Origin of the sequence: Pseudoalteromonas sp. S558, from assembly GCF_005886635.1 — a bacterium.
Taxonomy (GTDB): Bacteria; Pseudomonadota; Gammaproteobacteria; order Enterobacterales; family Alteromonadaceae; genus Pseudoalteromonas; species Pseudoalteromonas aliena.
In genome coordinates this window covers 1-46,603 of record NZ_PNDU01000089.1, presented here as the reverse complement: position 1 = coordinate 46,603, position 46,603 = coordinate 1, and the positions used below count along the sequence as shown (strand labels likewise).

The 46,603-nt window shown below is 39.3% G+C and carries 44 protein-coding genes and 1 pseudogene; 19 read left to right on the top strand and 26 right to left on the bottom strand.

Annotated elements, in window-relative coordinates:
• Nucleotides 1–608: 608 nt before the first annotated feature.
• From CWB66_RS07465 to mioC, 18 genes and pseudogenes are all read right to left on the bottom strand, one after another.
• A pseudogene (locus CWB66_RS07465) lies at nt 609–1,097 on the bottom strand (choice-of-anchor I domain-containing protein); the annotation flags it as partial.
• Between the two features lie 74 nt (nt 1,098–1,171).
• On the bottom strand, nt 1,172–1,777 hold the full coding sequence (locus CWB66_RS22635) for a DUF1240 domain-containing protein (protein WP_252371721.1): 606 nt from the start codon (nt 1,775–1,777) through the stop codon (nt 1,172–1,174).
• Nucleotides 1,774–2,685: a hypothetical protein gene (locus CWB66_RS22630; protein ID WP_252371720.1), complete on the bottom strand. Its 912-nt coding sequence runs from the start codon at nt 2,683–2,685 to the stop codon at nt 1,774–1,776. Before CWB66_RS22630 ends, CWB66_RS22635 begins: the two co-directional genes overlap by 4 nt.
• A 115-nt stretch (nt 2,686–2,800) precedes the next feature.
• On the bottom strand, nt 2,801–4,159 hold the full coding sequence (gene glmU, locus CWB66_RS07450) for a bifunctional UDP-N-acetylglucosamine diphosphorylase/glucosamine-1-phosphate N-acetyltransferase GlmU (RefSeq protein ID WP_138584865.1): 1,359 nt from the start codon (nt 4,157–4,159) through the stop codon (nt 2,801–2,803).
• Between the two features lie 311 nt (nt 4,160–4,470).
• Nucleotides 4,471–4,893, bottom strand: coding sequence for a F0F1 ATP synthase subunit epsilon (locus CWB66_RS07445; RefSeq protein ID WP_077536550.1), 423 nt, complete (start codon nt 4,891–4,893; stop codon nt 4,471–4,473).
• 13 nt (nt 4,894–4,906) lie between these two features.
• Nucleotides 4,907–6,292 carry a F0F1 ATP synthase subunit beta gene (atpD, locus tag CWB66_RS07440; RefSeq protein ID WP_024611288.1) on the bottom strand — a complete coding sequence of 462 codons (1,386 nt, stop codon included), beginning with the start codon at nt 6,290–6,292 and terminating at the stop codon, nt 4,907–4,909.
• Between the two features lie 33 nt (nt 6,293–6,325).
• Nucleotides 6,326–7,186: a F0F1 ATP synthase subunit gamma gene (gene atpG, locus CWB66_RS07435; protein WP_138584864.1), complete on the bottom strand. Its 861-nt coding sequence runs from the start codon at nt 7,184–7,186 to the stop codon at nt 6,326–6,328.
• Nucleotides 7,187–7,246: 60 nt separating this feature from the next.
• Entirely contained in the window at nt 7,247–8,788 is a 1,542-nt protein-coding gene (gene atpA / locus CWB66_RS07430) for a F0F1 ATP synthase subunit alpha (RefSeq protein WP_138584863.1), read from the bottom strand.
• A 14-nt stretch (nt 8,789–8,802) separates the two neighbouring features.
• A complete protein-coding gene (gene atpH, locus CWB66_RS07425; RefSeq protein WP_077536547.1) occupies nt 8,803–9,336 on the bottom strand; it encodes a F0F1 ATP synthase subunit delta in 534 nt (177 codons plus the stop codon).
• 16 nt (nt 9,337–9,352) lie between these two features.
• Nucleotides 9,353–9,823, bottom strand: coding sequence for a F0F1 ATP synthase subunit B (gene atpF, locus CWB66_RS07420; RefSeq protein WP_077536546.1), 471 nt, complete (start codon nt 9,821–9,823; stop codon nt 9,353–9,355).
• A 41-nt stretch (nt 9,824–9,864) separates the two neighbouring features.
• On the bottom strand, nt 9,865–10,098 hold the full coding sequence (gene atpE, locus CWB66_RS07415; RefSeq protein ID WP_004335261.1) for a F0F1 ATP synthase subunit C: 234 nt from the start codon (nt 10,096–10,098) through the stop codon (nt 9,865–9,867).
• Between the two features lie 61 nt (nt 10,099–10,159).
• Entirely contained in the window at nt 10,160–11,017 is an 858-nt protein-coding gene (gene atpB / locus CWB66_RS07410) for a F0F1 ATP synthase subunit A (protein ID WP_077536545.1), read from the bottom strand.
• Nucleotides 11,018–11,032: 15 nt separating this feature from the next.
• Nucleotides 11,033–11,413 (bottom strand): ATP synthase subunit I, encoded by a 381-nt coding sequence (locus CWB66_RS07405; protein WP_077536544.1) that lies wholly within the window; start codon nt 11,411–11,413, stop codon nt 11,033–11,035.
• A gap of 142 nt (nt 11,414–11,555) precedes the next feature.
• The gene (locus CWB66_RS07400; protein ID WP_077536543.1) at nt 11,556–12,482 is read right to left on the bottom strand and encodes a ParB/RepB/Spo0J family partition protein; all 927 of its coding nucleotides are present in this window, start codon (nt 12,480–12,482) and stop codon (nt 11,556–11,558) included.
• Nucleotides 12,483–12,502: 20 nt separating this feature from the next.
• Complete coding sequence (locus CWB66_RS07395; protein WP_004335235.1) at nt 12,503–13,288, bottom strand: ParA family protein; 786 nt, start codon at nt 13,286–13,288, stop codon at nt 12,503–12,505.
• Between the two features lie 14 nt (nt 13,289–13,302).
• Nucleotides 13,303–13,923 carry a 16S rRNA (guanine(527)-N(7))-methyltransferase RsmG gene (gene rsmG / locus CWB66_RS07390; protein WP_138584862.1) on the bottom strand — a complete coding sequence of 207 codons (621 nt, stop codon included), beginning with the start codon at nt 13,921–13,923 and terminating at the stop codon, nt 13,303–13,305.
• Nucleotides 13,924–13,938: 15 nt separating this feature from the next.
• Nucleotides 13,939–15,828, bottom strand: a complete 1,890-nt coding sequence (mnmG, locus tag CWB66_RS07385; protein WP_077536540.1) for a tRNA uridine-5-carboxymethylaminomethyl(34) synthesis enzyme MnmG — start codon at nt 15,826–15,828, stop codon at nt 13,939–13,941.
• Between the two features lie 428 nt (nt 15,829–16,256).
• Entirely contained in the window at nt 16,257–16,706 is a 450-nt protein-coding gene (gene mioC / locus CWB66_RS07380; RefSeq protein WP_077536539.1) for an FMN-binding protein MioC, read from the bottom strand.
• Between the two features lie 1,059 nt (nt 16,707–17,765).
• On the opposite strand from mioC, the gene CWB66_RS07375 reads away from it, so the two are divergent.
• Nucleotides 17,766–18,551, top strand: a complete 786-nt coding sequence (locus CWB66_RS07375) for a hypothetical protein (RefSeq protein WP_138584861.1) — start codon at nt 17,766–17,768, stop codon at nt 18,549–18,551.
• Nucleotides 18,548–19,144 carry a DUF1240 domain-containing protein gene (locus CWB66_RS07370; protein WP_138584860.1) on the top strand — a complete coding sequence of 199 codons (597 nt, stop codon included), beginning with the start codon at nt 18,548–18,550 and terminating at the stop codon, nt 19,142–19,144. Before CWB66_RS07375 ends, CWB66_RS07370 begins: the two co-directional genes overlap by 4 nt.
• Before the next feature lie 43 nt (nt 19,145–19,187).
• Here CWB66_RS07370 and mnmE read toward each other — a convergent pair whose 3' ends face one another.
• The 5 genes from mnmE to rpmH form a co-directional block, all read right to left on the bottom strand.
• A complete protein-coding gene (gene mnmE, locus CWB66_RS07365; RefSeq protein ID WP_077538909.1) occupies nt 19,188–20,552 on the bottom strand; it encodes a tRNA uridine-5-carboxymethylaminomethyl(34) synthesis GTPase MnmE in 1,365 nt (454 codons plus the stop codon).
• Between the two features lie 165 nt (nt 20,553–20,717).
• Nucleotides 20,718–22,352, bottom strand: a complete 1,635-nt coding sequence (gene yidC / locus CWB66_RS07360; RefSeq protein ID WP_138584859.1) for a membrane protein insertase YidC — start codon at nt 22,350–22,352, stop codon at nt 20,718–20,720.
• An 8-nt stretch (nt 22,353–22,360) separates the two neighbouring features.
• Nucleotides 22,361–22,630 (bottom strand): membrane protein insertion efficiency factor YidD, encoded by a 270-nt coding sequence (yidD, locus tag CWB66_RS07355; RefSeq protein WP_077536537.1) that lies wholly within the window; start codon nt 22,628–22,630, stop codon nt 22,361–22,363.
• Nucleotides 22,631–22,759: 129 nt separating this feature from the next.
• Entirely contained in the window at nt 22,760–23,182 is a 423-nt protein-coding gene (rnpA, locus tag CWB66_RS07350; protein WP_077536536.1) for a ribonuclease P protein component, read from the bottom strand.
• 7 nt (nt 23,183–23,189) lie between these two features.
• Nucleotides 23,190–23,324, bottom strand: a complete 135-nt coding sequence (rpmH, locus tag CWB66_RS07345; protein WP_004335215.1) for a 50S ribosomal protein L34 — start codon at nt 23,322–23,324, stop codon at nt 23,190–23,192.
• Nucleotides 23,325–23,841: 517 nt separating this feature from the next.
• Between rpmH and dnaA the strand changes: the two genes are divergently transcribed.
• From dnaA to CWB66_RS07305, 8 genes are all read left to right on the top strand, one after another.
• Complete coding sequence (gene dnaA, locus CWB66_RS07340; protein ID WP_077536535.1) at nt 23,842–25,230, top strand: chromosomal replication initiator protein DnaA; 1,389 nt, start codon at nt 23,842–23,844, stop codon at nt 25,228–25,230.
• Between the two features lie 13 nt (nt 25,231–25,243).
• Nucleotides 25,244–26,347, top strand: a complete 1,104-nt coding sequence (gene dnaN, locus CWB66_RS07335; protein ID WP_077536534.1) for a DNA polymerase III subunit beta — start codon at nt 25,244–25,246, stop codon at nt 26,345–26,347.
• A 15-nt stretch (nt 26,348–26,362) separates the two neighbouring features.
• The gene (gene recF, locus CWB66_RS07330; RefSeq protein ID WP_138584858.1) at nt 26,363–27,457 is read left to right on the top strand and encodes a DNA replication/repair protein RecF; all 1,095 of its coding nucleotides are present in this window, start codon (nt 26,363–26,365) and stop codon (nt 27,455–27,457) included.
• Between the two features lie 12 nt (nt 27,458–27,469).
• A complete protein-coding gene (gene gyrB, locus CWB66_RS07325) occupies nt 27,470–29,896 on the top strand; it encodes a DNA topoisomerase (ATP-hydrolyzing) subunit B (RefSeq protein ID WP_138584857.1) in 2,427 nt (808 codons plus the stop codon).
• 142 nt (nt 29,897–30,038) lie between these two features.
• On the top strand, nt 30,039–30,941 hold the full coding sequence (gene glyQ / locus CWB66_RS07320) for a glycine--tRNA ligase subunit alpha (protein WP_007584197.1): 903 nt from the start codon (nt 30,039–30,041) through the stop codon (nt 30,939–30,941).
• Nucleotides 30,942–30,943: 2 nt separating this feature from the next.
• The gene (gene glyS, locus CWB66_RS07315) at nt 30,944–33,013 is read left to right on the top strand and encodes a glycine--tRNA ligase subunit beta (protein ID WP_138584856.1); all 2,070 of its coding nucleotides are present in this window, start codon (nt 30,944–30,946) and stop codon (nt 33,011–33,013) included.
• Between the two features lie 75 nt (nt 33,014–33,088).
• Nucleotides 33,089–33,538, top strand: coding sequence for an early set domain-containing protein (locus tag CWB66_RS07310; RefSeq protein ID WP_138584855.1), 450 nt, complete (start codon nt 33,089–33,091; stop codon nt 33,536–33,538).
• A 324-nt stretch (nt 33,539–33,862) separates the two neighbouring features.
• Complete coding sequence (locus tag CWB66_RS07305) at nt 33,863–34,387, top strand: REP-associated tyrosine transposase (protein WP_138584854.1); 525 nt, start codon at nt 33,863–33,865, stop codon at nt 34,385–34,387.
• A 62-nt stretch (nt 34,388–34,449) separates the two neighbouring features.
• Here CWB66_RS07305 and tusA read toward each other — a convergent pair whose 3' ends face one another.
• The 3 genes from tusA to fadB form a co-directional block, all read right to left on the bottom strand.
• Nucleotides 34,450–34,689, bottom strand: a complete 240-nt coding sequence (gene tusA, locus CWB66_RS07300; RefSeq protein ID WP_138584853.1) for a sulfurtransferase TusA — start codon at nt 34,687–34,689, stop codon at nt 34,450–34,452.
• A 316-nt stretch (nt 34,690–35,005) separates the two neighbouring features.
• A complete protein-coding gene (gene fadA / locus CWB66_RS07295; RefSeq protein WP_138584852.1) occupies nt 35,006–36,175 on the bottom strand; it encodes an acetyl-CoA C-acyltransferase FadA in 1,170 nt (389 codons plus the stop codon).
• Nucleotides 36,176–36,179: 4 nt separating this feature from the next.
• Entirely contained in the window at nt 36,180–38,339 is a 2,160-nt protein-coding gene (fadB, locus tag CWB66_RS07290; RefSeq protein WP_138584851.1) for a fatty acid oxidation complex subunit alpha FadB, read from the bottom strand.
• A gap of 192 nt (nt 38,340–38,531) precedes the next feature.
• On the opposite strand from fadB, the gene CWB66_RS07285 reads away from it, so the two are divergent.
• The 9 genes from CWB66_RS07285 (at nt 38,532) to CWB66_RS07245 (ending at nt 46,385) form a co-directional block, all read left to right on the top strand.
• On the top strand, nt 38,532–40,418 hold the full coding sequence (locus CWB66_RS07285) for a transglycosylase SLT domain-containing protein (RefSeq protein WP_138584850.1): 1,887 nt from the start codon (nt 38,532–38,534) through the stop codon (nt 40,416–40,418).
• A 114-nt stretch (nt 40,419–40,532) separates the two neighbouring features.
• A complete protein-coding gene (gene pepQ, locus CWB66_RS07280) occupies nt 40,533–41,855 on the top strand; it encodes a Xaa-Pro dipeptidase (RefSeq protein WP_138584849.1) in 1,323 nt (440 codons plus the stop codon).
• Nucleotides 41,856–41,928: 73 nt separating this feature from the next.
• A complete protein-coding gene (locus CWB66_RS07275; RefSeq protein ID WP_077536524.1) occupies nt 41,929–42,543 on the top strand; it encodes a YigZ family protein in 615 nt (204 codons plus the stop codon).
• Between the two features lie 95 nt (nt 42,544–42,638).
• Nucleotides 42,639–44,090: a TrkH family potassium uptake protein gene (locus tag CWB66_RS07270; RefSeq protein WP_138584848.1), complete on the top strand. Its 1,452-nt coding sequence runs from the start codon at nt 42,639–42,641 to the stop codon at nt 44,088–44,090.
• A gap of 33 nt (nt 44,091–44,123) precedes the next feature.
• A complete protein-coding gene (locus tag CWB66_RS07265) occupies nt 44,124–44,789 on the top strand; it encodes a flagellar brake protein (RefSeq protein WP_077536522.1) in 666 nt (221 codons plus the stop codon).
• A gap of 457 nt (nt 44,790–45,246) precedes the next feature.
• Nucleotides 45,247–45,459 (top strand): EF-hand domain-containing protein, encoded by a 213-nt coding sequence (locus CWB66_RS07260; protein ID WP_077536521.1) that lies wholly within the window; start codon nt 45,247–45,249, stop codon nt 45,457–45,459.
• A 63-nt stretch (nt 45,460–45,522) separates the two neighbouring features.
• Nucleotides 45,523–45,735, top strand: a complete 213-nt coding sequence (locus CWB66_RS07255; RefSeq protein WP_138584847.1) for an EF-hand domain-containing protein — start codon at nt 45,523–45,525, stop codon at nt 45,733–45,735.
• Nucleotides 45,736–45,879: 144 nt separating this feature from the next.
• The gene (locus tag CWB66_RS07250; RefSeq protein WP_077536519.1) at nt 45,880–46,092 is read left to right on the top strand and encodes an EF-hand domain-containing protein; all 213 of its coding nucleotides are present in this window, start codon (nt 45,880–45,882) and stop codon (nt 46,090–46,092) included.
• A gap of 77 nt (nt 46,093–46,169) precedes the next feature.
• Nucleotides 46,170–46,385, top strand: coding sequence for an EF-hand domain-containing protein (locus tag CWB66_RS07245; protein ID WP_138584846.1), 216 nt, complete (start codon nt 46,170–46,172; stop codon nt 46,383–46,385).
• The last annotated feature ends 218 nt before the right edge of the window (nt 46,386–46,603 follow it).

Genomic DNA, 46,603 nt, shown 5'->3' with positions numbered 1-46,603 from the left:
CGACAGATCAATGAATTCTGAATTTATTTTAATATCTTTCGATATTGAATTGACTGTGCCGAATAATTACCGAAATAACTATTCTGTTGGTCACTCAGTTTTCAATTGAGACTCTAATTTGTTTGCCTCGTTACTTGCTCAATAAAGAACGAAGTAGGTTGGCTGTTAGAACTCAATCTGTACGAGTGCCCACACAGATGATTGCTTTATATTGTTAAAGAACGTTTTGAGTCGCTTTAGCGTCTCAAGGGATGCGAATAATACATCCTTTATTTTTCGAGTCAACACTTTTTTTAAACTTTCTTTTTAGAAGATTTAAACCGAAGTTTTATTTAACTCTCTGAGTAGTTCGTGCCTTGCTATGCTTCGGCGTTTCCCGTCTCAGTGGGGTCGCATTATAGGGAGATTCGAGCGGGGGTCAATGTTTTATTTCAGCTTTTTGACAATTAAATGAATTTAGTATGAAAGCTATACAAATAAAGGGCTACAGGATACTTTTAGTTTAAAAAACACTCATAATTTATGTATCAATTGATGATGTATTAGTAAGGTTTAAACTAAGCTGTATGTTAAACAAACAACACACAGCTTTATTTAAAATTAAAGATTTATTTAGATGCTATTTCCCATACGGCAATAGAGCCTGATATTTCATTTCCAACGATTAAGAGTGGATTTCCTGTTGTACTTTGCTCTGCTGAAACGAATACCATTCCTTCAGGTGCTAAATCGCCTGTAATATTCGCTCCTTTAATTAAGCCTCTATTATAGAAGTAGTCTTCAAATTGCACATTGTATGGATTAGTAATGTCGTAAGCCATAATACCGCCCATACGTTCTAATCCAATAAAAGCAAATGTACGATCGTCCATTTTACCAATAGCCAGCGCTTCAGGCTCTGCGCCTTTATCATCTGAACGTGTGTCACCTTTGTTTTCGTCTTCATCATTATTAAATGACTCACTATGCACAGATGCGGTTATACGTGCTATATGATCACCTGAATCAAAAACCACCAGCCCATTGCTACCCCTAATAGTAAATGAACGTGCACCATAAGCATAAAGTGATTCGTATTGGCCGTCGTTATTCGAGTTGTAGCTAGGCAATAAAAAAGCGAGTATAAAACTCACTTTTTTGTGGGGGTTAGCTTATTTAATCAAACTTGCCGCTACATATTGTTGATATAACCATTGCGGCTTTTTCTAGTTTCTTTTATAAACTCTTTTAGCTCATCGACAGAAGGTTCGATACTTTGCTGATTTTTCTTCTCAAACCAATCGGCTATATCACTGATTATGACAGAGCCATCTTGTAAGCATAACTCATCGTTTTTTAACCATACATCAGGAGCACGGAATGAAGGCGCTGTATACCAACTGCAAAAACTATAGCCACGCTTTTCTATACTTGATTCTATATAGGTATTAAATGGTATAATTCCAAAAGCCAAAAATAAACAACCGTAAATACCGCTTTGAATGGCTCGTTTTATAGATAACTTAAAACTAAATTTAAACAAAAATTGAATTGCTGCCATAGCAAAATAAAACCAAAACGGAATTAAGGATATTAGCAAAACTTTGCCACTGCTTTCTTTAAAGTAAAACGGGTCTTCGCTGCTCATAAAAAGTAATTTATATTCATAATAAAAATTAATACAGATTAGGTAAATAATTACTAAAATAATCAACAACAATAGAATTTTAGAAAAAACTTCATTCTTGCGAGCCTCTTCGTATTGGGGCTCTAGTTCTCTCCAAATTAAGAACTTCACTTGCGAGGAGCCTCATTAAAAGTAGGTATGGAAAAAATTTTCTTCATAAAATCAACAGGGCTTTCTTTATAAGATTCCTCTAATTGCTGTATTTGATTATTAATTATAATTTTTTTATCTATAATATTTTTTTCAGCGATTCGAAGGCTTTTAACAACATAATCCACGTATGCTGTAGTATCTGAAAAAATCCAAGCAAATAGAAACCCTACGGATACAACGATAATTAAAGGAGCTATAGCAATACCTGCAATTAAAGTCCCACCCATGGCGATTATAGCAGAGCTTGTAGCAATAGCGGCACCAACTACTGCCATGTCGACCGCAATACCTGCAACTAAGTCATGCCATGTTTTTTGATCGCTTAAAGCAAAGTCTACTGCATGAAAGGTCACTGAAATTGCTAGAGTGAGCACAAATCCCCCTTTCATTGCTTTGGCAGCCTCAAGCTTACCGACACCTATAGTAAAAACCTTAGGGTTACTTGCTAAATAACGAGTACCCGTTAAATGAGCTCTGATACCAGGGTAAGAAGTCATTATAATAGCGGGGGAACCATTATAAACTTTAATTTTAAACTTACCGAAAACATTACCTTGGCGCTGCATTGCAGCCGCTATAATGGCTAATGCCTTTATATCATCAAATAAAGGATAGAGCCCACCTCCAGTCTTTAATGGATCTTTAATTCGCTTCCATTGGCTTGATACCGAGTTATACTCTTCCAACAAATCATCAAGCCAATCGACTACTTCAGAACGAGATTTACCTTGCTTCATCTTTACAGAAATAATGTAATCTACAAACTCTGCTGAGTTCATTTGAATAAGAGTGTGGTTATTACCTGATAGAATGCTTTTTATTTGGCGTTGTCTTTCGGCAATTGCGCGGCGAGCATGAGCTGACATATAACACTTCCTTGAGTATATTTTAATCCATTATTTTATAGTCTACTTAATCAAGAAAATTTAGGCAATAAAAAAGCGAGTATAAAACTCGCTATTAGAATAAGGTATTGATTTATTAATTTTTAACTGGGCGTTTCCAACCCGTTAAATTACGCTGTTTAGAGCGTGCTATTGCTAGTTGATCATCTTCAACAGTACTGGTGATCACAGAGCCTGCACCAATTGTTGCAGTTGCACCTATATTTACAGGGGCAACGAGTGATGAATTAGAGCCAATAAAGGCATTATCGCCAATAATAGTTTTTGCTTTATTAACACCATCGTAGTTACAGGTAATAGTGCCAGCGCCAATATTCACTTTTTCGCCAATTTCAGCATCACCTAAATAACTTAAGTGGTTGGCTTTAGAGCCTTTACCTAATCGGGTTTTTTTCATCTCTACAAAGTTACCAATGTGCGAGTCTTCTTCCATTACAGCGCCAGGGCGAAGGCGAGCATAAGGACCCAGCGTACATTTATCAGCAACTGTGGCATCTTCAATCAGTGTATTAGCTTTAATGACAACGTTATCGCCAATACTACAATTTTTAAGGACGCAGTTTGGACCTATTTGTACATTGTTACCAAGCGTGACAGTGCCTTCAAAAATAACGTTTATATCAATTAATACGTCTTCGCCTGTTTTAACATCGCCACGTACATCTATACGCGCAGGATCAGCAAGTGTAGCACCATTTAACATTAGCTCTTGCGCTTGCCATGCTTGGTAAGCACGCTCAAGACCAGCAAGTTGTACGCGGTTATTTGCGCCCTCAACTTCCATTGCATGGTCTGGCTGAGCTGAAGTAATTTCTACGCCTTCACTGTGAGCCATTGCAACGATATCTGTTAAGTAGTACTCGCCTTGTGCATTATTGTTAGATAAGTTACCTAACCATGTTTTTAATAGCTTACCGTTAACAGCCATAATGCCTGTATTTACTTCGGTAATAAGTAACTGCTCTGGGCTTGCATCTTTTTGCTCAACAATACCAACAAGCTTGCCATTTTCACGCAGCATACGGCCGTAACCATTTGGGTTAACCAAATTAACTGTTAATACCGCTAAACCATTTTTAGGTGTTGCAGCTAATAAGCGCTCAAGCGTTGATTGCTTTGTAAGTGGTACATCGCCGTATAAAACAAGTACTGTGTCGTCGTCATTAATGTGTGGGTTAGCTTGAGCTACTGCGTGGCCAGTACCAAGTTGCTCTGCTTGGAGTACCCAATTTACATTGTTATCGGCAAGTTGTTGTTGTAATAGTTCGCCGCCGTGTCCGTAAACTAAGTTTGTAGTTGTTGCACCTAATGCCATCGCATTATCAATAACGTGCTGCACCATTGGTTTACCTGCAACGTTGTGCAAAACTTTAGGTAGAGCAGAACGCATGCGAGTACCTTTACCCGCAGCAAGAATAACAGTTGTTAGAGCCATTAAAACAATTTCCTTTTTTCGTTGTTTTAGCTTAATAGAATAAGTGTGCTGCAAAGTAGATTACGTAAGTCACATCATGTGCACATACTCAGCGTGTAAACTAACACCGCACACTGAATCTAAGCTGAAACTACAAATAGCTTTATTATTGCCATATTGTAACGGGGATTAGATAAGGATATAAGTGATAAAGCATAGATATTAGAAAGATAGGTCTATTATTTAACATTTATAAAAGAGTCCTATTAAATGCCTAAATTACAGGCACAAAAAAGCCCACATAAAGTGGGCTTTTAACAAACCGGATAGGCTTACTTGTGACGTAACTGCTGAATTACGCGTAACTGCGCAATTGCTTCTGCAAGCTGTACGGCTGCATGTTGATAATCCAACTCTGTTGCAGACGTTTTTGTCATTTGCTCTTCAGCTTCACGTTTAGCTTTTTGCGCAGAGTCTTCATCTAAATCTTCACCACGAACTGCAGTATCTGCAAGAATCGTAATGCGATTAGGTTGAACCTCTAACGTACCGCCAGCAACATACATCACGTCTTCGTGACCAAATTGCTTAACTAAACGTACCATACCAGGTTTAAGGGCAGTTAGTAATGGAGCGTGGCCTAGGTTTACACCTAGCTCGCCTTCACTACCAGATACTTGAATCGATTCAACAAGACCAGAAAATAAACTCTGCTCAGCGCTTACTACGTCAAGATGTACAGTCATAGCTGTCATACTACCCTCCTATTTACATGCCTTTGGCTTTTTCTTGAGCTTCTTCGATAGAGCCAACCATGTAGAACGCTTGCTCTGGAAGGTCATCAAACTCGCCGTTTAAAATACCTTTAAAGCCAGCAATTGTATCTTTTAGTGATACGTATTTACCCGACGCGCCTGTAAACACCTCTGCCACGAAGAACGGCTGAGATAGGAAACGTTGGATTTTACGCGCACGAGATACAAGTTGCTTATCTTCGTCAGAAAGCTCGTCCATACCTAGGATTGCAATGATGTCTTTAAGTTCTTTGTAACGCTGAAGAACTGTTTGAACGCCACGTGCTGTATCGTAGTGCTCTTGACCAATTACTTGTGGGTCAAGTTGACGTGAAGATGAATCAAGTGGATCTACCGCTGGGTAAATACCAAGTGATGCGATATCACGTGAAAGTACTACAGTTGCATCTAAGTGAGCAAAGGTCGTTGCTGGAGATGGATCTGTTAAATCATCCGCAGGTACGTATACCGCTTGGATTGATGTAATTGAACCCGTCTTAGTTGAAGCGATACGCTCTTGAAGCACACCCATTTCTTCAGCAAGTGTAGGCTGGTAACCTACCGCTGATGGCATACGCCCAAGTAGTGCAGATACTTCTGTACCAGCAAGTGTGTAACGGTAGATATTATCTACGAAGAAAAGTACATCGCGACCTTCGTCACGGAACTTTTCAGCCATAGTAAGACCTGTTAACGCTACGCGTAAACGGTTACCTGGAGGCTCGTTCATCTGACCGTATACAAGCGATACTTTATCAAGTACGTTTGAATCGTTCATCTCATGGTAGAAATCGTTACCCTCACGTGTACGCTCACCAACACCTGCGAATACTGAGTAGCCGCTGTGCTCGATTGCGATGTTACGGATAAGTTCCATCATGTTTACAGTTTTACCAACACCGGCACCACCGAATAAACCAACTTTACCACCTTTAGCAAATGGACATACAAGGTCGATAACCTTGATACCAGTTTCTAAAAGTTCAACTGAACTTGATTGCTCTTCGTATGAAGGCGCTGCACGGTGAATAGACATACGGTCTTCTTCGCCGATTGGACCCGCTTCATCAATTGGCTCACCAAGTACGTTCATGATACGACCAAGCGTTGCTTTACCAACTGGAACTTGAATCGATTCACCTGTATTCATAACTAAAGCACTACGACGTAAACCGTCTGTAGTACCCATAGCGATAGTACGCACTACACCGCCACCTAGCTGCTGCTGGACTTCTAAAGTCAAGCCCGCTAAGTCGCCATCTGTTACTCTTAGTGCGTGATATACCGCTGGCACGCTATCTTGTGGAAATTCAATATCCACAACGGCGCCGATAATTTGGACGACCTTACCTAAACTCATGTCTATTCCTCTCGTTAATCTTTACCCGAAGCATTAAACTGCTGCTGAGCCAGAACAAATCTCACTAATTTCTTGTGTGATTGCTGCTTGGCGAGCCTTGTTATAAACAAGCTGTAGCTCATCCATAAGGTCACCTGCGTTATCAGTTGCAGCTTTCATTGCAACCATACGAGCAGCCTGTTCAGAGGCAGCATTTTCTACCACACCTTGGTATGCTTGAGACTCAATAAAGCGTACTAACAAAGACTCTAAAATAGCCTCTGGGTTTGGCTCATATAAGTAATCCCATGTGTGGGCAGATACTTCTTCTTCAGCTTTTGGCAAAGGGAGTAACTGATCTATAATTGGCTCTTGCTTCATGGTATTAACGAACTTGTTATATACCAAGAATAAACGGTCTATTTTGCCTTCAGAAAATGCATCAAGCATTATTTTTACAGGACCTATAACGTCTTGTACTGAAGGTTTATCTCCTAGGCCCGCTTTTTTAGCGAGTAGTTGACCACCAAAACGTTGAAAGAAGCCGGCTGCTTTACTACCTAAAGTAGCAAATTCAGCGTTAACACCTTTTTCTTTCCACGCTTTAACATCAAGTGCAACTTTCTTAAACTCGTTTGAGTTTAAGCCGCCACACAGACCACGGTCTGTAGAGATAACAATATAACCAACTCGTTTTACTTCACGTTCTTTCAAGAACGGGTGAGTAAAATCAAGATTTGCTTGAGCAACACGACCAATTACTTCACGTAATTTGTCAGCGTATGGACGGCTTGAAGCAACGCGTTCTTGCGCCCTTTTCATTTTAGACGCAGCAACCATTTCCATTGCGCTAGTGATCTTTTGAGTATTTTTAATACTCCCGATCTTGCTTTTAATCTCTTTTCCGCTGGCCATGACTCTCTCTCCGAATCAAGGTGTGCTTTAGAAAACTAAAGCGCACCATTAATAACTAAATTACCAAGTTTGCGTAGACTTGAACTTCTCTAGAAGTTCTTTAAGCTGCGCTTCGATCTCGGCATTTAAGTTACCTGTTTCATTGATTTGAGCCACAAGCTCTGCGTATGTGCTAGTTGCGTAAGAAAGTAAAGCTTCTTCAAAGTCACCGATTTTCGCGATTTCGATATCTTGAAGGAAGCCTTTTTCAGCAGCAAATAGCGACAAAGACATTTCAGCAACAGACATTGGCGCGTACTGCTTCTGCTTCATTAGCTCTGTTACACGCTCACCATGCTCAAGTTGAGCACGAGTTGCATCATCAAGGTCAGACGCGAACTGCGAGAACGCAGCTAATTCACGGTACTGAGCTAGGGCTAGACGAATACCGCCACCTAGTTTCTTAACGATTTTAGTTTGTGCAGCACCACCAACACGCGATACCGAGATACCAGCATTTACTGCCGGACGGATACCTGAGTTGAATAAGTCAGTTTCTAAGAAAATCTGACCATCGGTGATAGAGATAACGTTAGTCGGTACGAACGCAGAAACGTCGCCGCCTTGAGTTTCAATGATTGGCAATGCCGTCAATGAACCTGTTTTACCTTTCACTTCACCATTGGTGAACTTTTCAACGTACTCAGCGTTTACACGCGATGCACGCTCTAAAAGACGAGAGTGAAGGTAGAATACGTCACCTGGGTATGCTTCACGGCCTGGTGGACGCTTAAGTAGTAATGAAATTTGACGGTAAGCAACTGCTTGCTTAGACAAATCATCATATACGATTAACGCGTTTTCACCACGGTCACGGAAGTATTCACCCATAGTACAGCCCGCGAACGGTGCTAAGTACTGAAGTGCCGCAGATTCAGAAGCAGATGCAACAACTACGATAGTATTTGCTAGTGCACCATGCTCTTCTAATTTACGTACTACGTTAGCAATAGTAGATGCTTTTTGACCAATCGCTACGTACACACACTTAACGCCTGTGTCTTTTTGATTGATGATTGCATCGATTGCTAGTGCAGTTTTACCTGTTTGGCGATCCCCAATGATAAGTTCACGTTGACCACGACCAACTGGAATCATCGCATCAATAGATTTATAACCAGTTTGAACTGGCTCATCTACAGATTTACGCTCGATTACACCTGGTGCAATTTTTTCTACAGGTTCAAACCCGTCGTTATCTAAAGCGCCTTTACCATCGATTGGTGCACCTAGTGTGTTTACAACACGACCAAGTAGACCAGGACCAACAGGAACTTCTAAGATACGACCAGTTGTATATACTTTTACGCCTTCAGTAAGGTCAGCGTAAGGACCCATTACTACTGCACCAATTGAGTCGCGCTCAAGGTTTAGTGCGATAGCATAACGGCTGCCTGGAAGCTCAATCATTTCACCTTGCATACAGTCAGCTAGACCGTGGATGCGGATGATACCGTCAGTAACAGATACAATAGTACCTTCGTTACGAGCTTCACTTACAACTTCGAACTTCTCAATACGTTGTTTGATTAGTTCTGAAATTTCAGTGGAATTAAGTTGCATGCTCTTTTTCCCAATTACGATTGTAGTGTTGTGGCTAAGCGATTTAATTTACCGCGTAAAGAGCCGTCGATTACAGTGTCACCCGCCTTAATAATAAGGCCGCCAACAACTGTAGCGTCTTCACTACAATTCAGCTTAACTTTGCGTGCGAAACGTTTTTCAAGTGCCGCTACCAATGACTCCTGCTGCGTTGCAGCAAGAGGTGTTGCCGAAATCACGTCTACTTCGATTTCTTTGTCGTATTCTGCTTTAAATTCAGCAAATAACTGTGCAACTGCAGGTAGTGCTATCAAACGTCCATTTTCAGCCATCACCTTAACTAGGTTTTGACCTTGTTCGTTGAGCTGCTCTGCACAAATGCTGATAAATAATTCAGCTTGTGCATGAGCAGTAGGCAATCCAGATAGAATGGCTGATGCTTGTTCATCACCGGCAACGTGGCCAGCAAAGAACAACATGTCATTCCAACTTTCTATAGTGCCTTTTTCAACGGCAAGTTCAAAAGCCGCTTTAGCGTATGGGCGAGCGATAGTAGTCAATTCAGACATGCTCATACCCTCCTAATTACAGCTCAGCGACAAGTTTTTCAACGATGTCACTATGTGCGGCTTGATTAATTTCACGCTCTAAAATACGTTCTGCGCCAATCACTGCAAGAGTTGCTACTTGCTTACGTAGCTCTTCTGTTACACGATTACGCTCAGACTCAACTTCAGAGTGCCCTTGAGCAATGATATTTTCACGCTCTTGCTGTCCACGAACTGTTTCTTCGTCAACAATTAGCACTGCACGCTTTTTAGCTTGATCAATGATATCAGCCGCTTGAGCTTTTGCATCTTTAAGCTGTTCAGCAGCTTTCTTTTGCGCAAGTTCTAAGTCTTTTTCGGCTCTATCAGAGGCAGCTAAACCATCTTCGATTTTTTTCTGGCGAGCTTCAATTGCACCGTTTAGTGGTGGCCATACGTATTTCATACAAAATAATACGAACACCGTAAACGCAATCAATTCACCGATAAGAGTGGCGTTTAAATTCACAACCGCTCCTCCTTAAATAGTAAGCTGTTCAAAAAATAAAATTAAAGTACGAACAACAATACCATAGCGATACCAACACCAATCATTGCTACAGCATCGATTAGACCAGCAAGAATAAACATCTTAACTTGTAGCGAAGGTGCAAGCTCAGGTTGACGCGCACATGCTTCAAGGAATTTACCGCCCATGTTACCAAAACCGATTGCTGTGCCGATTGCACCAAAACCGATTAGTAAAGCTACTGCGATGTACTTAAGACCTAATACTAGTTCCATTTTTTTCTCCAAAGTTTCAATTGTAAAGTTAAAAGTAAAAGTAAAATTGTAAATATAAAAATTAGTGATTATCTGAGCTTGCCATGCTTAGGTATACGATTGTTAGCATCATAAATACGAATGCTTGCAATACAATGACTAAGATATGGAATACAGCCCAAACAAAATGCAATGGTAATTGCATAAATCCGATAGCGCCGATCAATATGAAAATCAATTCACCCGCATATAAGTTACCAAACAAACGTAGCGCTAATGAAAACGGTTTAGAAACCAGCGCAATCAGTTCAAGTAATAAGTTAAATGGGATTAAAAGGATTTGTAGTGCCATATTATTTGAGCTAAACGGGTGAAGCGTTAACTCTTTAATAAACCCGCCAATGCCTTTTATTTTAATAGAGTAACCAATCATTAAAATAAATACACCTAGCGCTAGCGCTGCAGTCAAATTGATATCTGTAGTAGGTACAACTTTCATGTACACGTCATGTGAATCCATACCAAATGCAGTCTCACCAACAAAGCCAGCAAGTGCAGGTAAGAAATCAACTGGGATTAAATCCATCAAGTTCATTAAAAATATCCAAACGAATATCGTTAATGCTAATGGTGCAATAAGCTTGCTTTTACCATGGAAAGTATCGCGTACGTTGTCGCCAACAAACTCTACGACCATTTCAATAAAACATTGAAATTTTCCAGGTACACCTAGTGTTGATTTTTTAGCGGCACTACGGAAGATCCATAAAAATATAAGACCTAAACCGATTGACCACGCGAGGGTATCTATATGCCATGTCCAGAATCCACTGTCCGTACATGCTTTATTGAAGGCGAGACCTGTATCGGTCGAGCACATCTTAGCATTGGTCAAATGGTGCTGGATATGGCCAGATAGAGTAACTTCTTCTGCTGCCATGTTATATCCCAAAAGTTAATGTTTAAAAAAAACGGGTGCAAACAATCCAGTAAATAACGCCAGTACATAACTACTAAAAAAAGGTAATAAAATTACCGGAAAATGCTTTAGTACTAGCGCAAACAATACGATTGTTAGCATAAATTTTAATCCGTTGCCGCGTTTTAACGAAGCATACGCTTGATCTGCTTTACTTGCTCCCATATATCTAAATGCATAGAGCGCAAATACAAAATGTGGAAGTACTGCTACAGCGCCACCAGCGAGTGATGAAAGTGCGGCATTGACTCCCGAACTAAAAAAAATAATTACAGCAGCAATTAATGCTACAACTCCCTGAAGACAAATTAACTTTAATGCGGCAAGTCGATATGGACTTGCTAACTTATTAGTCACTGTTAGTTAACCTTTATGGCGTTCTAATTGTTAGGGTGTTAAAACTGGCGAAATTATACTTAATCCTGCCAGTTTTGCAACTTGAGTAGACGGTTTGTAACACAAAATAGCTACAAATGTCTCTTTTCAGACATGTAATAAATTAATGGTGGGTATTGTCGTGATTGATACGGTTTAAAATGCCGTCTAACTCATCTAAATTTGTATATGAAATAACCAGCTTGCCTTTGCCTTTTTTGTTGTAGTTAATTTCTACTTTGGCACCAAGGTTTTCAGCGAGTTGTTGCTCTAACTGCTTAACATCTGGATCTTTTTCAATGACTTCTTTAGCTGGTATCGGCTCTAAAATTGAGCGTACTAGCTTTTCTGTTTCACGAACAGTGAGCGCTTTAGCTACGGCTAAACGAGCAGCATCGGATTGTGCTTCACCCTCAAGGGCTAATAAGCAACGCGCATGACCCATTTCGATATCACCATGCTCTAACAAAATTTTCACATCACCGTTTAAATTATTTAAGCGTAATAAATTAGTGACTGTGGTGCGTGATTTACCAACGGCATCAGCTACTTGCTGATGTGTTAATTCAAATTCATTAAGTAAGCGATTTAACGCAACGGCTTCCTCCATTGCATTTAAGTCTTCACGCTGAATATTTTCTATTAGTGCAATAGCAACGGCTGCTTCATCTGGTACATCTTTAATAATACAAGGTACCGTTTCAAGCTTTGCTATTTGCGCTGCGCGCCAACGACGCTCACCCGCTATGATTTCAAAACTATTGTGGGCAACAGGGCGTACAACTATTGGTTGAATTATCCCTTGTGAGCGAATAGAACTAGCAAGCTCCTCTAACGCTTCTTCAGACATGTCTTTACGAGGTTGATATTTACCTGAGTGTAAAAACTCAATAGGGAGTTTTTGTAATTCACTGTTATTGGGTCCAGCTGCATTTTGCACAGCTTCGGTCACATTTGATGTGTCTTGTTCCTTGCTTTCGATTGGTGCAGGCTTTGACGAACTTAAAAGTGCGTCGAGTCCTCGGCCTAAACCTCGTTTTTTAGCAGACATGTTATTTTTTTACCTCAAAGTTAGGCGACAACTGACGCTGTTTTTTCTTTTCTGCGCAGCATTTCACCAGCAAGTGCTAAATAGGCTTTAGCGCCACTTGATGCCCGGTCATAATACATAGCAGGAGTACCAAAACTTGGGGCTTCCGCTAAGCGAACATTACGTGGGATCACCGTGCGATATACTTTATCGCCAAAATGTTGTTTTAATTGTTCTGATACATCATTTGCTAAACGATTGCGTGGATCATACATAGTACGAAGTATGCCTTCAATTTGTAAGCTAGGATTCACTAACTTAGCAAGTTGCGTAATCGTATCCATTAATGCTGTTAGTCCTTCGAGCGCATAATACTCACACTGCATAGGTACTAAAATAGAATCGGCTGCTGCCATGGCGTTAACCGTTAGCATATTTAGAGAAGGGGGACAGTCGATAAAAATAAATTCGTACTGATCCTGAATTTTTTCAAGCGCGTTACGCAAACGCACTTCACGAGCAAATAATTCCATAAGCTTAACTTCTGCAGCGGTTACGTCACCATTTGCAGCAATCATATGATATTCGCCCGACGTTTCTTTGATGATTACGTCTTCTATAGGTTTATCTTCAATTAGCAAATCGTAAATAGTTGGCACATCGCCATACTTATCCACGCCACTACCCATAGTCGCATTACCTTGCGGATCGAGATCAATTAACAGCACTTTACGTTTCGTTGCAGCCATGGACGCAGCGAGATTAACAGCGGTTGTAGTTTTACCCACTCCACCTTTTTGATTTGCTAATGCGATGACTTTTGCCACGGTGTCTCTGATCCCTAGTCTTTAGAAAGAATAATTAAATGTCGTTGTGCATCTAACTTAGGTACTTCTAATGCAATTTTTTGCTCAAACTTAACGCCAGCGGGTAATGACTCTAGCTCTTCGCTAGGGAATACACCCTTAAGGGCTATAAATTTACCCGAATGATCAATTAAGTGCGAACACCAGTCAACCATATCTTGTAATGAAGCAAATGCACGACTGAGTACGCCATCTAATTTAACACTTGGTTGATATTCTTCAACTCTTGACTGCACAGGGGTGACGTTATCGAGTCCAAGTTCATGTTTAACATGCATTAAAAATCGTATACGTTTGCCCAAGCTATCTAATAACACAAAATGTGTATCCGGTAATGCAATCGCTAATACGATACCCGGTAAACCAGGTCCTGTTCCAACATCAATATAATGATGACCGGGTAAATGAGGCGCAACAACTAAGCTATCCATAATATGCTTAATCATCATTTCTTCTGGTAAGCGTACTGAGGTTAAATTATAAGCTTTGTTCCACTTATTCAGTAACTCGACGTAACGAACTAGCTGTTGCTGTTGTTTTTCTGTTAGCGCAATATCAGTTTGCGCTAACAATGTAGTTAATTGTTGCTGTAACACTATGTACCCTTACTGTTACGCAGATTTGCGTAATAAGCCTTGCTTCTTCAGATACACTAATAATAGCGAAATCGCCGCTGGGGTGATACCAGAAATACGCGATGCTTGACCAATAGTGTCAGGACGCGACTCAACAAGCTTTGCAACTACCTCATTTGATAAACCAGATACGGTTTTATAATCAAACTCTTTTGGTAAAATTGTTTGCTCATGACGAAGTTGTTTATTGATCTCATCTTGTTGACGCGCAATGTAACCGGCGTACTTAGTATGGATCTCAACTTGTTCAAGTGCGGCTTTGTTTGTAAATTCAGATCCTAATCCATCAATAGCCATAAGATCGTTATAGCGAATCTCAGGACGGCGAAGTAATTCTTCTAAACTAGCTTCACGAGTAAGCGGTGTTTTTAGTAATGCATTAACTTGATCAATAACATTATGATCTTTGTGGATCCATGTATCTTTAATACGCTGTTTCTCTTTTTCGATCACTTCTATTTTTTCATTAAAAGCCTGCCAGCGTTCGTCATTAACAAGTCCTAGCTCACGGCCTTTTTCAGTTAAACGAATATCAGCATTATCTTCACGAAGTAATAAACGGTATTCGGCACGGCTTGTAAACATACGGTACGGTTCTTTCGTACCCAGTGTTGCCAAATCGTCGATTAAAACACCCACGTAAGCTTCATCACGGCGTGGAGTCCAAGAATCTTTACCTTGCACTTTTAGCGCCGCATTCATACCTGCAATTAAGCCTTGTGCACCGGCTTCTTCATAGCCGGTAGTACCGTTAATTTGACCCGCAAAAAATAAGCCTTCAATAAATTTAGTTTCTAAAGACTGTTTTAAATCACGTGGATCAAAGTAATCGTATTCAATAGCGTAACCAGGACGACAAATATGTGCGTTTTCAAAACCTGTAATTGATTGCACTATTTCTAATTGCACGTCAAACGGTAAACTTGTTGAAATACCGTTAGGGTATAGCTCATAAGAGGTTAAGCCTTCTGGCTCAACAAAAATTTGATGTTTGTCTTTATCTGCAAAACGAACAATTTTATCTTCAATTGATGGGCAGTAGCGTGGGCCAATCCCTTCAATAACACCTGAGTACATTGGTGAACGATGTAAATTTTTACGAATTACATCATGTGTTTTTTCGTTTGTGTAAGTGATGTAACACGGTATTTGTTGTGGGTGATCTGATTGTTTACCCATAAATGAAAATACAGGTGTTGGTGTATCACCAGGCTGTGCTTCCATTTTTGTAAAATCAACAGTACGGGCATCAATACGCGGCGGTGTACCTGTTTTTAAACGATCCACTCTAAAAGGATGCTCGCGTAAACGTTCAGCCAATGCAATTGATGGAGGATCGCCAGCACGGCCACCTTTGTAATTTTCTAAACCTATGTGTATTTGGCCACCTAAAAAAGTACCTACGGTTAGCACCACACTCGGTGCACTAAAACGTAAACCCATTTGAGTTACTACGCCAGTGACACGATCGTTTTCAACAATAAGATCATCACATGATTGTTGAAAAATTTTAAGGTTATCTTGGTTTTGTAATGTTGTTTGAATTGCCGCTTTGTACAAAGCACGATCTGCTTGTGCTCGAGTTGCACGAACAGCAGGTCCTTTTGAAGAATTCAGTGTACGAAATTGGATCCCGCCTTTGTCAATAGCTTGTGCCATTGCACCACCAAGCGCGTCAATTTCTTTTACCAAATGACCTTTGCCTATCCCACCAATTGCTGGATTACAAGACATTTGACCAAGGGTATCCATATTGTGAGTCAGTAGCAGGGTATTCATCCCCATTCGGGCAGCTGCTAATGCGGCTTCAGTGCCAGCATGTCCACCACCTACTACGATAACGTCAAAATTTTCGTGAAAAATCATTAATGGGGTCCTACTTAAATCAAACCGGTAAACTTCAAAAGGGAGCGTATTCTACCTAGAAATTAGCAGAAGATAAATGATTAAACAGTGGGCAAGATCTAAGTATGTGATCTCTAATAATATAAAGGATCTTTTAAAGAGATCTTTAATTACTATTACTACTACTGATCGGCTTTTCTGTTGATAAGGTTTAGATCTTCATTTAAAACATGAAATTAGATCGGATCTAAAGGTGTTAATATGATCGGATCATCCAGCAAATAAGCTCTGATCAAAAAGGCACTTTATGCACAGGGCTGAATCAGTTAGATCTTATCCAATGGATAAGCATGCTTTAAAAAGCAGTTTATTCAATCTTTATCCACAAAATCTATTAAATTATTAGTAAATTGTGGGTAACTTTATATATAACTTTTCACTTGATCTATCTATTTTAAGCCTGTTTGAGCTATCCAAGAGTCTATCCATGCTAATGCAGTATCTTCTGGTAGTGGTTCATCAAGAATATTAAGCTCTAAACGCTCTGCTACTTTCATAGCCCCTTTTTGAGTTAATAATGCATCTATATTACGTCCAGCAAGGTTATAAGTGTCATAACTGGTGTCGCCCAAAGCGATTACTGAATATTTTAAATGAGATAAATCATTTGCTTGTGTCAGATCTTCCACAAAACTAATAAGGTTTTCAGGGTAATCACCCGCACCATACGTTGATGTACAGATTAGCCAAATAGTATTTTGCTGATCAATATTATTAAACTCAGGTTGATCATGCAGTTGACTCGTAATACCTCGATTATTAAGTTCATCGTTTAATTGCTCTGCAACATACTCGGCTGATCCCATTTGGCTGCCAACAATAAGATTTACTGAACTCATGAATATTAGTGATCACATTAGTTTTAATTGTTGCCTATGATAACCGAGTGAGTATAACAGTAAAGTTAAGAGTGTTATTTTGTATAACTATTTTTGTAGTAATTTTACACTGCTTTTTTAGAGAGCCTTTAACTTATTGATAATTAATAGATTAACAAATTATCTTTAAATGTAATCTTCTTATCAAGTTGTTGATAAGGTTGGGGGAAGCTATGTTTAAAGTGATTTTTAGGTTGTTTTATATTCGCTAAGCTATTGATATTACTTATTAGTCAAAAACTGAATTGCAAATTTTTCGATCGAAAATACATGTTGATCATAATGTGGATATAAAGCCTGTTGATAACCTCAAAGACAGATCAAAAATAATTTTAAAAAATGATCTAATAGAGCAGATCTAATGAAATTAATAAAAAATAAGCTTATAAACAGGTAAATTTTAATTGATCGCGAGTTTTTTGCGGCTGATTTACCTTGTTTTGGTATTTATTTGAGCAAAAAAGCTGGCTTTGTGGATAAGTGATCTGGATATTTTTAATTTAATGTAGGTTTAGAGCCGTTATTTTTAGTGAATGGGCTGGGTAAAGCTGTTTTATTACAATATTTTCGATTTTAATATGTTTGTATTATTTTACTAAGAATGAAATATTTATTCTTTTTAGAACAGTAATCAAGTTAATTTTTTGCCTTAAAGGCAAGAAATTTTGAAAATAAACCGGATAACTTTGGTAAAAACATAAGCTCTGAGCCATAAATAAAAGCAATAATTTCGTTTGATTAGTAAGCTGTTTAATCGCTATAGAGTTCACTTAGAATATAATTCTCCCTATGGATTGGGTATTCGATAATGCTTTAGTTTTTTATTAATTAGTACTACTATATTTTTTATCATCAAAAATATAGTAGTACTAATTAATAAGGAGATTAGATTATGTCAGTTTATGCTCGTAAAGCTATAGCACAAAAGAGGCGTGTGAAAAAAATTGAACATGAGATAAAAAATGCTGGAAGTTATACTTTTATACAAATGAATTCTTAGATTTTTATGTTCACTCTAAGTTGAAACAAGGAAAAACGAGAACTCAAATTGCTGATGAAATGCATATTTTATTGGAAATAAAAAATAGCTTACCTATAAATTGGGTCGCCATATACAATTGGATAAAAAAAATTATCTTACAAGTTCCATTAATAGGAGATGTAAAAGCCCTAGCTTTTTTAGCTGCTGACTTAAGTAATAAAGGTGGAATTCTATCAAAATATAGAGTTAAAGTTTATTCAGGCTCTCCTACTCTAATAATGGAAGTTACACCTTCTCTTAAAAGTCATTTAACAGGTACTTTATATCTAGCGAAAAACCCCAAAATTTTTACAGTTGGTTTAGGTTACCAAGCAGCTAAAAGTGCTTTAAAAGGTGGAGTTGTTTTTACTTTATTAGCTTCTCCAGTGTTCCGATTTATAGATCAAATGTTGGAAGACCGTCTAACATGGCATCATTTTGTTGGTGGAGTTGCTGTTGATTTAACTATTGCCCTAGCCTCTGTTGGAGCTTCTGTTATGGCATTAGCGGCAGGTGCTGTTTTAGTTGGAACTACTATTGCAGCTGTCCCTCTGTTAGTCGTGGTATTAGTTGGGGGAGCTATTGGTATTACAGCTACATTTTTCTTTGAGGATGAGCTTAATCATCTAGTTGAGAAAATAGCACAATTCTTAATTAAGTATGAAAGTGAATTACTAAAGAAAATTAGCAGAAGAACTTTTACTTCTCCTGAGAAGCAACCACTTGAAAACCTAAAAAATATGAAGGGGTTATTTGGAATTCCTGACTTCGGAGATGTATTTTGAAATCTCATGAAGTTGTTTTTCACCCAGAAGATAGCTTATTTAAAAAAGCTATCTTTTATACCCTTTTTACTTTCCTTACATTGTTTTTTCTTTTTCTAGTATATTTATTTTTTAATGAAGCCTTAAAGTTAATTCAGACTATAAATGATATAAGTGAAGGGAAAATTTATTTTTTGAAGCAAAAGGGAAAAGCTTTTGGCTTTATTTGCTTTATCCCACTTTTATTTATACTTGCATATATGTTTGCTCATGGGATATTTAATAGACGTCCAAGTAAAAAAATACTAGGGCTAGTAATTAAAGTGGCTGTATTTTGTAGTTTTTTAGGTATACCTACGATGATTATTTCTAGTATATCAATGGCTAATTATTTTCATAATGAAGGGTTTGTAAATTGTACTTCCTACTCACCAGGGATGTCCTTAGATTTCTATGTATACGATGAGCAGTTTTGTAATGAGGAAGGTGTTGTTATTAGCTATAAAATTAAAAAATGGCTGTTAGAACAAAATGGACAAGGTGAGCCTAGTTTGGAGGAGTTTAATAAAGTGATTTCACTTTATTTATCTGAATATTATGAACTATTTAATTAAAGGGGCTAAATAAAATTTACCCCCTTTAAGTTTTAACTTTTAATTATTTACCGATACAAAACGAGCTAAATATTTTGCCAAGTAAGTCGTCTGAAGTAAATTCACCTGTAATTTCGTTTAAATACTGCTGTGTTAAACGAAGTTCTTCAGCCAGTATTTCACCGGCAATGTGCATTTCTAATTGCGTTTTACCTGTATCTAAATGATACGCAGCACTTTCTAGTGCATCTAGATGACGGCGGCGCGCCATAAAGCCGCCTTCAGTTGCGCCCTGAAAACCTATACAGGCCTTTAAATGCTCGCGAACGAGTTCAATACCGTCAGCATTTTTGGCGCTTAAGCTGATAACCGGGTATTGTTGCTCTTGCTCCATACCGACTATATCGCCCGACAAATCAGCTTTATTTCTGATGACCGTAACGCCCATACCTTCAGGTAATTTTGCCATAAATTCAGGCCAAATTTTGTGCGGGTCAGTATCTATCGTATCGGTGCCATCAAGCATAAATAAAACCCGATCGGCTTGGTTTATTTCATCCCAAGCACGTTCAATACCTATTTGCTCTACGCGATCGGGGCTTTCCCGTAGGCCTGCGGTATCTATAATATGCAGTGGCATACCATCTATATGTATATGCTCTCGTAGTACGTCGCGAGTGGTACCGGCTATTTCTGTTACGATTGCGGCTTCACGACCAGCTAGGGCATTGAGTAAGCTTGATTTACCCGCATTAGGGCGACCTGCAATTACAACACGCATACCTTCGCGCATGATGCTGCCTTGTTTAGCTTGATTGGTTACGGTATTGAGCTGATTTATAATGGCATCTAAATCACCAGATACTTTACCGTCAGATAAAAAATCAATTTCTTCATCAGGAAAATCAATTGCCGCTTCTACGTACATACGTAAGTGAATTACTTTTTCAACGAGTGTTTCTATGTGCTTAGAAAATTCACCTTGCAGCGACTGTAGGGCGCTTTTAGCGGCTTGTTCGCTCGTGGCATTAATTAAGTCGGCGATGGCTTCTGCTTGTGTTAAATCAAGCTTGTCGTTCATAAATGCACGCTCAGAAAACTCACCTGGCTTTGCTAAACGAACGCCGTCTATTTTACTAATTTCTTTAAGTAACATATCCAGTACTACAGGACCGCCGTGGCCTTGTAATTCAAGTACGTCTTCGCCAGTAAATGAGTTAGGGCCTGCAAAGTAAATGGCAATACCTTGATCAAGCTGTTCGCCAGTAAGGCTTTTAAATGGCACATAATCGGCGTAGCGAACTTTAGGTATTTTACCTACCACTTTTTCGGCAACACTTTTAGCAAGGCTACCTGAAACGCGAATAATACCAACACCACCACGTCCGGGGGCAGTTGCTTGTGCTGCAATTGTATCTTGATTGATCATGCTATTAATTTGCCAACGATGAGTAACTTTATGGCGGTATTGTAACCTATGAAATAAACACTCGCGAATACTCTGGTGAAAAACAGGCAATAAAAAAGGCGACCGAAGTCGCCTTTATATGAGTAATATACCCAAACCATCTTGATGTGGCTTGGGTATAGGCAATTAGCCTCTTACTTTAATTCCTTTCTTTTCCATGCCACGGTAGATGATTAGCATCTGGACAATAGAAATAAGGTTAGACACTAACCAGTAAAGAACCAAACCCGATGGGAACCATAAGAAAAATACAGAGAAGATAACCGGCATAAAGGTCATCATTTTTTGCTGCATTGGATCTGTCACCGTCATAGGTTGTAGTTTTTGCGTCACAAACATACTCAAACCAAATAAGATTGGTAGTACGTAGTATGGGTCTTTCGCAGAAAGGTCAGTTAACCAAAAAATAAATTCAGCATGGCGAAGTTCAGTAGACTCTAAGAATACGTAGAACAAGGCTAAGAAAATTGGCATTTGTAGCAAAATAGGGAAACAGCCACCCATAGGGTTCACTTTTTCTTTTTTGTACATTTCCATAGTTGCTTGGCCGAATTTTTGACGGTCATCACCAAACTTTTCTTTAAGGGCTGCCATTTTAGGCTGTAGGGCACGCATTTTTGCCATTGAAGTGTATTGCGCTTTGGTAAGTGGGTACATTAACGATTTAACGATAATAGTGATGGCAATAATGGCTACACCCCAGTTACCTAAAATGCTGTGTAACCATTTTAGCAATACAAATAAAGGCTGCGAAATAAACCATAACCAACCGTAGTCTACAGTTAAATCTAGGTCTGAGTGAATCGCTTCAAGAATATCTGATTCTTTCGGACCCATATAATAAATAGCAGTTAGTGTTTGCTCACTACCAGCTTGAATATTAACAGCTTCATCTTTAGCACCAATAATAGCGGCATTACTTTTTGTAATTAAGCTATAAATTGTATTTGATTGATCCTGCATTGGCACCCAAGCACTTACAAAGTAATGTTGTATAAAGGCAACATAACCACCTTGGGTGTTTTTGTTTAGGTTTTTATCAGCCATATCTGAAAAACTATATTTTTCGTAAGGTTCTTCATCAGTACCGTATGCAGCGCCTAAATAGTTTTGATCAACCATGCTGCCTTTTTCTTGTACTGTGCGCTTAATTTGCGTGTATAGCTGTACTTGAAGCGGTGCGCTGGTGGTGTTGTTAATTTTGTATTCTAGACCAACATCGTATTGACCTTTTTTGAATACATACGTTTTAGTAAAGTTAACACCATTACTATCAGTAAACTGAAGTGGAACGCGAAGCTCATCACCTGTTAAGGTATATGATTTTTGTTCGGTACTGTAAGTAGGGCGACCATTCGCTGATGCGTCAGGGCCATTTAAACCAATTAAGCCACTTTGTGAAAAGTATTGATTACCATCAAACTCACCAAGCAACATATAAGGCGTGTTACTTCCTTTGGTGTCTTCATATTGAAGAAGGTCTGTTTCAACAATGTCACCGCCTTTGGTGTCAATTTTAACTTTAAAAACGTCAGTTGTAATTTCAATAACTGAACGTTTAGCTAAAGTTGCTGAAGTAGGTAATTCTGAATCTGATGATGAAGGAATATAATCATCTGACTCTGGTGAATTTGCTTTTAGTGTTTGTGTTGTGGCACTTGGATCGACTTTAGGCTTGTTGTAATCATTGTCCCATTCTTGGAACAATAAAAACGACACTAGCATTAGGCCAATTAATAAAAACGTGCGTTGCGATTCCATAACAGCTCTTATTTCTCGTGTTGGTGGTTAATATATTTTTCAGGGACGGGGTCATCTCCGCCTGAATGTAAAGGATGGCATTTTAATATGCGCTTTAAAGCTAACCAACTCCCTTTTACCGATCCATGCAATTTAATTGCTTGAATAGCGTAACTAGAGCAGGTTGGATTAAAACGACAATGCGGACCTAACAGCGGGCTAATCCACTTTTGATAACCGCGGATAAATAACACTAAACAAAAAGTTGGTAAAGCAACAAGTGGTTTAAGTAACCTCATGATGTTTATGCCCCTACTTAAGTTTAGTGAGATAGATATCATGTATTTAAAGACTCAATTAGAAATTTTAAATGCATGATTAAAAGGTGAGCTAAAGATACATTAATTAACCCTGCAATTCTATTGCAATTAGGCTTGTTTATTAGATTTAGCTGATTTGTTAGGGCGTTTCTTAAAAGGTGGCGGTTTAGGTGCACCTGGTTTACAGCGTTCGTTAATTTTTCGCCATAATTTAGTAAGTTGCTTGGTTAATTCTTCATTAGACTGATCGTCAATACCATTTTTGACCATAAGCACAATATCAATATTATCGATGCTGTGTTGATTTAAACGAAAACTTTCGCGAGCGAGACGTTTAATACGGTTTCGTTGGCATGCCTTTTTTACACGTTTTTTAGCAACAGTAAGACCTAACCTAGGTTTATCTTGGTCATTCGGTTTAGCTAATAGAGTAAAGAAAGGAGTTGCAGCCCGAGCGGGTTCATTAAATATGCGAGAGTAATGCGAGGGAGTTAACAGACGTAACTCCCTGCCAAAGCTAAAGTCTTCCACTTATAAATTAAGCAGAAAGAACTTTGCGGCCTTTAGCGCGGCGACGTGCTAATACTTTACGGCCATTTACAGTTGCCATGCGAGCACGGAAGCCGTGTGCACGTTTGCGTTTTAAAACGCTAGGTTGAAAAGTTCTTTTCATAACAATCTCATCCGATCGGTTAAAGTTAAAACATCCTATACAGGTCGCGATCCTGGCATAGGTGCCATTGCGAGCGCGAGATATTATAGATGAAGTGACTTAAAGTCAATCATAATTACACTCTATACTAAGTGTTAGTTACTCTATTAATGGTGATCGAAAATTATGATCAACTAGGATCATCATAAATAAGAAGTTTTCCACAGCCCCTGTATAGAAAGTGAATAAAAGCGGGGGAAAAGTAAAGTGGATCGTAAAATTTGTTCGCGATCTTAGTGTTATTTTGTTATGATCTATCTTCTGGCTTTTAAATAAAAGCTCATTAAAATCAGTCTGTTAATGTTTTTATACAGCGATATCAACAATTTTATAAAAATCAATCTTTTACTTGTGGATAAAGTGCCTTCATAATACGCGGCCTTAGGCCACTTATTTGGCTATTTTAACGCAATAAATGCATGATTTTTAATCATTAATGATGTGCGGGAATAAAAATTATATCTCTGGGAGTTTAACTGTGTATCTGTCGGTTTGGCAAAGTTGTTTATATGTATTGCAAGATGAATTGCCTTCGCAGCAGTTCAGTATGTGGGTAAGACCACTTCAAGCAGAAAGTACCGAAGATACCTTGACGATTTATGCACCTAATCGCTTTGTGCTTGATTGGGTGAGAGAAAAGTACCTAAATAGAATTAACGAATTATTGGTTGAGATCTGTGGCGTTGAAGCACCAGAGCTGCGTTTTGATGTGGGAAGTAAACCTTTATTGAATGCGCAGGCTGCACCTGTTGTAGAAACTCAACTAGCGCCAAGTGCGCAGGCTTCAACAAAGCAACAGCCTCGAGAGCAAAAGCCGGTGGTTGAGCCTGCACCTAAGTCTGGTTATAAATCTAATATTAAAGAAAACTACACATTTGATAGTTTTGTTGAAGGTAAATCAAACCAATTAGCAAAAGCTGCGGCCACGCAAGTTGCAGATAATCCTGGTTCTGCTTTTAACCCTGTATTTATATACGGTGGTACTGGTTTAGGTAAAACTCACTTATTGCATGCTGTAGGTAATGGCATAATGGCTAATAAGCCGGATGCTAAAATTGTTTATATGCATTCAGAGCGCTTTGTTCAAGATATGGTAAAAGCGCTACAAAATAATGCAATTGAAGAGTTTAAACGCTATTACCGAAGTGTTGACGCATTAATGATTGATGATATTCAATTTTTTGCTAACAAAGAACGCTCTCAAGAAGAGTTCTTTCATACCTTTAATGCCTTACTTGAAGGCAACCAGCAAATTATCTTGACCTCTGACCGTTATCCTAAAGAGATTGAAGGCGTTGAAGATCGTCTTAAATCACGTTTTGGTTGGGGGTTAACTATCGCGATTGAGCCACCAGAGCTCGAAACGCGAGTTGCTATTTTGATGAAAAAAGCCCAGCAGAGTAAAATAAACTTACCTCACGAAGTTGCTTTTTTTATCGCTAAAAAATTACGTTCAAATGTACGCGAATTAGAAGGCGCGCTTAACCGTGTAATTGCTAACGCTAACTTTACAGGACGTCCAATTTCTATCGATTTTGTAAAAGAGGCGCTGCGTGATTTGCTTGCCTTGCAAGATAAACTGGTTACCATAGATAACATTCAACGTACGGTTGCTGAATACTATCGAATTCGTATATCAGACCTGTTGTCTAAGCGTCGCAGTCGCTCTATAGCGAGACCGCGACAAGTTGCTATGGCACTGTCTAAAGAATTAACTAATCACAGTTTACCGGAGATTGGTGATGCATTTGGTGGACGCGATCATACGACCGTATTGCACGCTTGTCGTAAGATCAAATCGCTACGTGACGAAAGCCACGAAATTAAAGAAGATTACCAAAATTTAATAAGAACATTGTCATCTTAGGGCTGACTTTATTATGCAAATAACAATATCAAGACAACAATTTTTAAAGCCATTGGTACAAGTGTCTGGCGCCATAGAGCGTAAACACACGCTACCAATTTTATCTAACGTTTTGTTAGTAGTAGAAAACGGACAGCTTTCAATGACAGGGACTGACCTTGAAATTGAACTCGTTTCGGGCGTATTTGTAGGTGATGACATTGCTGATACAAAACTAACGTTACCCGCTAAAAAGTTACTCGATATTTGTAAAAGTCTACCTGATGGTTCAGACATTACTTTAAGCTTGCAAGAGCATCAATTACTTTTGACTAGTGGTAAAAGTCGCTTTTCATTAACGACTTTATCGGCTGATGACTTTCCAAATTTAGAGCAGTGGGATGGAGAGGTTGAGTTTCAGCTTACTCGTTTAGAGCTTCGAAAGTTACTTGAAAGCACGCATTTTTCGATGGCGAATCAAGATGTACGTTATTACTTAAATGGTATGTCGTTTGAAGTAGATAATACTGATATAAAAACAGTGGCCACTGACGGACACCGTTTGGCTATAGCGCAAAAGCAATTAACGCAATCGCTTAACACTCAGCGGCAACTCATTATCCCTCGTAAAGGGGTGCAAGAAATAATGCGCCTAATGGTTGCTGATGACGAGTTAGTAACAATTCAGTTTGGCGCTAATCATATTCGCATTATTGACCTTGAATTTATATTTACGAGTAAATTGGTTGATGGACGTTTTCCTGACTATCGTCGTGTATTACCGCGCGGTGGCGACAAAGTAATTACGGCTAATCGTGAATGGCTGCGAAATGCTTTTCAGCGCGTATCTATTCTATCGAACGAAAAGTTTAGGGGTGTTCGTTTAAACTTATCAAATGGTTTATTAAAAATTACGGCTAACAACCCAGAACAAGAGCAAGCTGAAGAAGTTGTTGAGGTAAGTTACCAAGGCGACGATTTAGAGATAGGTTTTAACGTATCTTATGTATTAGACGTTTTAAATACATTAAAAACAGAAGATGTATTATTTACATTAGCCGATTCAAACAGCAGCGCACTAATTGAAGGTGCAGGCGATGAAGAAGCGATGTACGTTGTTATGCCTATGCGTTTATAAGACTATTAATACACAATGAGTTTAAGTCATTTGAGCCTCAAATGTTTTCGTAATATTGAGGCACTGACGCTAGAACCAGTAAATGGCGTTAACATAATATATGGTGAAAATGGCAGTGGTAAAACTAGCCTTTTAGAAGCTATTTATTACCTTTCTCACGGCAAGTCTTTTCGTACTCCAAAACACAAAAGTATTATTGCGCACCAGCAAGAACAGTTTGTTATTCATGGTCGTAAAACAATACATGATTTATCTATTCCTATTGGTATAAGTAAAACCCAAACAGGCGAAACGAATTTAAAAATTCAGGGTAAGGCAAGTCGTAAAGTGTCAGAGCTCGCTCAGCTCATGCCAGTTCAAATAATTACACCAGAGAGTTATTCTTTATTTTTTGGTGGACCTAAAGAACGTAGAAAGTTTTTAGATTTGGGTTTGTTCCACGTGGAACATGAGTTTTTTTACTTGTGGCAATCGTTTAATAAAGTATTAAAACAGCGTAATGCATTGCTAAAGACTAAGCCTAAGAATTATTTTGACCAAATTAAGTTTTGGGACAAAGAATTTGTTAGACTGGCTGAACAAATAAATAAATTAAGAATGGCGTATATAAGTAGGTTTAATCAGCAATTTTTTGATAAAATGTGTGCAGAATTAACGCTTGTACGTGATTTAGAAATGACCTTTAATGCAGGCTGGAAAGAGAATGAATCTCTTGCAGATGCATTAGAGCAAAACTTTGAGCGAGATGCTCGCCAAGGGTTTACAAGTAAAGGGCCGCACAAGGCCGATTTTAGTTTTAGTGTCGCTGGCAATAGCGTAGAGAATACGTTCTCACGCGGTCAATTGAAGCTATTACTGTATGCGTTAAAAGTAACGCAAAATAGCTTAATTGAGTCAGAGACAGATAAGCAATCTATATTGCTAATAGATGATCTACCTTCAGAGTTAGGCGAAGATACAAAAGAGAAAGTCGGACAATTATTGTCTCACTGCAGTTCTCAAATTTTTATCTCTTCAATTTTGTCTGAAAGTATTTCTGCTGTGGTGGAACCCATGCAACGAGAACTACAAATGTTCCACGTGAAACATGGCAACCTAATAACAAGATAAGTGGGATTAACCATGTCTGATAATTATGGCGCGTCGAGTATTAAAGTACTTAAAGGATTAGATGCAGTAAGAAAGCGTCCTGGAATGTATATAGGGGACACCGATGATGGCACAGGCTTACACCACATGGTGTTTGAAGTAGTCGATAACTCTATCGATGAAGCCTTAGCTGGTCATTGTGATGATATTTATGTAACGATTCACTTAGACGGTTCTGTCTCAGTAAGAGATAACGGTCGTGGTATCCCAACTTCTATTCATGAAGAAGAAGGCGTATCAGCAGCAGAAGTTATCATGACGGTACTTCATGCTGGTGGTAAGTTTGATGATAACTCTTATAAAGTATCAGGTGGTTTACACGGTGTTGGTGTTTCTGTTGTAAATGCACTTTCTGAAAAGTTAAAGCTTACTGTTCGTCGTGAAGGAAAACTTCATGAGCAGTTTTACACTATGGGTGTTCCAGATGCACCTTTAGCAGTTATTGGTGATTCAGAAACGACTGGTACAGAATTACGTTTTTGGCCAAGTGGTGAAACATTTACAAATCTAGATTTTCATTACGAAATTTTAGCTAAGCGTTTACGCGAGCTTTCATTCCTAAATTCAGGTGTGAGCATCATTTTAAATGATGAACGTGAAGAAAATAAATCTGATCACTTTAAATACGAAGGCGGTATTCAAGCATTCGTAGAATACTTAAACCGTAATAAAACACCTATCCATAAAGGTGTATTCCATTTTACTCACGAACGTGAAGAAGATGGTATTAGCGTTGAAGTATCAATGCAGTGGAATGATGCATACCAAGAAAATATTTATTGTTTCACAAATAATATTCCACAACGTGATGGTGGTACTCACTTAGCCGGTTTTAGGTCTGCGCTAACACGTACACTTAATAACTACATGGAAAAAGAAGGCTTTAATAAAAAGGCAAAAACAACCAGTAATGCGACCGGCGATGATGCCCGTGAAGGCCTAACTGCAGTTGTAAGCGTTAAAGTTCCTGATCCTAAGTTTTCATCACAAACTAAAGATAAGCTCGTTTCAAGCGAAGTTAAATCTGCGGTTGAGCAAGCAATGGCTGAAAAGTTCACTGAGTTTTTATTAGAAAACCCAGTAGATGCCAAAATTGTTGTTGGTAAAATCATTGATGCATCTCGTGCGCGTGAAGCGGCGCGTAAAGCCCGTGAAATGACACGTCGTAAAGGCGCTATGGATTTAGCTGGCTTGCCAGGTAAGTTAGCCGATTGTCAGGAAAAAGATCCTGCACAATCAGAACTATATATAGTGGAAGGGGACTCTGCTGGCGGATCAGCCAAGCAGGGACGTAACCGTAAAAACCAAGCTATTCTTCCTCTTAAGGGTAAAATCTTAAACGTAGAAAAAGCACGTTTTGACAAAATGTTATCTTCGCAAGAAGTAGCAACGCTAATTACTGCATTAGGTTGTGGTATTGGTCGTGACGAATATAATCCTGAAAAACTACGTTATCATCGTATCATTATCATGACCGATGCGGACGTGGATGGTTCTCACATTCGTACGTTACTACTAACATTCTTCTATCGTCAAATGCCAGAAATCGTTGAGCGCGGTTATATTTACATTGCTCAACCACCACTTTATAAAGTGAAAAAAGGCAAGCAAGAGCGTTATATTAAAGATGATCCTGCATTAGTAGAATATCTAACATCACTTGCGCTTAACAATGCTGCTTTATATACAGGTACTGATGCATCGGCACTCGAAGGTGAAGCACTAGAAACAATAGTTCACGATTACCAAAACACAGTTAAAGTAATCGAGCGCTTAAAACGTAAATATCCAAGTACGGTTATGGAGCGTTTAATCTACCAAACCGAGCTGAAAAAAGAAGACCTTTCAGACGAAGCTAAAGTAATTGCATGGACTAAAGAGTTAGTTGACGATTTAGTTACTCGTGATGAAGATGCAACTATTTTTAATGCTGCAACACAGCATGATACTGAACGTAACTTATACTATCCAGTTGTGAATATTCGCCAGCACGGTGTAGATAAGTCACATGTACTTAGTCATGACTTTATTGCATCACGTGACTATCAACGTATTGCTGCAACTGGTGTTAACATCGCAAACATCATTACTGAAGGCGCATATATTCAACGCGGAGAGAAAACACTTCCTGTTGATAACTTTGTGGATGCTTTAGAATGGTTGATTGCTGAGTCTAAGCGTGGTTTATATATTCAACGCTATAAAGGACTAGGTGAAATGAACCCAAGCCAGCTCTGGGAAACGACAATGGACCCAGATGCACGCCGTATGTTACAAGTAACAATTGAAGATGCCGTTGGCGCCGATCAGTTATTTGCTACATTAATGGGTGACCAAGTAGAGCCACGCCGTGAGTTTATTGAAACTAACGCACTGCGCGTAGTTAACTTAGACGTGTAAAAAATAATACTTACTTCAAAAAAGGAGCCTAATGGCTCCTTTTTTATTTTCTTCAATTACACAAACTGCTTAAAACCTGAGTGTACACACGGTATACTAAGGGTAATTTTCACGCTACTTCTTAGATAGTAAAAAGCCAAATATGCAAAAATATGACGTAAAAACCTTTCAAGGTTTGATCCTGGCTTTACAGGATTATTGGGCGCAGCAAGGCTGTGTCATTATTCAACCACTTGATATGGAAGTGGGCGCAGGGACATTTCACCCGCAAACTTTTTTAAAGTCTATTGGTCCAGAACCAATGGCGAGTGCTTACGTTCAACCGTGTCGCCGTCCTACAGACGGTCGCTACGGCGAGAACCCAAATCGCTTACAACACTACTACCAATTTCAGGTAGTTTTAAAGCCATCACCAGATAACATCCAAGAGCTTTACTTAGGCTCTTTAGCGGCTATGGGTATCGATACATTAACTCACGAAGTTCGCTTTGTAGAAGATAACTGGGAATCACCTACGTTAGGTGCGTGGGGCTTAGGTTGGGAAATTTGGTTAAACGGCATGGAAGTAACGCAGTTTACCTACTTTCAGCAAGTTGGTGGTATTGAGTGTTCACCAGTAACAGGTGAAATTACTTACGGTTTAGAACGTTTAGCAATGTACATTCAGGGCGTAGATAGTATCTACGACTTAGTATGGGCAGACGGCCCATTAGGGCGCGTAACATACGGCGACGTGTTCCATCAAAATGAAGTAGAGCAGTCTACTTACAATTTTGAACACGCAAACGTAGAAGACTTATTTGCTCAGTTTGATAAATGTGAAGCAGAAAGCCAAAAGTTAATTGAAGCAAACTTACCATTACCTGCTTACGAGCAAGTAATGAAAGCATCGCACGCATTTAACTTACTAGACGCACGCCACGCAATTTCGGTAACCGAACGCCAACGTTATATTTTACGCGTTCGTGCGTTATCAAAAGCGTGTGCACAAAGTTACTATGACAAACGCGAAGCGCTTGGTTTCCCGCTGTGTAAGGATAAGTAAGCATGTCAGCACAAAATTTATTAGTAGAAATTGGCACAGAAGAGTTGCCACCAAAAGCACTGCGTAAATTAGCAGAGGCTTTTGCTGCAAACTTAACAGCAGAGCTAGAAACACTAGAATTAGCACACCAAGGTGTAAGCTGGTATGCATCGCCTCGTCGTTTAGGTTTACAAGTAAAAGCGCTTGCAGCTAAGCAACAAGACAAAGAAGTTGAAAAGCGTGGTCCAGCAACTAAAGCCGCATTTGATGGTGACGGTAACCCAACAAAAGCAGCAATGGGTTGGGCACGTGGTTGTGGTATTGAAGTAAAAGACGCACAAACACTCGAAACAGACAAAGGCGCATGGTTATTGCACATTGCTAAAGTAGCAGGGCAAGAAACTAAAACGCTAATGACAGGTGCAATTACTAAAGCATTGGCTAAACTACCGATTCCTAAACCAATGCGTTGGGGCGCGAATAAAACACAATTTATTCGACCAGTGCATACGGTAACTATCTTGTTTGGTGATGAGTTACTTGAAGGCGAAATTCTTGGTAAGCAAATAACTAACCAGCTTCAGGGTCATCGTTTTCATCACCCAGAAAAAATTAGCATATACCACGCAGATGACGTTTTTGACGTACTTAAATCTGCTTACGTTATTGCTGATTACGAACAACGCAAAGCGCAAATTCGTGCACAAATAGAAGAGGCTGCAAGCGCAGTTAACGCTGTTGTTGCAATGGATGAAGATTTACTAGAAGAAGTAACATCACTTGTAGAGTGGCCAGTGACTTTAACGGCAACGTTTGAAGAAGCATTTTTAGATGTGCCAGCCGAAGCGTTAATTTACACCATGAAAGACGATCAAAAATACTTCCCGTTATTAGATCAAAACGGCAAACTTTTAAATAAGTTTTTGTTTGTATCTAACATCGAAAGTAAAGATCCAAGTGTGGTTATTTCTGGTAACGAAAAAGTAGTGCGCCCGCGTTTAGCCGATGCACAGTTCTTCTTTGAAACAGATAAAAAGAAAACATTAGAAAGCCGATTAGAATCGCTTGATAGCGTATTGTTCCAAAAACAACTTGGTACGCTTAAAGATAAGTCTCAACGCATTAGTGAGCTTGCAGGTTATATTGCTGAGCAATTAGGTGCTGATAAAGACCTAGCACAGCGTGCAGGCTTATTAAGTAAAACTGACCTAATGACTGAAATGGTAATGGAATTTACCGACGTGCAAGGTGTAATGGGAATGCATTACGCTCGCCACGATGGTGAAGCCGAAGATGTAGCCGTAGCGCAAAACGAGCAGTATATGCCACGCTTTGCAGGGGATAACTTACCTACAAACTTAATTAGCTGCGCAGTAGCGATTGCTGATAAGTTTGATACGCTGGTGGGTATTTTTGGTATAGGCCAAGCACCTAAAGGTGACAAAGACCCATTTGCTCTTCGTCGTGCTGCTATTGGTGCACTTCGCATTATGGTAGAAAAACAGCTACCACTTGATATTTTAGACCTAGTAGCTAAATCGCAAACATTGTTTGGCGACAAGTTAACTAACTTAAATGTATCAACTGACGTATTTGAATTTATGCTAGGGCGCTTCCGTGCTTGGTATCAAGACGAAGGGATTGAAGTAGACGTAATTCAAGCTGTGCTTGCACGTCGTCCGACTAAACCAGTTGATTTTGATCGCCGCGTTAAAGCCGTAAGTCATTTCCGTACATTAGACGCAGCAGAAGCGCTTGCAGCCGCTAATAAGCGTGTAGGTAATATTCTGGCTAAAAACGACATTACCAGCCAAGGTAGTGTTGATGAGAGCTTATTAAGCGACGACGCCGAAAAAGTATTGGCATCACAGGTAGCAAAATTTGCCACTGACCTTGCACCACTTTACGCAGATGGAAACTACCAAGAAGCATTAAGCCAATTGGCAGGTATTCGTGAAAGTGTTGATAACTTTTTTGACAACGTAATGGTTATGGCCGACGATGAAGCAGTTAAGCAAAATCGTCTTGCGCTGCTAAGCCAGTTAAGCGGATTGTTTTTAGGTATTGCAGATATTTCTGTTTTACAAAAATAACACCGATTAGCAATTTTAAAAGCCAGCGTTTTGCTGGCTTTTTAGTTTTCACTGTATGCAAAGGAAACCCCATTGATGATTTCTATGAAACGAATTTTAACCTTAGCAATTGCTGGTTTACTTACTGCCTGTACAAGCCAAATTTCGATTAACGATGTATTGCCACAGCAAGAGCTTGACCGCACAATTTACTTACGTGGTGACTTTACATTGTGGGATGCAGAACCCCAGTATAAGTTTGCGCCAGTTGGTCCAGCGCTTTATCAAGCACAAGTTAAATTTTCGACGCCTGGTAAAGTGTACGAATTTAAAATAGCCGATGCCGATTTTAGTGAAGGCTACAACTGTGGTTACAGCGACTCACAACCAGCAGGGCAAAGCCTAACACTGGGCCAGCCAGCTATCGCAGACTGTAATACTATTTATAACTACTTTAGTTTCACACCAGCAATAAAAGGCACGTACATAGTAAGTATTGATTACAGTGACTACGATGAGCCGAAAGTGACGATAACGAAGAAGTGATTTTTAGCTATTAACAGCCCTAGTTGATTGATGGATTTGTGACAAGGACGTTGTAGTGTTTATTCAGCATTAACACCAAGGGGATTTCGTAGGTTGGGTAGAGTGAAGCGAAACCCAACATGTGTGGCGAACCAAACTATTTTGGTGGTTATTAAATACGTTGGGTTTCGTAAAACTCAACCCAACCTACGGCAGACACAAGTTTATGGGGTTGCTATAAGCGTGCAACAACATCGTGGATAAGTTTGACTTAAACTTGCCTTGATTATAATTAACAAAACTAATCTATACTCTTATTTATCTGTTTATTTTATGGATAAAAATATGCGTTACAAACGTATGTTAGAGGCGGGCGCATGTTATTTTTTTACGGTAAATTTGGAAGATAGATCTCAGCCTTTGCTTGTGGAAAATATAGAGTTATTACGTCGTGTATATTCAAAGGTGGCAAAAAAGCATCCAATAAAGACGATTGCAATCGTTATCATGCCCGATCACCTTCATGTTATTTGGCAATTACCAAAAGGCGATAATAATTACGCAATGCGTTGGCGGCTTATAAAATCAGGCTTTTCTCGAGAGCTTCCAGCAACAGAATTTTGTAATAAAAGTCGAATAGCGAAGGGAGAGCGTGGGATTTGGCAGCGTCGTTATTGGGAGCATAAAATTAGAGATGGAGAAGACTTAAATAACCATATTAATTATATCCACTACAACCCTGTGAAGCATAAATATGTTTCTGAAGTCAGTAATTGGCCTTTTTCGAGTTTTCATCGATATGTCAAAGATTCAAAATTACCGAGTAACTGGGGAAGTGATAATAAGTTAAACGATATATATGATGAGTGAAATTATTTCGATTATTACAAAATACGTTGGGTTTCGTAAAACTCAACCCAACCTACGCCAGTTTACAACCCTTTCTTCACCACATACCTATACGGTGCTTCTGCTGCATCTTTAGCCACCAGCGTGTGGTCCATAAACGTACAAAAACTCGGAATGTCGCGAGTGGTTGATGGGTCATCTGCGGTTATTAACAGTGTTTCACCATCACTCATTTTTCGAATAGCAGCACGTACCATCATTACAGGCTCTGGACAGCGAAGGCCGATAGCATCTAATTGGTGATCGGGGTTATCAAAGCTCATAATAAATTGGCCTGTTTAAATAAAGTGGTTGCTGTTTATGCGAGTGCTTAAGTATAGCAATTAATAAGTTTGGCAGTTTAACGCAATTTTATGTGTAATTTAACTATTTTACTTAGATCTAGATCAGCATTTTGTTTAATGCTTTTAGCCGTTTCAAAATGCTTTATTTAATAATACGCCCGATCACATAATTACGATGTTACATGCTTGTTTGATAAAGGGTCGTTTTCATAAATTGAAGCTAATAAAAAAGGCGAACTGAATAAAATCAGTTCGCCTTTTTAATCACCAAGATGGTTTTACATGTTTAAACTAATTAGTCTTGAACACGCTCAAATACAGTCGCAATGCCTTGGCCTAAACCAATACACATAGTTGCTAAACCGTATCGTACATTTTTGTCTTCCATTAAGTGAATAAGCGATGTGCTAATACGCGAACCCGAACAACCCAGAGGGTGACCCAATGCGATTGCGCCGCCATTTAAATTCACTTTTTCGTCAACAACATCCATTAACCCTAAATCTTTCATTACAGGTAATGATTGTGCTGCAAAGGCTTCGTTAAGTTCTACTACGCCTAGTTCATCAATTGTAATACCGGCTTGTGCAAGTGCTTTTTTACTTGCTGGTACTGGGCCGTAACCCATAATTGATGGATCGCAACCAGCGACTGCCATTGCTTTAATGCGTGCACGAATCGGTAAGCCAAGTTCTTTAGCTTTTTCTTCGCTCATTACTAACATTGCAGATGCGCCGTCAGAAAGTGCAGAAGACGTACCGGCTGTTACCGTACCCGATGCAGGATTAAATACAGGGCGAAGCTTTGATAGACCTTCTACTGTTGTTTCTGGGCGAATTACTTCGTCGTCTTCAACTAAGATAAGCGAACCATCTGCTGCGTGACCTTCCATTGCTAAAATTTCGCGACGGAAACGGCCTTCAACTGTGGCAGCTTGTGCACGTTGATGTGAACGGTAAGCAAATTCATCTTGCTGCTCACGGTTAATGCCATGAAGCGTTGCAAGGTATTCTGCTGTTAAGCCCATAGAGCCAGATGCTTGTGCAATTGATGTTGCTAAGCCTGGGTGAAAGTCGTTGCCGTGAGTCATAGGTACGTGGCCCATGTGCTCAACACCACCAATTAGGTAAGTGTCGCCAGCGCCGGTCATTATTGCGCGTGCTGCGTCATGCAATGCTTGCATTGAAGAGCCACATAAACGGTTAACCGTAACAGCAGGAACGCTGTGCGGAATACCGGCAAGCAATGATGCGTTACGTGCTACGTTAAAGCCTTGCTCTAATGTTTGCTGTACACAACCCCAATAAATATCGTCAATTGATGCTGGATCAACTGCTGGGTTGCGATCAAGTAAGCCTTTCATTAAATGTGCGCTTAAGTCTTCAGCACGTTTATGTTTGAATACACCACTTTTAGAGCGACCCATTGGTGTGCGGATACAATCTACAATTACTGGATTATTCATGATATTAACCTTCCACCTTATAGAAAACACGACCTTCTTCGGCCCACTTGCGAGTTTGTTCAGATACTTGGTAAATCGCACCTAGGTGAGCGTATTTGTCTGCTGCTGCAACAAAGTTAGCTAAACCAGTTTGATCTAAGTAACGGAACGCGCCGCCTCTAAATGGAGGGAAACCAACACCGTAAACGAGTGCCATATCTGCTTCTTGCGGCGAGGCAACAATGCCTTCTTGCAAACACAGTAGCACTTCGTTGATCATTGGAATCATACAACGGTCGATGATTTCTTGTTTATCAAATTCTTTTGGTGCGTCTGTAATTGGGCTTAATAGCTCAATTGCTGTCTCGTCATGAGACTTTTTAAGACGACCGCGACGATCTGTTTCGTATTTGTAAAAACCTGCTTTGTTCTTTTGACCAAAACGTTTTTCGTTAGCAAAAATAGTAACAGGGTCTTTATCTGCACGCGCCATGCGCTCAGGGAAACCGTCAGCCATTACACCAGTACAATGGAACGCTGTATCAATACCTACAACATCAAGTAGGTAAGCTGGACCCATAGGCCAGCCAAATACGTTCTCCATTACTTTATCTACTTTCGCAAAGTTAGCGCCTTCAACCACTAATTTGCTAAAACCAGCAAAGTAAGGGAATAAAACACGGTTTACAAAAAAGCCTGGGCAATCGTTAACAACAATTGGTGATTTACCTAATTTAAGCGCGTAATCAACTACTGCATTAATTGTTTTATCTGAGGTTTTTGCACCACGGATAATTTCTACTAATGGCATTTTTGGCACTGGATTGAAAAAGTGCATGCCACAGAAGTTTTCTGGCTTATCTAGCGCTTGCGCTAGTAAATCAATGCAAATAGTCGATGTGTTTGAAGTAAGTACAGTGCCTTCTGGCATGTTCTTTTCAAGATCAGCGAGTACTGCTTGCTTAACTTTAGGGTTTTCTACAACGGCTTCAACAATAATGTTGGCGCTTTGTAAGTCTGAATCGTTAAGTGTTGGTTTAATTTTGCTAAGTGTTGCCAACATTTTTTCCATTGGCATGTGGCCACGCTTAACTTTTGCACCTAACAGTTTAGACGCTTCACCCATACCTAAATCAAGCGCATCTTGCTGGATGTCTTTCATTATAATAGGCGTGCCTTTATAAGCAGACTGGTATGCAATACCGCCACCCATAATACCTGCACCTAATACAGCGGCTTGTTTAATTTCTACATCGCTGTGCTTAGCAAATTTACGTGCTTTACCTTTAATGTATTGATCAGCTAGGAATATACCTGTTTGTGCCGCAGCCTCTGGTGTACGTGCTAATTTAGCAAAGTTAGCGTTTTCGATTGCCATTGCTTCATCGCGAGTACAGTTTGCTGCTGCTTTAATAGTACGCACAGCCATAACCGGTGCAGGATAGTGGCCTTTGGTTTTACCCATTACCATACCTTCTGCCATTGCAAAGCTCATGCCTTGCTCAACACGGTTTAATTTAAGTGGCTGTAGTTTTACGTTGCGTTTTGCTTGCCAATCTAGCTTGCCAGCAATAGCTAACTCAAGTGTTGATACACTTGACTCTAAAAGTTTGTCAGTACTAACTACTGCATCAAATGCGCCTACTTTCAGGGCATCTGCTGCGCGATTTTCTGCGCCAGAAGTAATCCACATCATTGCGTTATCTGCGCCAATGATGCGTGGTAAGCGCACTGTGCCACCAAACCCTGGCATTATGCCTAGTTTAACTTCTGGTAGGCCCATTTTAGCTGTTTCGCTTGCTACGCGATAATCGGTAGCAAGTGCCCACTCACAACCACCGCCAAGTGCCAAGCCGTTTATGGCGCTTAGGGTTGGGAATGGTAAATCTTCGATTGCGTCGAAAATATCGGTCGCATTTTTGATCCACACTACTAATTCTTCTTCAGGTCTAGTAAATGTAGGTAAAAATTCGAAGATGTCGGCACCAATAATAAAGTGCTCTTTATCACTGGTAAAAATCATGCCTTTGATATCAGAATTGGCTGCTAGTTCTTTTAATGCTGCTGCGCAATCTGAAAGAGTTTTTTGAGATAATGTGTTTACAGAACCTGTAGCACAAAACTTAAACTCGGCGATGTTTTCCTTTAGGAAGCTAACTTCAAAGGAATCGCTTTTATATAACATTATTATTCTCCCTAGTTGACGAACTAAGACTGGTACGATGAGTTTGCATTTCAATCAGTGTGCTTGCTTTAAATTAAAAATGCAACGAAAAATTTAACTCGGTTACAATCGGTTGGTTAAAATATAGCTGGTTTGGTGCTAAGGTGGTTGAAAAGTTTTTATTCACTACTTTAATTTTTATTAAAGGATATTATGAAAAAATATTTATTGAACTTTGCGGCAGCTGCATTTATTTTCCCTCTTCATTCTGCCGAAGTGAGTCTAGATAATGACGCATTTGTAGATGCCGAAAAAAAAGTACGTCATGGCAGCTATCAAAATTTTAAAACGGCGGTTAATAATTTAGATCACCCTTTAAAACCTTATGTTGAAAAAACCTATTGGCAGCGTCACCCCAATATTAAGTATCAAGCCGAAATAGAAAGCTATTTAACTATTTATCAGCATACGCCTCTTGAATGGCCTGTGCGTGAGGCATGGTTAAAGTATTTAAAAAGGAAAAATAAAAAAGCGGCATACATTAATAATTATCGTGAAACATCTAATACAGCGCTTACGTGTACTTACTTAGATTTTCAGCGAGATTTAGGCGCGCCTGAAAAGGCGATATTAAATCAAGTAACCGATTTATGGACTGTTGGAAAATCGCAACCCGAAGAGTGCGATAGCCTTTTCTCGTTATGGCGAAAAAAAGGCTATATGAGTAAGGAAATAGTTTGGCAGCGAATTACACTTGCGGCCCAAGGGGGGAAGCAAAGTTTATTACCTTACTTAAAAACGCTGTTACCTAAAGGCGAGCGTTACTTAGCTGATTTATATTTAAAGGTGCGTCGTGACCCGAGTGCTTCAGCAGGTTTGTATCGATACAAAAAAAAGTCAGTAAAAGAAGGGCAAATAGCACTTTATGGTGTTAAGCGTTTAGTGTGGCGCGATAAAGAACTCGCTTTAAAAGCGTGGGAAAAGCTAGAGAAGATTTTCAAATACAGTGATGAAGCAAAAGCCGATGTGTATTACACCTTTGCATTATCGCTTGCTTCAAGCGGGCATAACCAAGCCAGCTTTTGGCTAAATAAAGTGCCAAAAGAGCGCCTAGACAGCAAGCTTATTCAATGGCAGCTGGGCAATATGCTTAAAACCCAAGATTGGGAAGGTATAGCGGCATTTTTTACAGGCAAAGATAATTTAAGTTTGGGTCAGCAATATTGGTTAGCTTATAGCTATGAACAACGTGGTGAGCAAAAAAAGGCTGATAGTATTTTTGTAAATGTAGCCGCTAATCGTGACTATTACGGGTTTTTAGCTGCTGCACGCTTAGGGTTACCTATAGAGCTAAATAATCAAGCGCTGGTGGTTGATCAAAAACTGCTGGACAAGGTGAGTAATGCGCCCGGTTTTAAGCGAGCAAAAGCGCTTTATGAATTAAAACGTTTTACTGCAGCCCGAAGAGAGTGGAATTATTTAACCAATACCTCTAGTGATGACGAAAAGCTCGCCGCTTCAAAGCTGGCGGCAGAGTTAGATTGGTACGATAGTGCTATTTTTACTCTCGCAAAAATAAAAGCATGGGATTATGTTGAACTGCGTTTTCCGTTTGCATTTCAAGACGTGTTTGAACGTTACAGTAAGCGCAGCAAAATTGACGTAGCGTGGAGCATTGCGATTGCAAGGCGTGAAAGTTCATTTGCACCTGATGCACGCTCGCATGCTAATGCACGTGGCTTGATGCAATTGCTACCAAGCACGGCTAAATACGTCAATAAAAGTAGTGTATCGAGTAATCGGTTATACCAACCGAAAACAAATATTAGGTTAGGCAGTAGCTATTTGCAGTATTTAAAAAAGAAAAATCATGGCAACGAAATACTCGCTACAGCTTCTTATAACGCTGGGTATCATCGTATTAAACGTTGGTTACCTGATGAAGCTATTCCTGCTGAGTTATGGGTGGAGCTTATTCCATATCGTGAAACTCGTGATTATGTAAAAAATGTATTTGCATATAGACAGGTTTATCATACTCGAATGGGCCGAGAAGGAAATGTACTAGCGCCGCTACTGGAAATGAAAATGGGCGGTTAGTAAACATATGTTTAAAGTAGGGGGATATCTAATGTGATTAGATGCCCCCTTATTTAATGCAATTGGTATAAGTGGTAGACTCAGAGCAAGTTAAATTTAACAGATGGATTAACAATGAATAAATTAGCCGTTTTATACGCCGAACATATTGCAACACTGCAACAGCGTACTCGTACAATTTGTGAAAGCGAAGGGTTAGAGGGATTAGTTATTCACTCGGGCCAAGCTAAACGTCAGTTTTTAGATGATATGTATTACCCGTTTAAAGTTAATCCTCAGTTTAAAGCATGGCTGCCAGTTATTGATAATCCGCATTGCTGGATTGTGGTAAATGGTAACGACAAGCCAAAACTAATATTTTATCGTCCTGTTGATTTTTGGCATAAAGTGCCGGACGAACCTCGTGATTTTTGGGCTGAGTATTTTGATATAGAACTACTGCTACAACCTGATCAAGTTGAAAAGCTACTGCCATACGATAAAGCTAAATACGCTTATATGGGCGAATATATAGAAGTAGCGCAAGCACTTGGTTTTAGTATTATGAACCCAGAGCCTGTACTTAACTATTTTCATTACCACCGCGCTTATAAAACGCAGTACGAGCTTGAATGTTTACGCAACGCTAACCGCATTGCAGTAGACGGACACAAAGCTGCACGCGATACCTTTTTTAATGGTGGTAGCGAGTTTGATATTCAGCAAGCATACTTAATGGCTACACGTCAGAGTGAAAATGAAATGCCGTATGGCAACATTGTTGCACTTAACGAAAACTGCGCTATTTTGCATTACACGCACTTTGATCCAGAAGCACCACATACCCATAACTCATTTTTAATCGATGCTGGGGCAAACTTTAATGGTTACGCAGCTGATATTACCCGTACTTATGATTTTAAAAAGCAGGGTGAGTTTTCTGAGCTTGTGGATGCGATGACAGTACAGCAAATTGAATTAGGTCAAGGTTTGAAGCCTGGTATGCTTTATGGCGATTTGCACGTTGAGTGTCATAACCGTATTGCGCAAATATTAAGTGACTTTAAAATTGTTAACCTACCTGCGGCAGAAATTGTTGAGCGTAAAATTACCTCTACTTTTTTCCCGCATGGTTTAGGTCATCACTTAGGCTTACAAGTGCACGACATGGGTGGCTTTATGAGTGACGAAAAGGGTACTCACCAACCTTCGCCAGAAGGACATCCATTCTTACGTTGTACGCGGCTGATTGAAAAAAACCAAGTGTTTACTATTGAGCCAGGTTTATACTTTATTGACTCATTGCTTGGTGATTTAGCACAAACCGATAATAAGCAGTTCATTAACTGGGAAAAGGTTGAGTCGTTTAAACCGTTTGGTGGTATCCGCATTGAAGATAATATTATCGTTCATGAAGACAGCCTAGAAAATATGACGCGTGATTTAGACTTAGCTTAACGATACTATCTATGTTTGAATAATTGGGGCCATAAGGCCCCATTTTTTTGGTTGAATATTGGTTAAGTAAAGTATGTCAGAATATAAATACCCTGCAGCGGATGTGTTTCATCAAGAAGAAATTAAAAAAAGCACCTTTATTGTGCATATTGCACACACGCCAGATTTAGCCTGCGCAAAAGCATTTATTAAAAGTATTGAAGAAAAATATTCAGACGCTCGTCATAATTGCTGGGCGCACGTAGCGGGTAATCCAGGTGGTAGCCATGTTTATGGTTTTTCGGACGATGGTGAGCCAAATGGCACTGCGGGTAAGCCTATGCTTAATGTGTTGATGGGTTCGGGCCTTGGCGAAATAACAGCGGTAGTGACGCGTTACTTTGGCGGTATAAAGCTAGGTACTGGTGGGTTAGTACGTGCTTATGGTGGCTCATTAAATAATGCATTAGTAAAATTGCAAACGGTGCTTAAAGTTCCCAGTATTGAAATTACAGGAAGTAGTGAATACAGCATGCAAGGCGCGATTGAGCAGCGGCTAAAGAGCAACTACCAAGTACTTAATATTGATAAGCAATTTACTGCTAATATTGAATGGGTGATCACGATTGATAGCCGCCAAGCACAACAAGCAATTAAAGATATTTTTGATTTAAGCCACGGCGCAGTTGAGTTAACTATTAAAGAGTAATAACCTACACAAGTTGCATTTAATGCATACCACTTAATTTGAACAGGCTGACACTACTTAGCCTGAATTTACTAATAATAAAAGCGATAAGCTAAATGCAATTTCGTACCATCATAAAAATTCTTGGCCAACTTGTTGCGCTGTTTAGTATTACCATGGTGCCACCGGCACTGGTGTCTTTAATTTATAAAGACGGTGGTGGTGTTCCATTTGTTTTAGCATTTATATTCAGTATTGTTATTGGCCTAATGGCTTATTACCCGAACCGCCACGAAAACGGAGATTTAAAAGCCCGCGAAGGGTTTTTAATCGTAGTTCTGTTTTGGTTGGTATTAGGTGCATTCGCATCTTTACCGCTCATATTTTTACAAGAACCCAACCTATCATTTGCAGATGCGGTGTTTGAGGCATTTTCAGGCTTAACAACTACAGGTGCAACCGTACTGACGGGGATTGAATACCTCCCCAAATCCGTATTGTTTTATCGCCAACAGTTACAATGGTTTGGCGGTATGGGGATCATTGTACTCGCTGTAGCGATACTGCCTATGCTTGGTGTTGGTGGAATGCAGTTATATCGCGCTGAAATACCAGGGCCTGTAAAAGATTCTAAAATGACCCCGCGTATTGCTGATACAGCAAAACATCTTTGGTATATTTATGTGTCACTTACTACTGCGTGTATGCTTGCTTATTGGGCGGCTGGTATGGATTGGTTTGATGCTATTTGCCATGCGTTTTCAACCGTAGCCATTGGTGGGTTTTCTACTTATGATGCCTCGATAGGCCACTTTAACAGCCCAGTTATTAACTTTATTTGTGTGTTCTTTTTAATTATTGCAGCCATAAATTTTTCATTGCACTACGCAGCGGTAGCCAGTCGAAATGTACAGGTATATTTGCGCGACCCTGAGTTTAAAGTATTTTTGTGTATTCAATTAGCGCTGGTGGTTATTTGTTTTACGGTACTGTCATCAAATGAGATATACGCTAATGGTGATGAAACGCTAGATCAGGCTTTATTTCAAGCTGTATCAATGAGTACTACAGCGGGCTTTGCTACCGATAACTTTTCAACATGGCCATTGTTTTTACCAATATTACTTATATTTTCGAGCTTTATTGGTGGTTGTGCGGGTTCTACCGGTGGCGGTATGAAAGTGGTTCGTGTGTTTTTACTCTATTTACAAGGTGTGCGTGAGCTCAATCGTTTAGTACACCCTCGTGCTATATATTCTATAAAGTTAGGTCGAAAGGCGCTTCCAGATAAAGTCGTCGAAGCGGTATGGGGATTTTTTTCTGCTTATGCATTAGTGTTTATTATTATTATGTTAGCGCTTATGGGGACTGGTATGGACAACATAACGGCGTTCTCAGCTACTGCCGCATGTTTAAATAACTTAGGCCCTGGTTTGGGTGACGTTGCATCACACTATGGTGCTATAACCGATGGCGCTAAATGGTTGCTTACTATTGCAATGGTGTTTGGTCGCCTCGAAATATTTACTCTACTGGTACTATTTACACCAACGTTTTGGCGTGGGTAAAAAAGTCAGTAAATACATCATTGGGAAAGGGATATGCCAGCAAATTTAGAAAAGCTAAAGCATATAGGTGTAGGCAGCTTAGTCGACCTAGAAATATTAACACCTACAAGTAGTAAGCGTGTTAAAACTGAATTAGTTGGTTTGCTTGATGATAAGTTTATTATTTTAAATTACCCCAATTCTAAACGATTGCTTGCAGCCAGTGATTATTTGCGTGACGGTGTGATGGTGGTAGTAAGAGCGTTGATAGAAGGTAGTGGTGGGCAAGTTATAGCATTTCGTCAACAAGTTATGTCGGTTACTTCTCATCCTGCTAGGCTGGTTTTTATTAATTTTCCTAAACACGTGCAGTTATTTGATCTGCGTTCACAAGCACGTATCCCTACTTTATTGCCAGCTAAACTTAAGTTAAGTGACGAAAGAGTGCTTGATGGAGTGATCAAAGACGTTTCATTAACTGGCGTTATGTTTGATATCAAAAGCGATCAAGCGCTTGAAAATATAAAAGATATGCAATGCACTGTTATGCTCGATAGCAGTGGTAAAAACTTTGCAGGTGAAGTGTGCAGCGTTAAAGGCTATTCGGCGGGCGCTAAGTGCGGTATTAAGTTATTAGCCAGCGAAGACGAAATGAGAACTTTCATGAGAGAGCACTTTATTGATCCCTCAATGCTTAACTCTGAACTTGATGAAAGCTAAGTTTCGCTATTATGCAACAAACTAGTGATTTATTATTTTTTTGCAGAAAAATTATTTAACCATCACCAAATAAAATAATAAACCATATAAAACAATAATTTAAATTTCAAAAAATCCTTCCAATTGTATTTATAAAAAAAAGTTCAGCTAAGGTTTAGCTAAATTTCAATGTTAAATCATCTTTTAAGTATCTAAATTTATAAACTGTAGTATTTTTAATCTTCTTAACATTATGTTTTTAAAGGTGTTTTTGTTTTTGCTTGAAACCCTGTTGCCAAAAAGCAACAAAAAATCTTGAACAATTTGCTTTCCTCACTCCTAAAGTTAGTCAACTCATTGAAAATAAATAACTTTTAAAAGTTGGCATCTAAGTTGTAATAGTCTGGGTGTACTAAACAAAACGTGATTTAAAGTGAACTACTTAATCGCATAAACATAACTTTGAAGGATACATATTATGAAACGCATTAATAAAACTTTAGCACTTATCGCATTAGCATCTTCTTCAGCTGCATTTGCAGCAACTGATTTCGATACGTTAGATGTTGATGGTAGTGGGGCCATTAGCCAAGCTGAGGCATCAGTAGATGCAAAATTAATGAGCATGTTCTCTGAACTTGATACAGACCAAAATGGTGAGTTATCAAAAGAAGAATTTTCAAAAGCATAAGCTTAACGCTACGGGGTGGCATAAGCGCCCTGACATTACTCAAAAATTTTAAGGATACACGTTATGAAAACATTAAATAAAGCACTAGCACTTATGGCAATAGCCTCTTCTTCAGCCGCGTTTGCAGCAACCGACTTTAATACATTAGATGTGGATGGCAGTGGCACAATTAGTCAATCTGAGGCATCGGTAGATGCAAAGCTAATGAGCATGTTCTCCGAGCTTGATACTGACCAAAATGGTGAGTTATCAAAAGAAGAATTTTCTAAAGCTTAATTAAAGGTATTGATCCTGAGTTGCCAAAGACAACCTAAGTAGGCAAGGGAGCTTACGAAAGAGGATAACAAGGAAGTGAAAAATTACGGTTTAAGTTCGAGCTCTCATTTTTTTGATAGAACATTTAATATGAAGGATTAAGTTATGAAACATTTAAATAAAGCGTTGGCACTTATGGCTATAGCGTCTTCTTCAGTTGCATTTGCAGCATCAGACTTTAATAGCCTTGATATAGATGGTAGCGGCACGATTAGCCCAAGCGAAGCGGCAGTTGATGCTGACTTAATGGCTGAATTTGTTGAGCTAGATACCGATGGTAGTGGTGAGCTTTCTAAAGAAGAGTTCGCTAATTATTAAGTCACCCTTTTAAATTAAACATTTTTCACAATTAGGGATCTTTGAAAAGGACTTCTCATCTTATTAGGAATATTATTATGAAAACATTAAACACAGCACTTGCAGTTTTGGTTCTAGCATCTTCGTCAGTGGCATATGCGGCAGTAGATTTTGCCTCTTTTGATGGTAATGGCGATGGCGTAATTAGTATGGAAGAAGCAAAAGTAAATCCTCAACTTGTGAAAATCTTTGATGATTTAGATGCTGACGGAAATGGTGAGATTTCTAAAGAAGAGTTTTCTAAAGTACAATAAAGAGCCACTGAAAACTCTTAATTGATATATAAAAGCAGCTAACCAGCTGCTTTTTCTTCGATGATAATAGGGCCTGTTGACCTTTGTAGATTAAAATTTGTTCAATTTAGGGGCGATTTAATCGCGACGTGAGGTTTGTAACCTAGTGGGCTAAGTAAAAACCGAGCAACAAAGAGTAAATTGCCCCTAGGCAGAACCCAAGGGCAGCGCATGTTTGG

What these genes read in the sequence shown, in the direction of transcription:
- CWB66_RS22630 (WP_252371720.1), bottom strand. Translation starts at nt 2,685, where the DNA reads ATGTCAGCTCATGCTCGCCGCGCAATTGCCGAAAGACAACGCCAAATA.
- glmU (WP_138584865.1), bottom strand. Translation starts at nt 4,159, where the DNA reads ATGGCTCTAACAACTGTTATTCTTGCTGCGGGTAAAGGTACTCGCATG.
- CWB66_RS07445 (WP_077536550.1), bottom strand. Translation starts at nt 4,893, where the DNA reads ATGACAGCTATGACTGTACATCTTGACGTAGTAAGCGCTGAGCAGAGT.
- atpD (WP_024611288.1), bottom strand. Translation starts at nt 6,292, where the DNA reads ATGAGTTTAGGTAAGGTCGTCCAAATTATCGGCGCCGTTGTGGATATT.
- atpG (WP_138584864.1), bottom strand. Translation starts at nt 7,186, where the DNA reads ATGGCCAGCGGAAAAGAGATTAAAAGCAAGATCGGGAGTATTAAAAAT.
- atpA (WP_138584863.1), bottom strand. Translation starts at nt 8,788, where the DNA reads ATGCAACTTAATTCCACTGAAATTTCAGAACTAATCAAACAACGTATT.
- atpH (WP_077536547.1), bottom strand. Translation starts at nt 9,336, where the DNA reads ATGTCTGAATTGACTACTATCGCTCGCCCATACGCTAAAGCGGCTTTT.
- atpE (WP_004335261.1), bottom strand. Translation starts at nt 10,098, where the DNA reads ATGGAACTAGTATTAGGTCTTAAGTACATCGCAGTAGCTTTACTAATC.
- atpB (WP_077536545.1), bottom strand. Translation starts at nt 11,017, where the DNA reads ATGGCAGCAGAAGAAGTTACTCTATCTGGCCATATCCAGCACCATTTG.
- CWB66_RS07400 (WP_077536543.1), bottom strand. Translation starts at nt 12,482, where the DNA reads ATGTCTGCTAAAAAACGAGGTTTAGGCCGAGGACTCGACGCACTTTTA.
- mnmG (WP_077536540.1), bottom strand. Translation starts at nt 15,828, where the DNA reads ATGATTTTTCACGAAAATTTTGACGTTATCGTAGTAGGTGGTGGACAT.
- mioC (WP_077536539.1), bottom strand. Translation starts at nt 16,706, where the DNA reads ATGAGTTCAGTAAATCTTATTGTTGGCAGCCAAATGGGATCAGCCGAG.
- mnmE (WP_077538909.1), bottom strand. Translation starts at nt 20,552, where the DNA reads ATGATCAATCAAGATACAATTGCAGCACAAGCAACTGCCCCCGGACGT.
- yidC (WP_138584859.1), bottom strand. Translation starts at nt 22,352, where the DNA reads ATGGAATCGCAACGCACGTTTTTATTAATTGGCCTAATGCTAGTGTCG.
- yidD (WP_077536537.1), bottom strand. Translation starts at nt 22,630, where the DNA reads ATGAGGTTACTTAAACCACTTGTTGCTTTACCAACTTTTTGTTTAGTG.
- rpmH (WP_004335215.1), bottom strand. Translation starts at nt 23,324, where the DNA reads ATGAAAAGAACTTTTCAACCTAGCGTTTTAAAACGCAAACGTGCACAC.
- dnaN (WP_077536534.1), top strand. Translation starts at nt 25,244, where the DNA reads ATGCAAATAACAATATCAAGACAACAATTTTTAAAGCCATTGGTACAA.
- recF (WP_138584858.1), top strand. Translation starts at nt 26,363, where the DNA reads ATGAGTTTAAGTCATTTGAGCCTCAAATGTTTTCGTAATATTGAGGCA.
- gyrB (WP_138584857.1), top strand. Translation starts at nt 27,470, where the DNA reads ATGTCTGATAATTATGGCGCGTCGAGTATTAAAGTACTTAAAGGATTA.
- glyQ (WP_007584197.1), top strand. Translation starts at nt 30,039, where the DNA reads ATGCAAAAATATGACGTAAAAACCTTTCAAGGTTTGATCCTGGCTTTA.
- glyS (WP_138584856.1), top strand. Translation starts at nt 30,944, where the DNA reads ATGTCAGCACAAAATTTATTAGTAGAAATTGGCACAGAAGAGTTGCCA.
- CWB66_RS07310 (WP_138584855.1), top strand. Translation starts at nt 33,089, where the DNA reads ATGATTTCTATGAAACGAATTTTAACCTTAGCAATTGCTGGTTTACTT.
- CWB66_RS07305 (WP_138584854.1), top strand. Translation starts at nt 33,863, where the DNA reads ATGCGTTACAAACGTATGTTAGAGGCGGGCGCATGTTATTTTTTTACG.
- tusA (WP_138584853.1), bottom strand. Translation starts at nt 34,689, where the DNA reads ATGAGCTTTGATAACCCCGATCACCAATTAGATGCTATCGGCCTTCGC.
- fadA (WP_138584852.1), bottom strand. Translation starts at nt 36,175, where the DNA reads ATGAATAATCCAGTAATTGTAGATTGTATCCGCACACCAATGGGTCGC.
- fadB (WP_138584851.1), bottom strand. Translation starts at nt 38,339, where the DNA reads ATGTTATATAAAAGCGATTCCTTTGAAGTTAGCTTCCTAAAGGAAAAC.
- CWB66_RS07285 (WP_138584850.1), top strand. Translation starts at nt 38,532, where the DNA reads ATGAAAAAATATTTATTGAACTTTGCGGCAGCTGCATTTATTTTCCCT.
- pepQ (WP_138584849.1), top strand. Translation starts at nt 40,533, where the DNA reads ATGAATAAATTAGCCGTTTTATACGCCGAACATATTGCAACACTGCAA.
- CWB66_RS07275 (WP_077536524.1), top strand. Translation starts at nt 41,929, where the DNA reads ATGTCAGAATATAAATACCCTGCAGCGGATGTGTTTCATCAAGAAGAA.
- CWB66_RS07270 (WP_138584848.1), top strand. Translation starts at nt 42,639, where the DNA reads ATGCAATTTCGTACCATCATAAAAATTCTTGGCCAACTTGTTGCGCTG.
- CWB66_RS07265 (WP_077536522.1), top strand. Translation starts at nt 44,124, where the DNA reads ATGCCAGCAAATTTAGAAAAGCTAAAGCATATAGGTGTAGGCAGCTTA.
- CWB66_RS07260 (WP_077536521.1), top strand. Translation starts at nt 45,247, where the DNA reads ATGAAACGCATTAATAAAACTTTAGCACTTATCGCATTAGCATCTTCT.
- CWB66_RS07255 (WP_138584847.1), top strand. Translation starts at nt 45,523, where the DNA reads ATGAAAACATTAAATAAAGCACTAGCACTTATGGCAATAGCCTCTTCT.
- CWB66_RS07250 (WP_077536519.1), top strand. Translation starts at nt 45,880, where the DNA reads ATGAAACATTTAAATAAAGCGTTGGCACTTATGGCTATAGCGTCTTCT.
- CWB66_RS07245 (WP_138584846.1), top strand. Translation starts at nt 46,170, where the DNA reads ATGAAAACATTAAACACAGCACTTGCAGTTTTGGTTCTAGCATCTTCG.